Below are 56,407 nucleotides of genomic sequence, written 5' to 3' on the forward strand. Positions count from 1 at the left end.
CGCGATCCGCCCGCCTTGAGCGAGTCTTCATCTGCCGTCGCCCGTGCCTTGATGTCGGCGCGTCAGCATCGAGGAGTGCGACCGACCGGTCGCGGCTCTGGAGGTGCCCGCCATGCCCGACGTCGTCTCGTCACTCGGTGTGTGGGTGGTCGTGCCGGTCGTCCTCGTAGCGGTCGCAGTCGCGGTGTGGGCGATCGCCCGGCTCTTCCCGTCGCGGCCGCGTGGGGTCTCCGAGCGCCCGTGGTCGGCACACCGCCGCTGACGTCCGTCAGGCCGCCGGCAGCCTCACGGTGAAGGTGGCGCCGCGACCGGGCCCCGCGCTCGCCGCGCGGATCGAGCCGCCGTGGGCCTCGACGAGCGCCTTGCTGATGGCCAGGCCGATGCCCGAACCTCCGCTCGCACGGTCCCGTGCGGTCCCGACGCGGTAGAAGCGGTCGAAGACGTGCGTGAGGTGCTCTGGCGGGATCCCCTCGCCGGTGTCCGTGACGACGACGCTGACACCGTCGCCTTCGCGTTCGGCGCGGACGACGATCTCACCGCCGCTCGGCGTGTGGCGCAGCGCGTTCGTGACGAGGTTGTCCATGACCTGGGACATGCGGTGACGGTCGGCGAGCACGGCCGGCAGCCCAGGCGTCGCAGTGCCTGTGAGCGTGACGCCCCGAGCCGCTGCCCGTTCTTGTGCGGCGTTCACGGCGGCGTCGACCAGCTCCCGTGGCGGCGTCAGCTCGGCGTCGAGAACGACGTCACCCGCCTCCGCGTGCGTCACGGCGGCGAGGTCGGCAGCGAGCCGGGCCAACCGGTCGGCCTGCTCGTGCAGGACGGCGATGGTGGTCGCGTCGAGCGGCTGCACACCGTCCTCGACCGCTTCGAGGTAGCCCTTGATCGTGGCGACCGGCGTCCGGACCTCGTGCGCGAGGTCGGCGAGCAACCGCCCGCGCAGCCGTTGCGCCTCCTCCAGCCGGTCCGCCAGCCGGTTGAAGGACTCGGAGAGGTCGTCGAACTCCGCTCCGAGGCCGGGCGAGGGGACGCGGACGTCGTAGTGGCCGGCACCGAGCGAGGTGGCAGCCGTCGACACCGCCGCCAGCGACCCACCGATCCGCCTCGTGAGGACGAGGCTCACGGCGGCCGCCGCTGCTGCCGCCGCCACGAGGGCGATGGCGGACGCGACCGTCGTGGCAGACGTGAAGGCCTCCTCGACGTGCATGTCCGCCATCGCATGGTCGGAGATGCCCGCGCGCATCAGGTGCTCGTGGAACACCGTGGGACCCACGGCCGCGACGACGATCCATGCCGTGGCGGCTGCCGTCGCCAGCACGATCCCGATCGCCACCAGGAGCCGCGACGCCAGGCCGAACCGCCGCGCCGAGCTCGTCACTCGCCGGTGCCGATCCGGTAGCCGACGCCGCGGACAGTGCGGACGAACCGCTGTTCCTTCGCGGTGTCGCCGAGCTTCTGCCGGACATGGAGGACGTGCACGTCGACGAGGTGATCGTCGCCGACCCACCCCGGACCCCACACCACGTCGATCAGCGCTCGGCGCGAGAGGACGATGCCGGGCCGCGACGCGAGCGCAGTCAGGATGTCGAACTCGGTCCGTGTCAGCTCGATGCGGCGGCCGTCGAGGTGCGTCTCGCGGGCGTCGACGTCGACGCGGAGCGGGCCGATCTGCAAGGCGGGGGAGGCAGGCGCGGGGGTCGACGTCGACTGCCGCGGGCGCCGCAGGAGCACGTTCACGCGCGCCATCAGCTCACGCGGGCTGAACGGCTTCGTGACGTAGTCGTCGGCACCGACGGAGAGCCCGATCAGGGTGTCCACCTCTTCCGCTCGCGCGGTGAGCATGACGACGTAGCAGTCGGTGAAGGTCCGGAGCTGGCGGCACACCTCGATGCCGTCGACGCCCGGCAGCCCGAGGTCGAGCACCACGACGTCCGGATCGACCTGCCGGACGACCTCCACGGCCTGCGCGCCGTCGTGGCAGAAGGTCACCGCGAACCCGTCGCGCTCGAGGTATCCACCGACGAGCGTGGCGAGGGCGACCTCGTCGTCGACGACGACGGCGCGTCGCGCGGCGACGGGTGCGGGTGTGGACGTCATTGCTCCATCTTCGGGGACCGACGACCGGTGTCCCGGGACTTCACGAAACCTTGATCGAACGGCGAGCGGTCCTTCGAGGCGCCCGGGCGAGGCTGGGGTCCGTCAGAACGACCCGAGGAGCCCTCTGTGCCGGTCCACGCCCGTCCACCCGTGCGGATCACTGTCGTCCAGGCGCATGCGTGCCACCTGTGCGACGACGCGAAGGCTGTGCTCGCCGAGCTGGCGAAGGATCATCCGATCGTCGTCGACACCGTCGAGGCCGAGTCCGACGCGGGCCGCGAGCTCGTGGCACGGCACCGGCCGCCGCTCGCGCCTCTCGTCCTGGTCGACGGGGTGTACTTCTCCGCCGGGCGGCTGCCCCGCCGCAAGCTGGAGCGCACGCTCACCGCACGCCCCCACCCGCTGCAAAGGGCACAGGCCTGATGGGTACCGAGCTCCTCGCGACCGGCAGCATCCTGGCCGCGTTCTTCGCCGGCGGCGTCGCGCTCTTCGCGCCGTGCTGCATCGTCTTCCTCGCACCGTCCTACCTCGCGGGGGCGGTCAAGAACGCTCGCTGGCGCCTGCTGCCGCTGACGTTCGTCTTCGCCGCCGGGCTCGCTGCGGTGCTCGTGCCGATCACGCTGGGCGTGAGCGCGCTCGCCGGTGCGATCGCGCGCTACCACGCGCCGTTGTACTGGGCCGGGGGAGTGCTCATGCTGGCGCTGGCGGCGCTCGCCTTGTCCGGGCGCATGTGGTCGTTGCCGTCGTTCGTCCGGGCACCCGACACCGCGCGGGGGGACACGGCCAGCTTCTTCGCCCTGGGCATCTTCTCGGGCATCGCCTCCTCCTGCTGCGCGCCGGTCCTCGCGGGCGTCATGACGCTGTCCGCCCTCTCCGGGTCGTTGGCCGGTGGGTTCGCGCTCGGCCTCGCGTACGTCTTCGGGATGGTGTTCCCGCTCTTCGTCATGGCGCTCCTGTGGGACCGCGCTCGGCTGGGGGAGCGGCGCCTGATGCGCGCGCGGCTCGTCCGGCTGCACGCCGGTCGATTCTCGCTCGTGACCAACACGATCAACGTCGCCGTGGCGATCGCCTTCGCGATCATGGGGCTCCTCGTCATCGCGCTCGCCGCGAGCGAGGACATGACCGGTGGGACGTCGGCACAGGACGCCGCCAGCCGCGTCCTGACGCGTACGTTCGGCGCCGTGCAGAGCTGGCTCGCCCCCGTCCCCGAGGTCGTCCTGGGCATCGGGCTCCTCGCCCTCGCCGGGGCGTTCGTCTGGGGCGCTTTGGTGGGCCGCCGCGCCCGGACGTCGAGCGCGGGCGTCGAGCCCCTGGAGAGCGAGCCGTCGACGGCTCACGACGCGGACATCGTGCCGCACGAGCCGACCTGCCATGAGTCGGCGACAGCTACCACGGAAGGGACCACACGATGACGTCCGGGACCGCTTCACGACGGCGTGAGGAGCGCGAGGCCGCAGCAGCGCGAGCCCGTGCGGCAGAGCAGCGGGCCGAGCGACGCGCAAGGCTGCGGACCTGGGTCCTGTGGGGCGTGGGCGCCGTCGTTGTCGGCGTCCTGGTCACCGCCGGGCTGCTGTCGTCCCGACCGACGGCCTCGAGCGAGGTCCGTGAAGCCCCGCCGTTCACACTGCCCACATCCGACGGCTCCGAGGTGTCGCTGGCCGACTACCGCGGCGAGCCCGTGGTCCTCTACTTCAACGAGGGGGCCGGCTGTGACTCGTGCCTGCAGCAGATGGCCGAGATCGAGAAGGACCCCGACTTCGTCGAGGCCGGGATCACCGTCCTGCCGATCGTCATGAACACGGCCGACCAGATCAACGCAGATCGCGAGCGTCTGGGGGTGGAGTCACCGTTCCTCCTCGACGACGGCACCGTCTCCGAGGCGTACGGCACGCTCGGCACCGGCATGCACGAGGGCCTTCCGGGGCACGGCTTCGTCCTCGTCGACGCCGAGGGCCAGCAGGTCTGGCAGGGCGACTACCCCTCGATGTGGCTCGCGCCCGACGACCTGCTCTCCGAGGTCCGACGGCACCTCTGACCCGCGTTCCGATCCACCACACGAAGGAGAAGCGCATGTCCTGCTGCCAGCAGAACGACGTCACCGAACCGGAGAGCACCAGCACCGAGCCTCAGCAGTGCTGCAGCTCGTCCGAACCCGCCGCGGGCGGATGCTGTTCGCAGACGCCTGCCGCCTAGGTCCGCACCGACCGCACCGTCCCGACGTTCAGGAGATCCCCATGACCACGACCGCACGCCGCCGCCTGGTAGCCGCAGCGGCCGCCACGACCCTCGCCCTCACGCTCGCCGCATGCTCCGGGGGCGACGCCTCTGAGGGCACCGGCGCTGGCGAGTCGCCGACCACCGCCGAGACCTCCCAGACCGAGGCACACAACGACGCCGACGCCCAGTTCGCTCAGATGATGATCGTCCACCACGAGGGCGCGATCGAGATGGCGGAGCTCGCCGTCGAGCGCGGCGAACGACCTGAGGTGGTCGCCCTCGGGGAGCGGATCTCCGCCGCCCAGGGCCCCGAGATCGAGCAGATGACCGGGTGGCTCGAGGCATGGGGTGAGCCCGGCCCGGACGAGATGGGGCACGGCGGCATGGACCATGGCGGGATGGACATGGACGGCATGGACCAGGAGGGCGCGATGGCGGACCTCGACGGCCTGTCCGGAGCGGACTTCGACCGGCGCTTCCTCGAGCTCATGATCGAGCACCACAAGGGCGCCATCGTGATGTCCGAGCAGCAGCTCGAGGACGGCGAGAACGCCGACGCGCTCGCGCTCGCACGCACGATCATCGACGCACAGACGGCCGAGATCACGGAGATGACGAACCTGCTGAGCGACATGTAGTCAGCGCACGAGCAGGGCCGGCCACCGCGGGTGCGATGGCCGGCCCTCGTCGTCTCAGCCGTCCTGGCAGACGGTCCAGCCCGTCGGTGCCGCTGGTCGTCGCCGGGTGGTCGTCAGCCCAGGCGGATAAAGGTCGGGCTCGACTGCCAGATCTCGCGCAGCTGGATGGTCTTTCCGGGACGCGGGGAGTCCACCTGCATGTCGCCGCCCGCGTAGATCGCGACGTGCCCCGGGGACCAGATCAGGTCGCCCGGCTGCGCGTCGGCACGGGACACGACCGTCCCGGCGTAGCGCTGCTGGCTCGAGGTCCGGGGGAGGTTGATGCCGACCTGCGCGTACACGTACGACGTGAAGCCCGAGCAGTCGAAACCGGAAGGAGTCGTCCCGCCCGACACGTACGGCACGCCGATGTACCGCATCGCGATCTCGACCACCGCACTTCCGGACGCGCTCGCCGGCACCTCCACGGAAGGGGCCGCGGCTGCCGGCGCGGCCGCGGGGGTGGTGGCGCGGCGCTCCTGGGAACGGCTCGACGCCGTCGCCCGGGTCTCGGCCGGAGCCGGGGCCGGAGGCGGAGGCGGGGCGACCGCGGTGATGACGGGAGCGTCGAACGTCCACGTCGCCTCGGCCGGCGCCGTGACCACCCGCGCACCGATGAGGGCACGCGCGGCCGCCGTGGCGGCGTCCGTGTCAACTCCGCCGATCGACTGGGCAGACTCGCGCGGGTGGTCGGCGTACGTCGGTGCGGCAGCGAGCCCGAAGGCAAGTCCGGAGGCAGCTGCGACGGCGACGGAGCGTCGGCCGGCTTCGTTCACGCTGTCGGTGGAACGGACCACCAGGTCGTCAAGGGCCGTGCGTGGACGACGGGCCGCACGGTGGCGGGAACTCGCGGAGCGAGCGGGCATGGAAGAACCTCCCGAACGCCTGCGAGGTTAGCTGTCGGGTTCGGGCGGAAGTCTCCCGGCCACATCGTGGCTTCACCCCGAGGGCACCGTGGTGCCCGCACTCCTGGGTCCCCCGTCCCTGCCTCTCGTGCTCGATGTGCGGCCTCGGGGTCGGCAGGGTTCGGCGCCCACCGAGGACGTGCCGGCGGTGCACCGGCAAGTCGAGGCTAGACGAGCGTCCGCCTTCGCCGACCCCGCCGACACGAAACTCAACGGGATCTTCATAGAAGGAGACCAAGGGCCCAGACGGCGTTCGCTGCGCCCGCTGGGGGGGTGACTTCATCAAACCTTGAGCAAATCGCGACGCCGCTCGGCACGGCTCGGGTGAGGCTGGTCATGCGCGGGCCGCGACCTCGCCAGCGCACCTCCTCCCGCCATCGATCAGGACGACCTCATGAACCGCATGCCCCGCCGCGCCGTGGCGGCTCTGACTGCGCTCGTCGCCGCCACCCTCGTGACCGCCTGCTCCGACGCCGACGGTCGACAGACGCCGGCGGCGCCGGTCGCCACTGCGAGCGACGGGCACGCCCATTCACACGACGACGACCAAAGCTCGGGCTCGGCACTGCCCGGTGAGCATGTGCACGGTGTCGCGATCGACGCGGCCGACGGTCGCGTCTACCTCGCGACACACGAAGGACTGTTCCTGCGCGACGGCTCGGAGTGGACCCGCGTCGGCCCGGTCATCGACCTCATGGGCTTCACCGCGGCCGGTCCTGGGCACTTCTACGCCTCCGGCCACCCGGGCGCGGGAGTGGACCTCCCGAACCCGGTGGGGCTCATCGAGTCGACCGACGCCGGGGAGACATGGCAGCCGCTCTCACGTCAGGGGGTGTCCGACTTCCACGCGATGACCGCGTCGCAAGAGGGCGTCGTCGCGTTCGACGGCTCACGCCTGGAGAGCACGAGCGACGGCACGACGTGGCGTCCGCTCCCCGTCCCGGTCCCGCCCTTCGCGGTGGACGTCTCGCCCGACGGCGCAACTCTCGTAGTCACCAGCGAGTCCGGCCCAGTGCGGTCCACGGACGGCGGGGCGCAATGGGAGAAGATCGCCGACGCGCCGCTGCTGCAGGTGGTCGCGTGGGCCGATGACGACACGGTGGTCGGGGTGACCCCGGACGGGGTCGTCGCGGTGAGCGAGGACCGCGGGGCCACGTGGGAGCAGAAGGCGGAGCTCGAAGCTCTGCCCCAAGCTCTCGCTGCGGTGCGAGGGTCGGACGGCTCGCTCCGCGTCATCGCGATCACGCAGGGTGGCGCCTTCGAGTCGCGCGACCTCGCCGCGGGGTTCGCGCCGCTCGGCGACGGATGAGCCGTCGAGCGGATATCCACGGATTCTTCATGGGATAACCGGGGCGCGTGCGGGGTCGGTCGCCAACAGTGGTGCGGAACCCGACCCCGACCGTGGGAGAGCACTCATGTGGACCTGGACCCGTCGACGCAAGACCGCGCTGCTCGCCGTGAGTCCTCTGCTCTTGGCGGCGTGCGGCGCGGCGACCGCGATCCCTGCCGGCCTGGACTCACCCGTGCCTACCCTCTCGCGGACAGCGGACCCCGGGGTGTCGGGCACGGTCTGGGTCGCGAACGAGGGTGCCGGCAGCCTCTCGGCGATCGACGCTGCGACCGGGGAGGTTCTGACCACGGTCACCGGAATCCCGAGCCCGCACAACGTCCAGGCCAGCCCCGACGGGGCGACCGTGTGGGCGGTCAGCGGTCACAACAGTGCGCTCGTCGCACTCGACGGTGTGACCTCGCGGCTCCTGATGACCGCCGCCACAGGCGCGAGCCCTGCTCACGTGGTCGTAGGTCCGGACGGATCGTCGGTCTACGTGACCAACTCGGACGAGGACACTCTCGCTCGGTACGACGCAACCACCGCGAGCTCGACCGGCACGGTCTCCCTCAGCGCGGGCCCACACGGTCTGCGGCCGAGCCGTGACGGGGCATCGCTCGTCGTCGCCGGAACGACGGCGGGCGCGATCGACGTCGTCGACCCGCGGAACCTGACACGAACGACGAGCATCGCGGTGGGCAGCTCGCCCGTGCAGGTCGCCGTCTCCGACGACGGCGCCTTCGCGTACGTGAGCCTCGCCGGGGAGAGCGCCGTGGCGAAGGTCGACCTCGCCCGCCACGAGGTCGTCCAGAAGGTCACCGTCCCCACGCCTCCCGTGCAGCTCTACCTCACCCCGGACGGTGCCCGGCTGCTCTCCGCCGACCAGGGCACCGCCGACGCGCCCGGCGACACGGTGTCGATCATCGACGTGGCGACCATGACCGTGACCGGGACGGTGACCACAGGAGCGGGGCCGCACGGCGTCGTCGTCGACCCGAGCGGGCGTCTCGCCTGGGTGACCAACCTCTACGCCGACACGGTCTCGGTGCTCGACCTCACAGACCTCGCCGTGACGGCAACGATCACGGTCGGGGACATGCCGAACGGGATCTCGTTCTCCCCGGTGACGGCCACGGGGGGCCTTGCCGAGACGGCGGTAGACGTGCCGGACTACTCGGCCGACGCGGCGGGCGATGAGGGTGACGACGCGGGGCACGGACACGGCGAGGGCGACCACCACGGCTGAGCAGACGCTCGCCAGGCGATCACCTCTCCGGAGGCGAGCGGCGCAGCGGCGCCTTCCCGAGGGGTGTTCGCGGTAGTGTCGCCACCTCGTCGACCCGGACCCGATGGCCGTGCAGCTCCGGGCGAGCCTCGAGGCGACGTCGGATCTCGTCGGCGGGAACCGCGTCCCCGTCATGGGGCACGACGAGGACTCGGATCTCGTCCGATGCCGTCTCCGCGAGCTGCCACATGTCCACGGGGAACTGCTCCACCACGTTCCTCAGCACCGTGAGGTCGCCGGCGTGGGTTCGTCCGGCCGTGCTCAACGTGTCCTCGGCGCGGCCCTCGAGGGTCTCGAGCAGCCGGTACGGCCGCCCGCACGGGCAGTCACCGGAGCCGATCGCTACGCGGTCGGACAGCTCGTACCTGATCAGCGGCACGGTGCGAGAGAAGAGCACCGTCACCAGAAGTCTCGCTCCGGTAGTTCCCATGGGAACCGGCGCCCCAGCGGCGTCGACCGGTTCGACGATGACGAGGTCGTCGTACAGGTGGCGCCGGCCGAGCTCGCATGTCGAGGCGATGCCGGCCGTCTCCGTGGCGGCGTAGACGTCGAACGGTGCCCTGTCCCACGCGGTCGTCATGACCCGCGCCGCGCTCTCGCTCAGGACCTCGGAGGCAGACATGACCGCCCGAGGCCGGATGCGCAAGGACCCGTCGATCTGCGCGAGTGCGAGCGGCCGCAGCGCTGAGGAATAGCCGACCAGCACCTCGGGTGCGAAGGCGTTGAGAGCGCTGACGGTCTCGCTCAACGGTGCCGTCGCGTCAAGCCGCAGCGAGCGGATCAAGGGCGAGCGGGCCGACGCTGCGACCACCGCGCTCTGGTGGGTGGGGTTGCGCGAGCTCACCACCGCCATGCGAACCGGCCGCATGCCTGTGGGGGTACCCGCCCAGACGGTCGCCCGTGCGTAGGACGCGAGCACAGTCGCCCACTCCTGGTCGTCCCAGACGAGGACTGCGCGCACACCTGTCGTCCCCGCGGTAGCGGCTGTGCGCCAGCGGCGGCGCCAGCGCGCGCCGGGGTCGCCGCTCGAGTCACTCAGCTGCCGGAGGTGCTCCTCGATGGCTGCGAGCGTCATGTCCCGCGTGGTGAGGACGTCGTCGAACGCGTCCATCAGCATGGGCTTCGTGACGGGAGGCAACTCCGACAGCGGTGCGTCGACGAGCCCTGCATGGTGGCGCTCGTAGAACGTCGACCGGGTCACTGCCCACCGGCGCAGCTCCGCCAACCGCGCTTGGCGGTAGACGTGGACCTGTTCACGCGACCACCGATCCCGGTGCGCGAGCCGGCGTCGTTCGGCGAGCGCGCGCACGAGGACTTCGACGTCCATGTGGCCTCCTCCGTCGATCCGTCCCGGCTCGATCCTGCTCTTGTCGGGTTGAGGAGGGATCACGGTGCTCCTGAGGTCGGGTCAAGGCTGCCTGCCTCTCACGATCGACGGCGCAGCACCTCCGCCGTCAGCTGCGGGACGACCTCGAACAGGTCGCCCACGACCCCGAAGTCGGCGATCTCGAAGATCGGTGCGTCGGGATCGTTGTTGATGGCGACCACGACGCCCGCCGACTGCATGCCACCGCGGTGGTGGACGGCTCCCGAGACGCCAGCTCCGACGTAGAGCGCCGGGCTCACGGTTGCACCGGTCTGCCCGATCTGGGTGTCGGCGGCGATCCACCCTTCATCCGTGGCGACACGCGTCGAGCCCACCGCGCCTCCGAGTGCGGCGGCGAGCTCCCGCAGCGGCCCGAAGTCGCCGCCGGTACCACGGCCGCCCGCGACGACGACCCGGGCGCTGGAGAGCTTCGGACCCTCCGCCGCTATGCTCGAGGTCCGAGAGCTCAGGCGCAGCCCACGCAGTTCATCGCCCTCGGGCAACCGATGCCGACGAATCGAGGGCTCTGTACGAGCGTCGTGCGCAAGCACATGTGACGGCTCCGGGCGCAGCGTGACGACACAGCGCTCAGCGAGCGACTCCGCGACGACGGACCACATGGACGCGAACGCGAGCTGTTCGGTCACCAGGCGACCGTCGGCGCCACGGCCAAGGGACCGCGCGTCGAGGAGGAGTCCGGCACCGAGCTCGCGGGCGGCGAGCGCGGCGATCTCGGCGTTCCGCGGACTCGCCGCCAGTACGACGGTCGTCGCGTCCGCGGACGCGGCAACCCTGGTCAGCGAGCGCGCGACGGTCGGTGCGAGAAGCGCCACGTCAGCTGGCGCCTCGACGAGGTGCGCGGCCGCGACGCCGTAGGCGGCGAGCTCCTCGAGCGCCCCTTCAGGGCCGGCACCGACAAGAACAGCGTGGACCGGCCCGAGGTGACGAGCCACGGCCAGGATCTCCCAGGCCGACGGCGCGACCCCTCCGTGGTCGTGGTCGACGAGAACGAGCACCGGGTCAGGCTGCGTGGTCATGGTTGTCCCCATCAGATGAGTTGGTGGGCGGCGAGGAAGTCGGCAATGCGCACCCCGGCATCGCCCGTGTCGGTCAGCAGCACGCGGCCGTCCCGCGGCGGGCGGAGCGTGCTGGTCGCAACGCGCGTCCGGGCGCCGGACCGCCCGACCTCGTTCGGAGCGATCGCGAGGTCGGCGAGCGTCCAGAGCTCGACGGACTTCTTCCGCGCGGCCTGGATTCCCTTGAAGTTCGGGTACCTCGGCTCGTTCGCCCGGTCCGTGATGCTGACGACGGCGGGAAGCGGTGCCACCAGCGTCTCCTCGGCGTCCTCGAGGTGACGATGAACCTCGAGGCTCGCGCCTGCGACGTCGATCCGCGCCGCGAGGGGCGCCGTCGGCCAGCCGAGCTCGGCGCCGAGCAGCGCCGGCAGCACGGCCATCTGACCGTCCAACGACGACGTTCCCGTGAGTACGAGGTCGACAGGCGCTCGTTCACCGACGCGGCGGACAGCCGACGCGAGCACGCGTGCGGTCGCGAAGACGTCGGATCCCTCGAGTGTCTCGTCGCGAACATGGACGCCGTGGTCGGCACCGACCTGCAGCCCCCGACGAACCGCGTCCTCGGCCCGAGCTGGTCCCATCGTCAGGACGGTGACCTCTCCGCCGTGCGCCTCGACGAGGACGAGCGCTGCCTCGAGCGCGTACTCGTCCAACTCGTTCAGCGTGCCGGCGTCCTGGTCCCGGTCGACGCGGCCGTCCTCCGTGAACCTCCTGTCCGACTGGACGTCGGGGACGTGCTTGACGCACACCACGATCTGCACCTGCTGCTCCTCTCGGTCACCACTCGCGCGGTCGCGACCTGCTCGACCCGCCTGCCCTCCAGATCGAGGTCGGTCCAGGGCGCGACGACCGTACGAGGACCGGTCCTGCCACGAACCGCACCGAAGGTCCCGGATCGGCCCGGCTCAAGGGGATCGCCCGTGGACCTTGATCGAACCTTCATGCGGATCGGACCGCTCATCGATCGAGGCCCTGCAGAACGTCGGTACCGTTGATCAAGTGCCCGATCGCTCGACCACCCCTCCGCGCCCTGCATCGCGTCCAGGGCTGACCGCCTGCAGCCTGTGCGCCGGCGAGACCCTGGGTGTCCACGACCCGCTGGAAGGCGGGCAGCTCGCGCGGCTCGAGGCGCTGCGCAGTCGCGGGCTTGCCGACCTCACGTTGTCGGAGTGCCTCGACGAGTGTGAGCGCGGCGACGTCGTCGTCGCGCGACCGAGCGCCGTGGGCCGACGCGCTTCGGGCCGACCGGTGTGGTTCGAACGTCTCGCAGGAGACGAACTCACCCATGAGCTCGAGCGGTGGCTCGAGAAGGGTGGCCCGGGCGTCGCCGAGCAGCCTGCGGCGCTGCGGCCGCTTCAGATCGACCGATCGCAGCCGGAGATTCCGCCGGCCGAGTGATCCGCCCGCCCGCGGCGTCGCCGGATGCCAGCCCGCCAGCCGGCCAACGGGTCTACTAGGCCCTGACTCGTCTGGCACTAGGGCTGGCCGCGTGAGTCACGTCGGGTGTTTGGCCGCCAACCCGCACTCCCGGAAGTGTGGGCGATCGGAACCGGACCGTGAGCACGGCGGCGCTGTCGTGGTCATGACGCTGCACCGGCTCACCGCAGGCGCGGGCTACCGCTACCTGCTCCGGCACATCGCCACCGGGGACTGCGAGCGGCACGGACCGTCGCCGATGGCTGCCTACTACGCCGCCTCCGGAAACCCACCCGGCCGCTGGCTGGGGCGTGGGCTCGCCGCGCTGGGTGGCGGCCCCGCACCCAGCACCCCGCAGGATGCCGCAGTACGACCTGGGACAGTGGTGACAGAGGTGGCCATGGCGCGGCTCTACAGCCGTGGTCTTGACCCGTCGACGGGCGCACCGCTCGGCCGCCGCTACACCCCAGCGACCTCGCCGGCCGACCGCGTCGCCGCCCAGGTGCGCGCGCTTCCCGGCGATCTCACCGCGGAGGCGAGGCAGCGGGCGGTGGACGCGATCACGAAGGTGGAGCTCGCGAAGGAGACGTCGCCCTGCATCGCCGGCTTCGACCTCACGTTCACGGTCATGAAGTCGGTCTCCACCCTCTGGGCAGTCGCCGACGGGACGACTCAGGCCGCGGTCTACGCGGCCCACCGGCGAGCCGTGGGCGTGTCGCTGCAATTCCTCGAGGACCGTGCGCTCTTCACGAGGACCGGTGCCGCAGGATGCCGGCAGGAGCCGATCGGAGGTGCCGTCGCCGCGGCGTTCGACCACTGGGACTCACGGGCCGGCGACCCGAACCTCCACACCCACCTGGTGGTGGCCAACAAAGTCCAAGGGCTCGACGGTGCGTGGCGCTCGCTCGACTCGCGGGCACTGCACCACGCGGTCGTCACGATCAGCGAGCTGTACGAGGCCCTTCTGGTCGACGAGCTGGCGAGAAGCCTGCCCGTGCGGTGGAACTGGCGCTCCCGCGGGCCGAGGCGGACGCCCGCGTTCGAGCTCGACGGCGTCACAGACGAGCTCATGGCGGCGTTCTCGCAGCGGTCGACTCAGATCGACGCGGCGATGACGACCGAGGTCGCGGACTTCGCGGCGACGCACGGACGCGCGCCGAACCGGATCGAGATCCTCCGGCTGCGTCAGCAGGTCGCTCGGGCGACCCGGCCAGCGAAAAAGGTGCGCGCGCTGGGACGGCTCGTCGAGCGATGGAGGCGCCGGGCGAGCGAGGTGACGGGGGAGACGCCTGAGCAGCTGACCTCCCGCGTCATCGGCGCGTCATCGGCGCGACCCGTCCGCCGGTCCGACCTCGCTCCGCCTGTGGTGGACGTCCTTGCGACGCACGTGCTGAACGGCGTGCGCGAGCGGCGCGCGACGTGGACCCGGTGGAACGTGATGGCCGAGGCGCTCCGCGTCACCAAGCCGCTCATCTCCGCGAGTGTGGAAGACCGGTTGCGGATCGTCGACGACGTGTGCGACGCCGCCCTGCGGCGGTGCGTCAGCCTCGAGGCCGCGCCAGCGTTCCCGTCATCCGGACGCTACGCGCGCCAGGACGGCTCGAGCGTGTTCGAGCGCCCTGGTGAGCACACCTACACCGACATGGTCATCCTCGATGCTGAGCACGCGCTCCTCGCCGCAGCCGCCGACACGTCGGCGCCGACGTCACGCATGATGCGCGTTGACGACGCGCTCGAGCTGGCGTCAGACCAGCTCGCCGCAGTCGCCTCGATCTCCTCCTCGGGGAGGTTGGTGGACGTCCTGGTGGGACCGGCGGGGTCGGGCAAGACGACCGCCCTCGCCGCCCTTCGCCACGTGTGGGAACGGCAGCACGGGCACGGATCGGTGATCGGCCTGGCGCCCTCCGCCTCTGCGGCAGCAAACCTCGCGGGAGCGCTGGGCATCGCGTGCGAGAACACCGCCAAATGGCGTCATGAGACGACGGGTTTGGGCGGCGAGCAGCGCCGCGCCGTCATCCAGCGACTGATCGACGGGAGGTCGGCGATTGGCGGCGACATACGACGGCTGCGGCTGGTCGACACAGCGCTGATGAGCCTGACTCGCGAGGCGCGACGGTGGCAGATCAGCGATGGTCAGCTGGTCATCGTCGACGAGGCGTCGCTCGCCGGGACGCTCATGCTGCGGGAGCTCGTCGACCAGGTCGCCCGGGCCCGCGGCAAGGTGCTGCTTGTCGGCGATCACCAGCAGCTCTCCGCTGTCGACGCCGGTGGTGCCTTCGGACTGATCGTCGACACGACCGGGGGAGCGCAGCTGCGCACGCTGTGGCGGTTCGCGGAGGAGTGGGAGGCGCGGGCGACCATCCGGCTGCGAGCCGGCGACGCGCGCGTGCTGGACGAGTACGAGGACGCAGGGCGGCTGCGCGCCGGACCGGCCGAGTCGATGCTCGAAGAGGCGTATGCCGCGTGGTCGGCGGACGTGGCGTCGGGTGCGACGACGATCCTGCTGGCGCCCGACGCGGCGACGGTCGCGGCGCTGAACACACGCGCCCACAACGACCGGGTGCAGGAGGGCCTCGTCGCGCGGGACGGTGTGACCACCAAGAGCGGCACGATGATCTGCGTCGGAGACCGCGTGGTGACCCGCCTCAACGACCGCGGGTTGCGCGCCGCGCACGGCCACGTCAGGAACGGCGACCTGTGGGACGTGAAGGCCGTGGGGGCCGACGGCCACCTCGTCGTCGTGGCGGCGAGGACTGCGCTGGCGAGGCGAGGCGTCGTCGGGACTGCGGGCTCTGACGAGGCACGGTCAGTGACGCTGCCGGCCGAATACGCGACGGACAACGTCGACCTCGCCTACGCGACGACGACACATCGCGCGCAGGGGATCACCGTCGACCTCGCCCACGTCCTGGTCCACCCCGGCATGACGCGAGAGAACCTGTACGTCGCAATGACGCGGGGAAGGCGCAGCAATCGCCTCTACATCTCGGTCGATCCCGTGAACCCCGAGTGCGACGAGCTGCCGGATCCCCATGCCGCTGGCGACGCGCACGAGATTCTCGAGTGCATCCTCGCGACCAGTGGCGCGGAACGGTCGGCGACGGCCACGATCGCCCTTCGCGAGGCAGAGTCGACGTCGGTGCGACGACTCGAACCGATCATCCGCACCATCTACGCCGACGCCGCGCGCGCCAGGTGGACGGAACGGCTGCACGCCTGCGGCCTCAATGCCACATCCGTTCGGGACATCGCGGCGTCGCCCGAGAGCGGCGGGATCTTCATCGCTCTCGACCGCATCACGGCTCTGACATCGCGCCCGACGGGCGTCGTCCGAGGACTGGTGAACGGGATCCACGGACCTGACGCGTCCATGCGCCTGCTTGCAAGAGCCCGGGCATGGATCGAGCGAGTCGTTGAAGAGCAGGACGCGACGCCGGCTCCCCGTTTCCGCGTCGGTCTCGATGCAGACGGCATCGAGATTCTCGAACGGGTCGAGGGCCTCATGGCGGAGCACGACGCGACCCGGAGAACCGCAGACGGGGTGAACGACGAGTCTTGGCGAGGCCTGTGCGCCGAAGCAGCCGAATCGGGCACGCCCGACGAAGGTTGGAGTACGACCCTCGAGCTCCACATCAACGCCGCGTCGCCAGCCAAGGCTGTGCGCCGTCCCGCCGTTGCGCGGTCGAACGCCATAGGGAGGTGACTCTCGTGAACCGCGATGACAGCCGAGGCGATCTCTTCTACCCGCCGCGACAGATGACGCAACCGACAGCACTACCCGTGCCGATCGTGTGGTCTGCCCACGCACCGGAGGACCAGGAACTCCTGCTCGAGGAGCTCGATCTCTGGATCGGCTGGCTCGTCGAACGCTTCCAGCTCGACCGCCGCGTCGTCCCGGCATGCTGGCACGACCACACCGAGCTCATCGAAGAGCTGTCAGCACTCCACCTCGCATGGCAAGGGGCTTACGCCACCACCGCCAACGCCGACGCCCCGCTCAGGTGGCTCGAGCAGTTCGCCGCGGCGCGCACGAGGCTGTCCGACTGCGTGGCACGCAGCGGTTGCCGCCCGGCTGAGCACCGGACTCGGGGCTGATGTTCCGCCGCCGCGGGCGTTCTTTCAGGAGCGCACGGCGTGGGGACGTACTGCGGGGGGTCGAGGACCTGGCTGCCCCGCCCGTCGACGGCGACGATGAGCACTCGAGTGACCTTGGCTGTTCGCGCGCCGGCACCCGTCCCGATCACCGCCGCTGCTCACGCCGGGGGCGGTCTGGTCGCTCGTTCCCGACCGTCCGGCGGTCGACGTACCGCCTGCGCCTACATTGGCACGACGTGCGCGGGCACCGCTTCACGTGCAGGATCCAGCCCACGCCCGGTCGAAGGAGACGCTCCTCCGACCGGGCAGGTCAAGTTCGCTGACGTCGCCGTGAGGGTGAGCATCGCACCGACGCCACCTGTCGGCCGGGCCGAAGAAGCGTCGAGGCCCGCCGTTCTATGCCACCGGGTCGACCAGGTGGGGGCCGTTGTTGCGGACGTTGCCGACGTCGTATCCCACCTGCCGTGGAACCAGGTGTGGCTCCGGGACGGCGGCGAGCAGGTCGCGCACGTCGTCGAGGTCGGTCACCGCGGGGTTCAGCCATGCGTCGACCACGTTCGCCGGCAGCACTAGCGGTGAGCGGTCGTGGATGTGCCCGGTGGAGTCGGTCGCGGTGGTGGTGATGACGGTGAAGCTCCACAGCCACCGCTCGGGGTCGTCCTTGTCCTTGGCTGGGTCGGGCCACAGCTCGTACAGCCCGGCGGCCGCCAGCGGCGCCTCGTCGGGGGAGTGCAGGTAGTACGGCGTCTTGCGCTTGGAGCCGCCCTGCGGGGCGCCCCACTCGTAGTGGCCGTCCATCGGCACCACCGCCCGACGGGCGAGGGCGGCGCGGCGGAAGCTGGGCTTGTCGGTGATCGTCGCGGCGCGCGCGTTGATGAGCCGGCTGCCGATCGCGGGGTCCTTCGCCCAGGACGGCACCAGGCCCCAGCGCACCGCGCGCAGCTGGCGCACGATCTCGTCGTCCTCGACGCGCTCGAGCACCACCGGGACGACGTTGGTCGGGGCGACGTTCCATGACGGCCCGCCGGCGTCGACGAGCATCTGCTGGACGTCGAGGTCCCGGGCGATCTTGTCGGCCGCCCGGGTCTGGGCGTGCCTGCCGCACATCGCGCCGCCCGCTAGCCGGGGATCTTGCGCGGGTCGTTGCCGTAGGAGCGCTTCTCGCCGATGGTCCCGTCGACGTTGTGGATGTGGTGCTCGGTCTGGCGCCGCTTGGCTTCGTCACGCCCGGCCTTCACCGCCTCATCCTTGGTCGCATGGGCCGCCCCAACCTTGGTGCCGTCGACCTCGTTGACCCACCCGGAGTCGCCCGCCGGCACGGTGTGCACGCCGTTCCCTGCCATCAGTTCCTCCCCACGTCGTGGACGCCCGTCATCGTGGCCCGCACGGCACTGCCTCGCCACCGCACGTGCGCCGAGCGGGCGCACTGGTTAGCCGCGCGTACCCCTCCTCTCGCTCGACCGGCCTGCCTACCCGGGGGTCGCGGCGTGTCGGCGCCGGGTGTCAGACCTCCCGCCCATACTCGAATGCATGTTCGAGATGTCCGTGAGGCCCGACCCCACCCACTGAGGAGCCACCATGTCGTTCCAGTTCGACGACCGCGCTTTCGGGTCTGCTGCACGGATAGGTGACACCTTGACCTGCCCCACGGCCTGGTTACCACTGACGGTGTGGTGGTCAGGCGGGGATGGATGGAAGTTTCGAGCGTAGCTCGAACTCGATTGGGCTGAGATAGCCGAGGCTGGAGTGCCGACGGCGGCGGTTGTGGAAGATCTCGATGTACTCGAAGATCGCGTTCGCGAGCTCGACCCGGGTGTTCCAGCGTTTCCGATTCAGCAGCTCGATCTGCATCGAGGACCAGAACGACTCCATCATCGCGTTGTCCAGACCGTCGCCGACGGATCCGAACGAGGGCATGAGCCCTGCTCGCCGGATCCCGTCACCGAATGCCCACGAGGTGAACTGGGCTCCGTGATCTGCGTGCACGATCCCGCCCGGCGCCGGGTCGCGGTTGCTGATCGCCATGTCGAGCGCGTTGATCACCAGTCGGGTGTCCTGGGTCGAGTCGATCGACCAGCCGATGATCTTGCGGCTGTAAGCGTCCAGCACGCAGCAGCAGTAGAGCTTGCCCTCCCGGGTTGGGTGCTCGGTGATATCCGTGACCCACAGCTCGTTGGGCCGCACCCGGTGGAACTTGCGGTTGACCAGGTCGCCGGCAGTCACGACACCGCGCAGGCGTTTGACGCGAGCAGGTCCGGGCAATCCGTAGACCCCGGCGTCGTGCATGAGCGTGAACACCAGCCGGGAGCTGACGGTCACGTCCATCGCCAGGGTCAGCTCGGCGTGCACCCGCCGATAGCCGTAGGTCCCGCGTGAGGCGATGTGGACCTCGCGGATCAGGCCGGTCAGCCACTGTCGGCGCAGCTGGGTCTGGGACGTCGGTCGATTGCGGTATCGGTAGTAGCCCGGCTTGCTGACGCCCAGAATGCGGCAGCAGGTCAGGACGGGATGCCCGGCGGCGACGAGGGTGTCGATCACCGGGTGGACCCTTTTGGGTGCAGGGCCTCCGTCCCGAGCAGCTTGGAGGCGACCCGCAAGATCTCCACCTCCCGCTCGAGCTCGCGGATCCGCGCCCGCGCCCGTCGCAGGTCGGCGCTCTCCATGCGCGGGACACCCTCGATCTCGCCGCGGTCGACGCGGTCCTGGCGCAGCCAGTTCTGCAGGCAGCTGCCGCTGATACCCAGATCCCCAGCGACGACGGCGGCGGGTTTGCCGGCCCGCACGAGCGCGACCGCTCGGGTGCGAAACTCGGCCGGATACGGCTTCGGCATGGTTCAGACCTTCTCTCGTGAGAAGCCGAACCACCAGACCCGAACTGGTAACCAGGCCGTGGGGCAGGTCACGCTGTCACCTACTCGTGCAGCAGACCCGGACCTACTTCTGGCACGGCGCGTCAGCCGTGCCGCCTCGGCTCGAACAAGTCTTGGACCGCTCGTCCCACTTCCAAGGAAGTGGGACAGGCTCAACTCTGTCTGACGCGTTGACCCAGCCTGGCCCTGTGTCTTCTGGTGCGGGAGTGGGAGCATCGCGTGATGAGCCAGGACTCGAGGGAGTGCTCGTGCTGCGGGCGCAGCAAGCCGCGCCGCGCTCTTCATGCGTTGGACGGCGGGGCGTCGTACATCTGTCGGCCTTGCGGCCTATGGGTGGCCCTGAGGCTGAAGGGCGACACTGTCGGCGCGGGCTCGCACGAGCCGTGACGCGCCGGCTCGGGTGCCTATGCGCAGCAGCTCGTGGGCAGCGCTGAGCGGAACAAGCCGGCGGCGATGCGCAGGGCTTCGCTCATCGTTAGGTAGGGGGCCCAAGTGTCGGCGAGGTCGTCCACGGTGAGGCCGAACTTGATCGCGTAGGTCGCTGCGAGCATCAGTTCGCCTGCGCCGTCCAGGGCAGCGTGCACCCCGAGGATCTTGCGGCTCTCGGCGTCGATGACGAGCTTGAGGACACCGCGGGTGTCCTGGTTGACCAGGGCGCGCGGGATGTCTTGCGCTACTAGGACGCGGCATTCGCAGGCGTGCCCAGCGGCGAGAGCTTGGTCCTCCGTCAGTCCCGCGCTGGCGATCTGGGGCGTGGTGAAGGTGACGCCGGGCAGCCCTCGATAGTCCACTGCTGAGGGCTGGCCGAGCGCGCCGGCTGCGGCGACGTGTCCTGTCTGGGCTGCGACGTAGACGTACTGCGGGACGCCGGACACGTCCCCGGCCGCGAAGACCCGTGGGTTGGTGGTCCGCTGGTTCTCGTCGACGACGACGAAGCCGCGCCTGTCAGTAGCAACACCTGCTGCATTGAGAGCCAGGTCGGACGTGTCGGCGAAGCGCCCGGTCGCCACGAGCAACCGCTGGCCCGTCAGCCGCCTCTCGCTCCCGGTCCGGACCTCAACGCCGTCGTGAGTCGCCCGCACCTCCGTCGCGCGCTCCTGCACCACGGTGATGCCCTCGTCCTGAAACACGCCGAGCAACACGTCTGCAACCTCCGGCTCCGCGTGGGGCGCGAAGCGTCCGACGATGGTGACGGCGACACCGAGGTGCGCCCACAGCTGGGCCTGCTCGAGCCCGACATACCCGGCGCCGAGCACCACCATGGATGCGGGTAGGTCCTGCTGCTCCATCGCGGTGGTGGAGGTCAGGTACGCCACGTCACCCAACCCCGGGAGGTCCGGGATGTGTGGTGCCACGCCGGTGGCCACGACGTACCCGTGCCGTGCTCGCAGGGCCTGGCCGTCGACCTGCAGTGTCTCTTGGTCGATGAAGCGTGCGTGGCCCTGCAGGATCGGGAAGCCGTGGGCGTCGGCGACGTCGGCGTACTTCGCTTGGCGCAGGCGGTCGATCAAGGCCTGCTTCTGCTCCATCAGGGCGCCCAAGGCGACCGGGCCCGCGCTGGTGGAGATGCCTTCAAAGGGGTGCGTGGCCGCACGGTGGCGCTGCCCGGCGGCGGCGAGGAGGTTCTTGCTGGGCACGCAACCGATGTTCAGGCAGGTCCCGCCTAGCGGCCCGTGCTCGACGAGCAAGACGCTGTTGCCGCGGGACCGTGCCTCGATGCCCGCGGCCATCGCAGCGCCGCCGGTCCCGATGACGATCAGGTCGTACTCGTCCATGGCATTCTCCTCGCGCGCGCGGACAGGTCATCGGACGGTAGACGTTCCAGTGCGGGGGAAGGTCAAGGTCTACGGTTGACCATGCGCATCGGAGAGCTGGCCGCCACGGCCGGCGTGACGACCAAGACGATCCGCTACTACGAGAGCGCCGGCGTGCTGCCAGCGCCGGCTCGCCAAGCGTCGGGCTACCGGGAGTACGACCACCGGGCGGTCGACCGGCTGGCGTTCGTGAAGGCCGCGCAGGCGGCCGGGCTGACCCTGGCGGAGATCGTCGACGTCGTCTCTGCCCGCGAAAGCGCCGGCGCACCGTGCGCACACGTCACGGCAGTGCTCGAACAGCACGCCCACGATCTTGAGCGGCGGATCGCCGAGCTCACGACTCTGTTAACCCAGGTGCGCCAGCTCAGCGCGCGGGCAAAGACTCTGCACCCTGACCAGTGCACCCCCGCCCAGGTCTGTCACCTCATCCCCACCGCCTGAAGCATCCGCCGTACCTGCGCGCGAACGCCGCAGCGCAGTCAGCCGCAAGGTGCACACATGATCACGGCGCCGCCGATGGCTGCCTCTGGGCCGTAGCCCCCCGTCGATGTCATGGGCCCAGCTCAACCGCCACATTGCGGCGACAGATTCCCGCCACCCAGCGCTGAAAGCCACAGTCTCGCGGATGAGCCTCGGAGGGCCCACCGAAACTCAGAACCGAAACCCAACGCACCGATGACCCTTGGAGGACGGTTTCTGGTGGTCAGTCGCCCGCTGCTGTTCGGTGCTTCGTCGGAGAGGCCAGCGAGCGGCTGCCTCCCTCAGCTCATGATTGGCCGAGGCATCGCGGTTCCGCGCTCGCTGTGCGGTTGCCGCTGATTGCGGCTTCCACACGTTCCTCGGGCCCGCTACGGCGTGACGGCCGCTGATCCATTGCTCCGCCGAGCAGCAGGCTCCGGGCCGTGGTCACGACGATGGCGACGGAGGCCTTCGCCGCGTCGGGGTCTCCGAAGGACCACCCAGCGATGTACGCCGTGGAGTACGCCTCGGCGGCGACGCCCGCGTGAGTCATGACGATGTAAGCGACGGACTCGGCCTCGACCTCAGCCTGGCCTCTGCAGGCGAAGTCGGTGGGGTATCCCGGGAACCGAGTGGGGTGGTCGGCTCGAATGTGGCCGAGCTCATGAGCGAGTGTCTTCGCGGCGTGCGCCGGGTCGAGGTCGACGCGCACCCGGACGCGGTGTCCTGCTGGGTCTGTGAACCCGTTGACCCCGAGCGGACAGGGACCGCGCTCGAGCGCGTAGCCGTCGTCCGCAGCGAGCCGCGCGAGGTGGTCCCAGAGCCCTGCCGGCGCGTCTCCGCGCAGCAGGGTCGGCCCTACATCGGGCAAGTCATCGCCGGTGGTCTGTGCGACGTCGAAGACGTGGACGACCTTGAACCCACGCAGGACCGTCGACGGTTCGTCAGCGTCGGACGACGGCGACGAGGAGGCCACCGGTTGGACACCCTCATCGCGCTGCCGATAGGTGCACGGCGCCAGGATCGCGATGCCGTGCTCACCCTTGACGACGCGCCTTCCCAGGGCGTTCCAAGTTCGGATGCCGGCGACTCGAGTCGCGTCGGGCCGCTGCGCAGCGATCAGCAAGATGTTCGACGGCGAGTACGACGTGAACCGTGCAGCGACGCGGAGCGTAGCCATCCAGGCGTCTGACCGCATGAGGTCCTCGACGGCTTGTACGAGCTGGACGTGGATCGCCAGCAGCCGGTCGTCGCTCGAAGGATTCTGTCGTGACCGCATCGCGCTCATCGCCCGGGTGGTGCAGGGTGGGTCACGTCTGCCGCGAGAAGGGCGCCACGGCAGACGGGATCCGACCAGCCGAGGTAGCCGTTGCCGCGCAGGTAGAAGCTGTTGAGTCGAGCGAGACTCAGCAGGTAGACGCCGCCGTGGTTGCCTGTTGCCGCGTCGAACGCGCTGTTCGACGTCACGAGGATCTGCTCGGGGTCGCACCGCCCGGGATCCGCTTGCACAACGATCGAGACGTGTCCGAACGGGCGGCCGGTCTCGAAGAAGACGAAGGAGCCGAGCGGCGGGCAGCGGTCGCCTGGATGCGCGTGCCCGTCGGTGACCATCGTCTGCCAGTGCACCTTCGCCGAGGTGAATCCAGACCCGACGTACCCGTACGCGCGACACGCGAGCCTGTCGCAGAGCTGGTCCCACCCTGACTTCACACCGACGTAGGCGAGCGCGTTGCTCACGGCGGTCGCGACGTCGTCGGCGGTGCCGCGTGGAAGGTCCACGGTCCCGTCGCCGAGCTCGGGCACGCATCCATCGCTGGTCGGGGGATCGGACGACGTCGCCGCCGGCTCGGCCGCGCTAGGCGAGGGGTTCTCCTCGCGGCTGTCCGGCGGGGTGCTCCCCGACCAGACGCGGACGCGCTCGTCGACGGTCTCGATGAACCTCGCCGTCACGGTCTGGATCCGCGGGTAGCTGCGCAGCCTCGACTCGCCAGCGTTGTGCGCGACGATCAGTGCGTCGAGCTCCGGGATCGACGACGACGGCCAATCCGGGTGCTCGGTACGGATGCCCCGGACGCCTGCGAGGCGGGCGCAGAGGTAACGGCCGGCGACGGAGGCGTGGATCTCCGGCTGTGTGACGTCCCAGCGACCGTCGTGGTCAAGATCCGCAGACCACGGGTGGCCATAGTGCGCGCGCCAGATGCTCTGGTTGAGTTGGAAGAGACCCCAGGTGCCGCCGTTGCTGTCGTCGGCGTACGCGACCGGCTGGAAGCCGGACTCCTGCGCCATGACGGCCGCGATCCACACCTCCGGGAGGTCCGAGCACCCTGCGCGCACCTCGCGGATCCATGGCCGCGCCTCCGGCGGGACGGGGGCGTGGTCACTGAGCGGCCCGAGTGCGGACATGCTGATGCATGCGCCTGCCTGAAGGCCGACTCCGATGGCCGTCACGACGGCGAGCGCAGGCACGGCCAGGACACCGAGGGCGCCGAGGAGCTTGCCGATCACGCTGGCACCGCCGTCCCGGTCGCCGTCGCGTGCTCGACCGCACGTTGGTCGGCTCGAAGTGCGGTCGCGTCGGGTCGGGCGGTCCACGGCGAGAGGTCGATGACCGTCGGCGCCGTCTGTCGCAGGAGGAGGATCGCGGTCCCGAACGGCAGTGTGCGCAGCACCGACGCCGGCATGACCGGCACGGTACGCACGGATGTCGATGAGGACCGCTCGCCGCCGCGGCCGGACGACCGGGTCTCGGTGAGCTCGTCGATCTCGCCGAGGAGGCGCGCGACGTCGTCGAGGTCGCGGTACTTCGCCAGCCCACCCAGGACGACCTTGACCGTGGCGGCGTCCCAGATCGCATCCGCAGCGTGCTCGCCCCAGCGCGCCCGAGCCTGTGCGAGCGACTGCAGGACGGCCAGGGTCGTGATCCCTGATCCGCCGCCCTCCGCCATGAGCGAGGGAAGAGAGGGGAGCGGTGTGAGGTTCGCGATCTCGTCCAGCGCCAGCAGGAGCGGGGGGTCGAGGCGCGCGCCGGAGGAGCGGGCGGCGACGGCTCGCGCGGTCTCGGTGATGTCCTCGACGAACGCCGCGATCAGCGGGGCGCACGATCCGGACGTGACGGCCGACGCCAGCATGTACAGCGTTCCGGCCTCTGCCAGGAACGTGTGCGGGTCGAACTCTGCGCCGGCCGCTGGGTCGACGGCCTCGAGGACGTCGGGGTCGGCGAGCGCTGCGAGCGACTGCCGGACGCCGAGCCAGATCGAGTCCCGCGTCCGCGGGTCGGAGTGGATCGCCGCGTCCAGTGCGTCTGCCCAGCCGTCGGCGGACGACGTTCGGTTGAGAATGGTGACGGCGTCCTCGGCGAGCGCAGGGTTCAGCGACCAGCGGTAGAGGTCCACCGCTCGGCGCCCGTCGAGTGCTGCGGCATGCAGCAGGCACCGGAGCGCGGTCTCCGTCTGGCCCGCCCAGAAGTCGGAGTCCGACACGGTGTGGCCGAAGCCCGCACCCGCCGCGAGCCCGCGCGCGCGGACCAGCGCGGTCCGAGGCGTCTCGCAGCCGCGCACGGGCGACCACGCGAGGCCCCCAGGAAGTCCTGCGAGTCGCTGCGGGTCGAAGACGGCGACGGGACCGTTCCGACGCCGGTGGCGCAGCGTCACGGCAAGGGTGTCAGGGCGTGTCGACGTCGCGACCACCGCGCCCGGTGCGTCGAGGACCCACGGCACGACGACGTGCAGTCCCTTCCCCATGCGAGGCGGTCCGACCACGAGCGACGAGTCCTCGACCGAGCACCACAGGTCGTGCCCTCGTAGGGAGCCGAGCCGGTACCCGACCTGGTCGGCCGGTACCGGACCGGCGAGCGATGGGCGGACGACGCTTGCCTGTCGACGCAGAGCCCGCGCGCCGGCGACCGCGATGACCTGACCCGGTGCGGCCATGCCGGGGAGTGTGCGGAGCGCCTGGACGGCTCCGGCCGTGCTGGCGAGACGGTGCCTGCAGCGCCACACCGCGACGCCACCGACCGCGAGTGAGACGACGACCAGCGCCGTTCCGAGCCAGTAAGGGCCGGCGCCCGGCAGGTCGGCCGGGAACGGCCACGCAGTCGACGGCGCGGAAGCGTGCCGCAGGGCGACGAGCGGCGGTACCAGCCCGCCACGTGGGAGACCGCGCCCGGTGAGGAAGCATCCGACGGCAGCTCCCGCCCACAGGACACTGGCGACGGCCAGAACTCCGCTGAGAGCAGCAGTCGCCAATGACGTCAGGTCCGATCCGCTGGAGCGTGCTGGGCCGGGGCGGACAGGCGGCCGTGACGACATCATCGTGCGGCGCCCTGTGCCGTGATCGCGGGCGGTTCGACGATGCGAACCGTGGTCGGCTCGGTCGCCGGGCGGGGCTCGAGTGCGCTTGCGATCGTCCGGAGGGTCGTGGTCACCGCCCGTCCTGCGTCGACGAGGTCGCCGATCTCGAGCGAGACGTTCGAGGCCGCAGCCTGCAGGTGCTCGGCGCCCACGTCGGCGATCTGGCGCGCCTGGTCCGCGGCGACGAGCCGCGTGATCTCCGGCGGGTGCACGTACCAGGCGTCATCGACCGTCTGCCGCAGCAACGCCAGGCTCGGCAGCTCCGGGCCGTGGTGTGCGTGGGCGGCGGCGGCCCAGGCGACGGTCAGCACGTCGACGTGTCGCCCGAGCTCCGCGAGCTCGAGCGTGGCCCCGTACAGCACGCGCCACCCGGCGTCCTCGATCCGAGTCGGAGGAAGCCAACGGCCTACGTCGGGAATGCGCCCGGGGTGCGAGATCAAGGACCCGACGAGGAGCGCGACATGCTGGCGCTCCGACTCGTGGTCGCGCGGCGGATGTGCCGTCAGGTACTTGTCGGCGGCGAGGCGAGCAGCACGCCCCGTGTTCCGGGCCGCCGCGCGCAGCTGAAGCGGGACGACGACATCGTCGTGCGGTGTCCCGGTGGCGCCCGACCACCTCATGTCGACGCGGTCGAGGCCGGCGTCGACGAGCGAGCACGTGGCGGTGAGGGGGCCCGCGCTCAGGTCGTTGGCACTGGCGAGAGCCGCCGCCTGAAGCAGCACGCCGAGCCCGGCGACTTCTCGGCGGAGCCCGTTGCCGGCGACCATGCGCGCGTACTCGGCCGGTTCGGGCGCCGGGGGAGTCATGTGGATGAGGTCGGCGAAACGCGGGAGGTTCGCTCGTCGAGTCCCCAGCCTGTCCACCAGCACTGCGGCCATCGAGTGTGGATCGCGGCCGCCGACCGGCTCACGCTCGAGGAGCGCGGTGTAGACCTGGCCGTGCCACGAGTCGGCGAAGTCGTCGGCTCGCAGCCACGGCCGGACCGAGCCGAGGGCTTCCGGTCGCAGCATGAGGCCGCCGAGCGTCGCCTGCTCGGCGAGGCGCACGAGCTCGTCATGCCGCATCGCGATCATCTCCACCGGTGGGTTCGTCACGCATCGCTCGGTCTGTGTCGATGAGGTCGAGCTCCACGGGATGAAGCACGTGGTGCACGACCGTGGCTCGGCTTGGTGTCCGCCAGAGGCCGGTCCCGCGAGGGAGCAGCGGAAGAAGGTCCCGCTCCGGCCGGGTGAGGCCGAGCGCGGTTTGTGTCGCGGCGAGCTGGTCCGACTCCTGGCGGTAGACGATCCGGGTCGAGCAGTCGGCGAGCAGTCCTTCCGCGAGCGCCCGGGCCTCAGAGCCGCGCTTCCCGACGGCGTCGAGATCGGTGAGGCGGTGCAGAACGAGCAGGTTCGCGATCCCGTGGGCCCGCGACAGCTTGCAGTGGGCCTGGAGGCGGCGGACCAGCGCCACGTCGCGCATCAGGCGCCACGCCTCGTCGTAGATCACCCAGCGTCTGGCGGACGAGCCCTCGAACGTCGACTCGAGCCACGCGGCCGAGCACGTCATCGCGATCGCGAGAGCGTCGTCGTCCGTGCCCAGCGCCGACAGGTCGAGCACGACCATGGGACACGTGGCGGAGATGTGCGCGGTCGACGGGCCGTCGAACATGCCGGCGAGATCGCCCCGGACGAGACGGCGCAGCGCGTGCGCCACGTCGCGGCCGTCGAGCGTCCGGTCGGCGACGGTGATCCCGTCCTGCTGAGCCGCGGTGCGGTCGGGCGTCATCAGGGTGTCGACCACGTCGGCGATCGTCGGAGAACCTGCCCGCGCGGCGGCGATCTTCAGAGCGGCGTCGAGCGCGCCGCGTTCGCTCGCCGACACGTCGCGTCGCAGGCTGCTCCCGGCGCAGGCCGCGAGCAGCCGACCCCGTGCGCCGTCATCGCCTGCGGCGGACACGTCGAGCGGGTTGATCCTCGAGGGCTGCCCGGGCCCCAGGCGGATCACCGTCCCGCCGACGGCTTCGGCGACCGCTGCCCACTCGCCCTTCGGGTCACCCGGGACGTAGACCCGACGGCCGGCAGCGATGGACCGGAGGGCGATTGACTTCGCGAGGGCTGACTTCCCTTGCCCGATCACCCCCGCCAGGACGACGTTCGGGTTGGTCAGCTCGTCGCGGGCGTAGAGCGCCCACGGGTCGAAGCAGTAGAGCGAGCCCGTGAAGGCGTCGACGCCGACGGGGACGCCGACGTCGCTCGGGACGGTGCCCAAGAAGGGGTAGGCGCCGGCAAGGACAGCCGTCGACGCGCGGTGCGGTGGCAGTCGAACGGGGCCAGGGCGGTACCGCCCGACCGTCGCGCGGAACAGCCGGCGACGCGGCCGCCCGGTCACAGGACACCTCGCGCGAGCGGTAGGCACGCGGCGAGGTGAGCCGCGCCCTGCTGGCCCACGAGTCGTCGCACATCGCACAGCGACTGCGCCGCAGCTGTCTCGAGCGCTGCGCACCGTCGGGCCAGCTCGTGCTCGTCGTCCGCCGAGACCGAGACGAGCCCCGTGAACCGGACGTCGCCGTGGCCGGCGACGAGTTCGGCCTCTCGTCGTGCCAGCTCCGCGACCTCTGCGCGCGTCACCTCGCTCTCAACCTGACCGAGTCGCGCCCGCTGCACGGCGTCAGCGGCGTGCTCGGCCTTGGCGCGCCGGATCTCCCTGAGCGCCTTCGCGATCGGCAGCGGCTCTGCGGTCAGGGAGAACGTCCGCCGAGCAGCGCTCTCGAGCAGCATCGGCTGGAGGAAGCCCGGATGCACCTCGCTCCGCGGCCACTCGGCGATCCAGTACGTCGCGTGCACGGCCTCACCGGTCACGAGATGCGTCCAGTGCTCGTCGACACCCGTCGCTACCGACGTCGTCACGACGCCCTCAGCCCGGCCGCTGGGTCCGGGTTCGTAGGACGCTCGGATCGCGTCCAGCAGGTGCTCACGGTCGAGCCACCCTGACGACCTGACTTCAGCGGCCTCCAGGGCGGCTTCGACGTTGCTGAGGGTCGTGGCAGTCGCCTCGACGTCGGTGGAGGACATGCCACGCTGCCTCCCTCGCGCCAGCTTCATCGAGACGGCGACGAACGCCTCGTGCACCCACGGGTCGACGAACGAGGTGTCGAGGAGCCGTACGAGCTCCGTTGTGACGGTGTCGCCGCGCTGGACGCAGTGCTCCGCCCACCAGGCGCGCGGCCGTGACATCCCACCCGGGCGCGTCCGGACGAGCACCTGGACGCGCACGACGTCCCGCTGCTGGCAGAGCGCCGCCAGGACGCGCCCCCACGCGCTCACCCGGTGGTCCTGGGTGGCGCCGTCCGCGAGCAGGAATCCGGTGCCGTCGACACGCAGTGCGGCGGAGACGGTGCCCGCTGCTCGATCGATCGCGAGCACCGCGCCGGCCGACGAGCAGTCAACGAGGTCGATGCGGCGAGCCAGCCCCGGAACGAAAACACCGTCCGAGTCGCGGCCACGCGTCGACAGCGCCGCAGTCGTGCGCCCGAGCGCCTTCCGGATGCACCACTCGGCGGCGACAGGCGTCCAGTCCACCAGGGGTCGGTCGCTGACGCTGACGGTGCCGACCCCGAGCAGGAGCCCCCAGGCTGGTGATGCCGATACGAGTCCGGCAGCGCCCGACGAGTAGACCGCCCCCACGGCGACGGCGAGCGCAACTGTCACGACGCCGAGCTGAGCCGCGGTGAGCCCGAGCAGGATGCCCCGACTTTCCCGGCGCCCGAAGCGCGTCGGCGCCGCGGTGCTCGAGGTCATGGTTGCTCACCGGCTGACGAGGGAGTGGGGTGCGGGGGAGGGCTCGGCCGCTGCGGCACCGCCACTCGTGCCCCGTTCCCTGCAGCGCGTGCACCGCCAGCGGCGGCGCTGACGCCAGACGTCGCAGCGCTCATCGCCAGCTGCTGCGTCACGTGCCGGCTCGTCGTCGCTGCGGACCGCGCCGCTCGACTGATCGGGTTGGCCGCGACGGCGCTGTGCATGACACCCGCCGCTTCCATCCCCGACCAGTGCACGAAACGCCACGTCAGCCACGGCGCCCAGACGGCGATGGCCAGCAGGAGGATGCCGACGAGCATGTCCGACAGCCCGGTTGCACCGACGTCGGCGACGCGCGTCGGCGCACTGGCGCCGGCATCGCCGGCGAGTGCCGACGAGCCCACGACGAAGGTCACGACGATGACGATCTTCGAGAACACCAGGGCCGCGACCACCTCGATCCACCGTCGGGTCCAGACGCGCGTCTGGTCCCAGACGGACCCGGCGAAGGCGATGGGAGCGAAGACGGCGACGAGCACGAGCGCCGCCTTGCGGAACAGCAGGACTCCCCACAGGAGGAAGAAGCCCACGATCAGCGCGAATCCAAGGAGCAGCTGCAGCCCGGGTGCGAACGTGAGCATCGCCGCGAAGTCGAAGAACCGCGCGGCCGCCTCTGCCACGGTCGTCCCCGCGCTGCGGGCGATGTACTCACAGACACCGTCCACCGCCGTCAGCGCGAGCTGCGTCACCGCCAGCGCCAGCACTGACCCGACGAGCGCCTTCGCGACACCGACGACCGCGCGCACGAGCCCGCCGGGCTCGCGCCGCACCACCGACGCCATGACCTGGACGACGAACAAGCCGACGATCATGGGGAGCGCGACGGCCGAGATGACCGCGACGTTGTCCCGGAACCACGCCACCCCGAGGTCGATCGATGTGGTCGAGTCGAGAGCGGCGACGGCCAGCTCCCCGACCTGTGCGGCACTCTCGACGAAGCCGGCACCGAGGCTGCCCAGCACGTAGTCGGCCGCCGCCTCCTGAGTCGCGTTGGCGACGTCGCAGACGAAGGCGATCGGGCCGACGCATGGGTCGACAGTCGCGACGGACATCTAGATCTGCCCGCCCAGCCCAGAGAAGAACGCGACGATCGCGTTCGCGCCGCCGATCAGCAGCGCCCCGGCCGCGCACACGAGTACACCGGTCTTGCCGCCCGAGGCGTACGAGTAGTTGCCGTTGCCTCGAGCGATGGCCCAGACGATCACCGACACGATGACACCAGCGACGCATGCGACGAGCCCCCAGGTCATGAGCGCTCCGACGACCTCCCGCGCCACGCTGAGCCCTGGAAGCCCGCTCTCGTTCGGCGTCACGCCGGGGTCTCCCAGGCGGCAGCAGACGGATTGCGCGCTCATTCCACTGACCTCCGCATCGCCTCAGCCGTGGGCACGGCCTCTGTTGGGAGGTGCGCGGCAGGTCACCCAACGTGCGACGCAGCGGGATCCGATCGCGTGCGCGACATTCCCGCCAAGTCAGCGCTGAGCGGCGTCTACGGCGTCCCGTCCGGGCACGTACTCCCAGTGCCACGGCTCGTAGAAGCCGGAACCGCCCTTCCGGGCCCACGCGGGGTTCTCCCAGCCGAAGGCTCCGGCGTTCTTCGCGAGCCAGCGACCACGCGCACCCGCGTACGCATCGCCGCAGAGGTCCACGGCGAGCCCCCAGCCGTGGTTGGACAGGCCCGCCGGAGCCGCCACGGCCCCCTTCGTGCGACGCAGGGCTGCCTGCTCTTCATACGTGCGGTAGCCCGACGAGAGGCAGATCGGCTCGCCGAACACCGCGGCGTATTCGTCGTTGAGCGCGAACAGGGCAACGACAGCATCCGCCCTGTCCTCGAACGGACGCTGCCAAAGTGCGCACAGTTCCGACCGAGGTACCCGACCGTTCGTGCCCGGGTCGGTCACGACGCCGTCACACGCGTCCGGACCATTGTCGGTCTCCGGTTCCGGCCGAGCAGAGGCGCGGGACGCTCGTCCCACTGCGAGACGCCTCGTGTCCCCGCTGTTGCTCGCTACAAGCGATGCAGGAGGGACGAGGTTAGGAAGCTCGGAGGTGAGCGCCTCAACCGTGCTGGGGCCGGCCGATGACGTGGACGGGCGAGCGGACGCCCCTGTGCCCGCGAGCGCCGACACCGTTGCGCCGCCCAGCGACGTCGCCAGAGTGACCGCGACGGCGATCTTGGCCGGCGCTACGAGGCGGGACGGTGTTCTGCGTCGTGGCGTGCTGTGCCGCTCGTCTTGTCCGTCCCGCCCGTGCACGGCCGTCGGCCGTCCTGCGCTGTGTCGTCCCATTCCGCGTCTCGGGCTTCGCGGGGACCGGCGGCAACGAACGCCCGCATCTGACCGGCCTGCCGCGGTGCCGAATGCTCCTTCGCTTGTGCTTTCTCGGACGCGGGCGACAGCGGGCGAGACCCTGCCGATCGGACGCGGCTCGCGGACTCGATGTGGCGCCGTTCTCCGCTAGCGGCCACCGCTAGTGATGCTGGGCGTGCTCCGCGGGGGTCGTGGGAGCCGAGGGCTGTTCGCTGATCAGCGGCCCTATCACCACGGTCGACAGAGCGAAGGCGATTCCCGACACGGCCAGAGCGACTCCCGGAGCCCACCAGGAGCGGAAGCGCCGACGTAGGCGGAGCAGCAAGGGGATGGACGCGGCGAGCCCGATGACGGCGAACACCACGGTTCCTCCAGCACCCGCGACGAGCGCCGTACCGATCAGTGGCCCGACGTGGTGGAGGACGTGCGGAGCCAGACCCGCGACGAAGCCCATGGCTCCCGAGACTGCGGTCCACACCGCGCGCAGTCGGCCGGCCGTCCCTGGCGGGCGCTCGGGGGCCGAGTCGGCTCGAACGCGGGCTTCGACATCGGTCATGGCGCCCATCGTGGAGCGGTTCCACAGCGCGCTCGGTCGAGGCTTGGTGAAGTTCCGACTAAGCCGTGAACGACCTGGCGGCCTGTGAAGCGCTGCTTGGTCGCGTCAAACGCGTTCGGTCCTCCTGTTGACCAAACCTTGACGGCAAGAAGATCGGGACGGCGGTGCTGCAGCTCGAGGATCGGCAGTGCTCACGGATGCCGTGGGCGTCGCGCGGAGCCCTCCTCTGCCGACGACGAAAGGACTCTGAGGTGCAGCCAGTTCTCTTCTCGATCTTCGGCGTCGACGTCCAGTCGTACGGGGTGAGCAAGGCGGCCGCGGCGCTCCTCGCCGCATATGTGCTCGGCCGGGCTTTCACCCATCGCGGGCTTCGTCGGGACGATGCTCACGCGCTCGTGATGTGGGCGACGATCTGGGGTTTCGTCGGTGCGAAGGTCTACTTCCTGCTCGAGCACGCCGACGAGGTGACGTGGCACCATCTCGGGGGCTCTGGCTTCACGTGGTACGGCGGACTGGTGGGTGGGGTCGCATCCTTCTTGGTCGTCGCCCGCCGCAGGCACCTGCCGACCGCGGTAGTCGTCGATGCCGCGGTGATACCGCTGACGCTTGCATACGGCGTCGGCCGTGTGGGGTGCTGGCTGTCGGGGGACGGCACCTACGGCAAGCCGACGACGCTGCCGTGGGGCGCTGCGCTGCCTGACGCGACCGTGGCAACCGACGTGCCAGTGCATCCCACACCGCTCTACGAGGCGCTCGCCGCGGTGGCGATCGCCGCAGTGCTCTGGGCGCTCCAGCGACGATGGCGGCCAGATTTCGAGCTCCTCGGTGCGTACCTGGTCCTGTCGGGTGTCGCGCGGTTCCTGGTTGAGCTTCTGCGCCTCAACGAGCACGTCCTGCTCGGGCTGACGCAGCCCCAGATCTGGGCCGCCTCCAGCATCCTGTCGGGCGTCGCTGTCATCAGCCACGGCCGCGCACGGACGCGCGCACGATCACCTCTGCAGCGGCCCGCGATCGACGAAGCGATGGCCGGTCGTGAGCCCGCTCGACGCCGCTGACGTGCCGCTCGAGGAGGTAGAGCTCGCCCGCACGAGGTGAGGCGCACGTCGCCGGTCCGCTAGAGCTGTTCAGGATCGAGGTCCGAGATCCGAGCCACGAACTGCCTCTGGCGCGCCCGGGCTTGCTCCACGCCGCTCGTCGCGGCGGTCGTCTGCACCACGAGATCCTGCAGGGGGCGCGAGAACGGCTCGGACATGAGTCCTCGCAACGCGACGTCGAGGGCCTCGCGGTCCCGGTGCTCGCCCGCGAGCGCCTGAGCAAGGGCGAGCGATGCGTCGGCGATCGTGCTCGACATCCGTTCGATGTCCGGGTCAGCCCAGGCGAACTGTGTTCCGGCGACGCCCTTGAACGGCGTGTCGCGGACGAGGTCGAGCGCACCGCGCAAGAGGTCGACGAGGGCATCGCCCGAAGCGCCGGCGGCTTCGTTGGCGAAGCGTTGGAACCTCCGCCAATCGCAGTCCACCTCGTGGCCCAGCCGGTACATCCCGTCCGGTCCCACGAGCGGGAGCACTTCTTCGCCGACCTTCTGCCTCGTCCTGTAGACGAGTGCGTTTCGAGTTCCGGCGCTGATCCTCGCGCCGTCCCACAGCACGTCGTCCAGCTCGGCGCCGGTCGCAGGTCCGTGAAGGGCGAGGTAGACGATGAGTTCGGTCATCCTCGGGCTGAGACTGTCTGTTGGCCTCCGCAGGCCTTCGATCTCCACGTGGCCGAGCACGCGGACGAGTACCGGATCGGCGTTCTCATCAGAGCTCCGGGCGACCGCCGTTTCTGGCGGCTCCCTCAGGAGGTCGAGCGGGTCCCCGCCCGGAGCTGGTGCTACCTCCGCCGGTGCCGGCGGTACGGACGTCAGAAGCAGTTCATGGAGGCGCTCGGTCGTGGCAGCGTCGAGTCGCTGAGGGCGGAACCGGATCTCCCAGGGCACGAGTGTTGCCTCGCCCTCAGGCGAGATGTCGAGCCGCCATCCGGCGGCTGCGCTGTCTGTCGTGACCAGCGCGGTACCGCTCCACGGCGCGCTCTCCGTGCCCACTGCCTCGTGCTCCGCAAACACGATCGGCATGCTGGAGTCGCCCGCATGGCGATCTCCCCGTGCTTGGAGGACGTCGTCGACGCCGGTCGCCGTGAGGTGGTGCGCGACGTGTCGCGCGAGGGTCTGCCGTTCGGCGTCGTCGTGTCGCCCGCGCATCCGATGTGCCTCGAAGACCTCGGCCAGCCGCGACCACTCGGAGTCGACGACGACGGTCACGTCGCTGGAGAGCGGAGACGTCGCAAGCTCGACGAGCAGCGCTCGCACGACGTCCTGGACGTGAGTCTGCCCGGTGACGACGAGCGTGCCCGCTGCCTCGAGGTTCACGAGCAGCGTCTGCGACTCCGTATGACCAAGGACGACGACGAGAGGGTGCGGGACGGACTGCTCGCTGTCCTCCATCGGACGCTCCGCCGCGATGTCCGCGGTCGCCGCCCGCCACGTGCGGCTGTCGACCGCGACGAACGGGGTAACGGGCTGCACGAAGTCTTCCGTCAGGAGCACGGTCAGGGAGTGCTCGTCGAGGAGCATCGCGCCGATCCGTGGGAGGTCGAGTCCGGCGTCGAAGCACCGACATCCGAGGTTCGCGAGCGCGACCTTGAGGGCTGCCGGGCTCACCGGCGCCGGTGCCGCCCGGAGCGAGCGCTCGGCGGCAGCCGCTCCGGAATCCGGAGTCGGCATCGGGATGAGCTCACCTGGCCGGCGCGCTCGGTGCTGGAGGCGGCGGCGCCGGACGATCTCTGCCACGACACCGGCTGCACCGAGCGCGGTCAGCCCGAGGTACCAGAGCTGCTGGTTCGCCTCTCCAGGTTGGTCAGTGGTGCCCTGATCCCGACCTGCGCCTGCCGCGAGGTCCGCCAGAGCGGGTGCTGTTGCGGCATCGCTCAGCTCGGCGTCTGGCGTGGCAGTCTCCTCGAGAGGCGACCCGACGGCAGGCGTCTGACTCCCAGTGGCCGCGCTCGGGCGCACCGGTTCTGACGTCGCGGCCGGCGAGGTGATCTCGGCTTCGGCTGCCGGGAGGGCAGCGTCCATGCCGGGCATCTGCAGGACCCACCCGGGCCTGATCAGGTCGGGGTCCGTCAACGTGGTGCCGTCGCGCTGAGTGGTCCCGCGGTTCGCGTCGAGGATCTCGCCGTAGCGCCCACCGTCGCCAAGGTGCTCGGCCGCGAGGTCCCAGAGAGTGTCGCCCTGTTCGACGGTGACGGTCGCTGCCGCCTCGTGTGCGGGAGCCCCGGGTGCGGGCTGCACGCCCACCGCATCGCTCGGGAGCTCAAGCGTCCAGCCGGGCAGGATCCAGTCAGCGTCCTCGAACGTCCGACCATCGGCCTGCAGGCGGCCTGCGTTGAGGTCCCGGATCTCGACGTACCGCGCACCGTTGCCCAGGTGGCGTTCGGCCAGGCTCCACAGGGTGTCGCCCCTCTCGACGCGGACGATCGGTCCGGTGGTGGGCGTGACCCCACCGTCGACCGCGGGCTCAGGCACAGACTCAGGCTCGGGACTCAGCGGCGGTCGCTCACCATCGGCTGGCCCGTGCGGTACCACCGGCGCGGACGCCAGCGTCGCCGGCGACGCGAGGGCCGGCGTTCCAAGCGCGGCCACTCCGGAGCCGACCGAGCCCAGCAGCCACACCGACGCGACGAGCCTCGCGGCCACGCGTTGCACCCCTGGCAGGCCGGGCAACCGCGGTGATGCCGCCCGCTTGAGGCTCGCGACGACCTCGACGACGACCGATGCAGTGAAGGCGAGCCACGCGAGCCACGCCGCGGCGGCGAGCACGAGCAGGAGGAGCGCGCCGTCGTCCGGACGCGTGACGAGGTCGGCCGGGCTCTCGGACGCTGCGAAGGCCCCGCCCGGTACGTAGGAGGGGGCCAGGGCGACAAGCGCGAACGGCACTCCGAAGACGAACGCCGCCAGGGTCGCTACGGCAGCGAGCGCGCGGACGACGTCGTGGGTGTCCCGAGCCGTCTCCGATCGCGCAGATGACGCGGTCATGGCGCACCTCCTCCTGTGCTGTCGACCAGCGTGGCCGAGGCGCTCCCTGTCACCGTGAGCTGCTCGATCCCGAGGAGGCCGAGGAAGGCGGTGGGCGCGGTGTCGGTGACGGTGACCTCGACGTGCGTCCGGTCGCCGCTGACCGTGACGGAACCGGTCGCGCCCACGGTTGCCAGGTACGCCTCCGCAGCACGCACGGCGACCGCTCGATCGACCCGGTCGTGCTGGCCGATGACGGCGGCGGGCAGGTCGAGTGCCTGGCCGCCGGCACGAGCCGCCTCTGCGGCCACAGCATCGGCGCGCTGCGTCGCCCGCAGCTTCGCTCCGCCGTCGGCGACAAGCCCGACCAGCACAAGCAGTCCGAGCATGCTGATGGCGACGAACACCGAGACCGATCCCCGGTCGGAGTCCGCGACGAGAGCCTGCAGGCGGGCGTTCATCGCGACCGGTACCTGTCGAGCGGTGACGTCGACGACGTGGTGATCGAGCGGGAACCGGGGATCCCGGGCGCCACGAGGTCGCCGAAGGTGACCAGGCAGACGATGGAGACCGAGACGCTGCCGTCGCTGCCCAGTCGCGCGGCAAAGCCGCTGGTGTCGACGCTGATGCTCGAAGAGGTGCAGCGCGCTTCGTTGAGGCCCGCCCGGGCTGCAGCTGTCGCCGCGTCTCGGGCACCCTCCGGAGACCGAGCGAGCGACGCCTCCCGAGCGGCCGCGCGCGCTGCCTGCTCGACAGCAGCTGCCGCGGTGGTGACCCGTCCGGCCACGACGACGAGGGCCAGGAGCAGCAGCAGCGCAGGCGCGATGATCGCGAGCTCGAGAGTGACCGAGCCGCGGTCGTCGTGAGGTGGCAGGCGCATCATCCGGCGTCCTCCCTGACGAAGCGCTCGACGGGCGCGTGCGCGGAGGCCTGGACTGCGAGGCCTCCGACGCCGGGAACGACTGACAACGAGCGGCCCGTCACCACCACCGTGATCTCTCCGACGCGCCCTGCCGAGGTGGCAGTGGCATCGACGAGCGTGTCGGACCCGTGGGCAGCGATGAAGGACAGTGCGCTCGCCTGTGCGACGCCCGGCCCAGCGTCGAGCGCGCGGCCGGCGGCGACGCCCTCCTGCGCGGCCGCGGTCGCGACCGACTGCGCGTGGAACCACAGCCCGTACTGGATGAGCGCGGTCACGATCAGCAGCAGGGCGGGGAAGAGGATGACCAGCTCGACGCTGGCCGACCCCTCGTCCCGCGGGCGCATGGCTGACGACATCAGTCGCCGTCACGTGATCTGGTCGACCCGCCGCTGGACGGCGGCGGTGATGGCGACGACGAGCACGCCGGCCACGGCGATGAGGCCGAGGATGATGATCACGAGCTCGAGGGTCGAGGCGCCGGCGTCCGACCCCGCTCGCGAGCGCACCCTCGCTCGAGCGGACGTCATGAGGCTGTCGAGGTAGGCGAGGGCGAGGAGCGGGAGCATGAGGTCCTCCGGTCAGGCGAGCAGGATGCGCACGAACGCGGGATAGCCCAGGAGGGCCATGAAGCACAGGCCGAGCAGCGAGACCGGCACGACCATGTGCTCAGAGGCGGCGTTCGCCTTGGCGACGGACGTCGCGAGCAGCTGGGTACGGAGGGAGGCGGCGCGGGCGCGGAGCGTCGCGTAGACGGCGGCGCCGTCGCGCCCGGCGAGGCGCATGATGTCGGCGACGTCGCCGAGCTCGGGGACTCGTGTCGCTGCCGCGAGCTCGGTGAGGCCGTGCCACGACGGCAGGCCCGCGAGCTCCGCCCGGAGGAGGGCGTCCCGGATGCGCGCGAACTCACGCGACCCTCCGACGCCCGCCGCTCGGTCCAGCGCCTCCGTAGGTCCTGCGTCGCCGAGCCGCTCCATCGCGACCAGCTCGAGGAACACGCACGTCGCCGCCCGCATCGACGCTCGCGCGGTGACCGCCTGCTGGCGGACGTTCACGTCGGGAAGCAGGAAGAAGACCGCGCCCAGCGCGACGCTCGCCCCGACCGGCACACCAGCCGGAAGGCTGACCCCCGCGACGAGCATCAGCCCGGACATCACCGGGGGAGCGGCGACACCGACGAGGCCGTAGAGGATCTTCCGCGCCGCGAGATCCTCCGGCGACATCTCGACCATCCGCAGGTCGCTGGCGTACCGCGTCAGTCTGAAGACATGAGCGGCCGGAGGGAGCGCGCGGTCCTGGAGCGCGCCCCATCGCGTCGTCCTCGGCGCACGGCGCGATGGGGACGACTCCGTCAGCGAGCGGACAGCTTGGACCACGTCGGGCCGCGCCGGTCTGAGGCCCGCCGTGACGACGACCATCCCGGCGCCCACGAGCCCGCCGGCGATCAGGATGACGAGGTTCGCCGTCATCGTGCACCGTCCGGGGCCGCCAGGAAGCGAGGGGAGGGCGGGCTGAGAGTCAGCGCACGCACCCACAGCAGACAACCCGTGAACGCGCCGGCGATCGCCAGAAGCACCAGCTGCCCGAGTCCGTCGCCGTACGGTGCCAGGTAGGAACCGTTCAGCATGAGCACCGCGGAGACACCGAGCGTGATGAGCGTGACGAGGCGAGCGGTCGACCGAGGCCGGGCTCGCTCGGCCTCCACCTTGCGGCGAGAGGCCACCTCGTCGGCGACCGATCCGGCAGCGGCGGTGAGCACGGAGGAGAGCCCAGGCCCGCGCCGCCGTGACGCGAGCAGGAGGGATGCGACGACGAAGTCGCCGGCGGCGTCGTCCAGGTCGTCGGCGAACGATCGCAGCGCCAGTTCGGTCGTCCAGCGCGCCGAGAGTCGCGCGGAGAGTGCGCCGACCTCGCGCGAGATCGGCGCAGGGGACGTCCCCACCGACGCCTGTAGCGACTGCTCGAGGCCGACACCCGTGGCGAGCACGTCAGCAAGACGCCGTGTCCACTCCTCGATGGCCTCGACGCGCAGGATCGCCCGTGCCGCGACCCTCTCGGACCCGAGCAAATAGGGAAGGCCGAAGACGGCGGCGGCGACGATGACACCGGCCACCGGCCACGACGACGCCACCCACGCCGCGACCCCGCTTGCGCCGGCGGCGAGCCCCCGCCAGCGGTGCCAGCCGGCCGCAGAGGCCCGTCGCCGTGAGATCCGTCGTGCGCGGGGCGCGTCCGCATCGGGACGTCGCAGCAGCCCGATGCCGACGAACACGAGCCCACCCGCCAGCGTTGCGCCCGCTACGGAGGCCAGGACGCTGGTCATGAGCTAGCCCCCGCCTCGTGCGCTGCCCAGGTGCCCATGGTGTGGTCGAGCAGTCGCTCGTCGAAGCCCGCCCGGACGAGGTCCGCCAGGCACGCGGGTCGGTGGAGCGGGACGGCGCGTCCGTCCGGACCGGGCCCGAAGACCGTTGTCGTCGTAGGCCGGTTGCGCTCGCCGAGTCCGTCGATCTCCACGACCTGGGAGACGAAGCGCTCACGCTTCCCAGGCGGTGGCTCGTCGACGAGCTCGATGTGCACGAGAAAGTCGACCGACCCGGCGAGGAGGCGGTAAGCGAACGTGTCGGTCATGTGCACGCCGGCCGAGAGGCACAGCGTGACGATCCGGTCGACCGCGTGATGCGCCGACCGCGAGTGCAGTGTGCACAGCGAACCGTCGCCGGTCGACATCGCCTCGAGCATCGGCAGGATCTCGGCCCCCCGAACCTCGCCCACGATGATGCGGCGCAGGTTCAGCCGCAGCGCCGTGGTGACGAGCTCGGTCAGAGTGACCTCGCCCGCACGACGCCCGAGCGCATCGAGCTCGGCCGAGCCCTCGCGGGCTTCCATCGCGACGACACGTGGGTGCCGGTCTGGGAGATCGTGCAGGTGCAGCTCGTACTCCTTCTCGATCGTGGCGAACCGCTCCATCGGGTCGAACTCGTTCGCCAGCGCCCGGACCAGCGTCGTCTTGCCCGCGTTTTGGAGACCTGTCACGACGACGTTCTTGCCGGCTCGGACCGCAGCTCGCAGGAAGGCGGCGAGGACGGTGTCGAGCGAGCCGAGCGTCACCATGTCGTCGAGGTCGACGTCACGGACCCGGTGCCGGCGGATGACGACGTGCGGCCGCGGCGTCGTCCAGGCGACCGCAGCGAGACGTGAGCCGTCGTCGAGCCGGAGGTGGAGCGCCGGGTGCGCGGACGAAAACGTGCGCTCTGCGGTGCCGGTGCGCGCCGCGAGCAGCTGCAGCACCTCGATCAGCTCGTCGTTCGAGTCGGCCACCGGGGCATGGCGGACGATGCGACCGTCCGCATACGACACCCAGACGCGGTCGTGCCCATCCACCTCGATGTTCTCGACCGCCGGGTCGTCGATCAGGGGCTGGAGGCGCCCGAGGCCGAACAGCGCGGCCATGACAGCCCGCCCGGTCGCCAGTTCGGTCTCGAGCAGCCACGGGTCCTCGCCACGGCGGACGCGGTCTCGCGCTCGTTCGCTGAGCTCAGCGGCGACCAGCGACCGCGCGAGCTCCCGACGCGCCCCTGGGGAGTCGATCCGCTGGGCCTGCAAGCGCTCGGCGAGCCGTGCCGCGACGACCGCTCGCACGTCGCGGACGAGCGAGAGGTCGGCGGCGACCGAGTCCGCGGGGGACTGGATGGCGACCGACGTCGCGGCGAAGGGCGACCCTGCGGCGTGGCCGTTCCTGTGGTCGATGCCCACGTCACGCCCGGTCACGGCGCCACCGCCATGGGGTCCGGCGCGAGCTCGGTGAGCCGCTCCACGACGGCGCGAGACGACCGCACGAGTCGCGAGGCGGCGAGACGGTGCGAGTCGAGAGACGCCGGCGAGCAGAGCGTCGTTGCAGCCGAGCGGTCGAACGCCAGGGCAAGGACGTCGGTTGCGCCGATCGCGTCCGCCATCTCGGGTGGTCGGTATCCACCGGCGTCCACGAGGATGCCGAGCGGCGGGGTACGACCAGCGCGTTCGGCTGCGATCGCCCTCATCGCGCTTGCGGCTCGAACGGCTGACCCGACCTCGGGCCGGACCACGAGGGCGACGACGTCGGAACCGGAGATCCAGGGCGTCGGCTCCCACCGATGCCCGATCCGACCGACGTCCACCACGACGTCGATCCCGTCGTCGGAGAGGTCTCGTGCGACGTCGAGGAGCGCGGGCCAGAGCGTGAGGAGCGGGCGTGCCTGTCGGGGCTCGCTGACGCCCGGCAGCACCATCCGGCTCGCCTCGAGGTCGAGCGCAGCCGTCCGCTCGATGACCGAGCTGGGCGACACCGCCCCCCGGTCTGCCGCCACCAGCGAGACCCCGACCGACTCCGTCGGCGTCCCCAGGAGCGCGCCTGCCAGAAGTCCGGAACCTGCCGGGTCCGCGTCGACGAGGAGAACCCGCCGCCCCGGCCGTCCGGACGGCCACGCGGCGAGGAGGGCGAGCGCGGTCGTCGTGACGCCCGGTGCGCCTCCTGCAGAGCACAGCGCGACGACGGTCATGGCGAGACCTCAGCCGGGAGGACCACGATCGCGAAGCGCCCCGTCGCGGCTCGTGTCGCGAGGTCGGGTCCATCGTCCGTTCTGGTCACGACGTCGACGACGACCGTCCCGTTGACGTCGGGGGAACCGACTCGGACGACGCGAGCCTCATGCGTCGAGGGAGCGCCGGCGACGGGGTCCGCGCCGGGTGGAGGAGCGTCGACCACGAGGAGCCGGTCGCCCGCAGCGAGTCCGCCCGCCGGAACGCGCTCAGGCACGAGGGGAAGAGGTACGAGCGCCTCGTCGGCTCCGACGATGCCGCCCGTCGCGACATCGTCCGGGGAGACGAGGCTGCCCCGCGTGAGCTCGGTCGAGGCGACGAGACCGACAAGGTCGTCGGCGTCGCCCGCCCGCACCGCCCGCACAGTGGGGTCGAGCGAGGCCGAGGTGGTCGTGAGGTCGGCCGCCGTGATCGTCGCGCCGTACGGCACGTCGCGGGCCATGACGACAACCTCCTCGCGGTCTCCGGCCGAGGACACCAGCCACGCCACCGCGAGGGCGCCGACAGCAACCATGGCAACGCCTGCGATGACCAGCGACGGTCGACGCCGCCCTCGTGGCGCGATGGTCAGCGGTGGCCGGAGATCCGGCCGAGCCGGGGATCCGTCGTGCGTCTGCTTCTCGCTGGTGGCCGTCATGGCCCCTCCTGCTTGGCTCACTGCTGGGTCACGAGCACCTGCACCTCGTCGATGCGGACACTGGCCGTGGACTGGCGCGTGACGGTGAGGGAGCCCGACGCGCCGCCTCCGCTCCAGGTCACGTCCCACGTCGTGGTGGCGCTGATCGGGAAGACCCCGTTCGCTTCGGCCGTCGACGGGCGGTCGTAGATGTGCTGGCAGGTCGGGGAGGTGACTCCGCCCTCGACGTACGGGGTCCCGGGCGAGGCGCAAGTCTCCGATCGCCCGTCACCCATCGACCAGGCGATGTGTCGCGCCTTAGCGGTGGCCGTCACAGAGAGCCCGGGCACGCTTGCCGTCGCCGAAGCGGGCCCCCACGTCGACGGTGTGACGTCTGTCCACAGCCAGACAGGGACACCGACGACGCCAGCCTCGTCCGGGCCGATGGTGAGCCGGATCATTGGCCCGGCGAGCTCGAGCAGCGACACCGCCCGCTGGGCGAGCTGCTGCGGCGTGATCGACGTCCCGCCGTACCCGGGTGGCTCGGCCGCCGACCAGACCCAGCCCTGGCGCCCGCCGGGCTGGGTACCGACGCACGACACGGAGTAGATCGCGCCCTCGGGGTGGTGGCCGGCCCAGATCACGTCGGTGGCAGGTGGCTGGACGTCGAGCTTGCGCCAATAGCAGTCGTCGCGGTCGTTGAACCACCCGAGCGGGCTCTGGCACGGGACCTCGACGCCGGTCGCAGAGACGATGCACCGACGCTCGGCGCCGATCCCGCTGCCCCCGCCCGCGGGCGGTGCGGGCTGGGCGGGCGCGCCCGGCGTGCCGACGTCGATGACGCAGAACGTCGAGTGCGGCGAGCAGACGACCTCGCCGCTCGTACCGAGGCCAGAGCCGAGCGCGAGTGCCACTGCGACAGCACCGTCGATCAGCATGGCGCTTCGTGGTCGACCACTGACGACCGGATGGTCCAGCGGTCGACGTAGTAGTACGCGGTGCTCGTCGTTGTCAGCTTCGACGCCTGGCCAGGCTGCGCCGCGGACTCTCCGGTCGCGGCGTACACCGGGGTCCAGTTGGCGCCGTCGACGCAGTCGACGATCGTGGCCGTGCCCTGCTCGCCGACGACGATTTCCGAGACGTGGGGGGAGAGCGTCGGTTCGCCGAGGACCTTGATGCCGTTGCGACGGAACGTGTAGACGCCAGAGATGACCTCCGCGAACGCCGTGTCGACGGCGAACCGCTCGAGCTCCGCACCCGGCTCCACGGTGGGGTCGCTGAACGCCGTCACCTTCGCCGCCCAGTAGCCACGGTAGGCATCAAGGATCGCGGCCTCTGCCGAGGCGGTGGCGGGGTCCTGCGTCGGCGTCGGGCTCGCCGACGGTGTCGGAGATGCCGGCGAGGCAGTAGTCGTGGGGGTCGGGTCCGGTCCCGGCTGAGTGCAGCCAGCGAGGAGGACCGCGCCGGCGAGGAGAAGCCCGCCCAACGCGGAGCGCGTGGAGATGTGTCGATGCCTCATCGGACACCCGCCCCCTGCGCGGTTCGCGCGCCCGCGAACCGGCTCGACGACTGCGTCGGAGCGCCCATTGCACACCCTTCGGCGCGACGCGCGCATCTTGGGCACGTGTCCCAGAGCATCGTGGACGTCGTCATAGGTGCAGGTGTGCCACGAGTCTGCCAACGCGCGCCGCTGATCCGGTCGGATCTGTGGACAGGCTCACCGCGAAGCGGGCTGTGGACCGTCGAGCGGCGCGCCACTTCGCTCCGCGGCGAGCACGGGGGACCGGTGTCGGCGTACGCGGGTCGAACGAAGGGCGGCGCGCATCGGTGGCGTGGCGGCTGCGGCCGGACCGTCACGCAGGATCCTCGCGATCAGACCGGACCATGTCGCCGTCCCACGCAGCGCCACGCACAGACGACGCGCCTGCCACGGCGGGAGATCGAGGTCGCGAGCCATGTGCCGCCAGCCGAGCGCTCCTGAGCGTGGATCGTTCGAGGCGTCGGGAAGGTCGACGACCGCGCGGACGATCCGCCGGGCCTCCTCGTCGGGCCACCCGTTCTCGACGAGCGCCGAGACGACGCAGTCGATCACCGGGAGGAGCTCGCCGGCCGCGGGCTCGGGCGTCGCAGCCTCCCAGCCGTTCTCCAGGAGGACGTCGAGGCTGAGCGGCAGCCGGACGGGCGCCGAGCCGTCCGCCGGGCGCAGCAGCTCCCATGCTCGACGCTCGACCTTGCCGTACCGGGCCGCGATCACCTCACCCAGCGCTGCTCGCTTGGCCGCGCGCCAGACGACGCCCCACGGCGACTCGGCACGCCGGAGCGCCGGCTTCGTCATCGCGATCCACGCCGCCTGCCACGCCGAAGCCTCTGCTTGCGACGCGGCGAGGCCGCGCAGACCCACGTCGATGGCGAGCGGGCGAGCGATCTGGACTCGGACGAACGTCAGGAGCTCCGTCGCGCTCGGTCCGTCCCAGCCCTCGACATCGATGCGGCCGAGCGCCGCAAGCAGCGATGCGTGGTCCCTGGACGTTTGCGGCGGCTGGCCGCGCAAGCTCGTACTCATTGTGGCCTCCGAACTGTCGTCGGAAGCGACACTGCTCACGCGCGCTAGACGCAGCGCTGACGGCGAGCCCGCGACTGTCCAGCGTCTGCGCACGTCATCAACGCGTCACCGCGACGTCATTCAAGGGCACGTCCGTCTGTCGACCACGGGGCACGGGCTCCCTCGTCTAGGTCGCACGCTCCGGGCCGTGGGTGTCACCTCGAGCGCGACCCACGTGCGGCCTGGGTGCAGAGCCTTCGCAGCAACAACAACCGAGAGCTCGTCGACGCGATTGTGGCGATGGTCGCCGAAAGGGTCGCGGATAACCGCCGATTACACTGTCGCCTCAGTGGGACGACACTCGCGGCCCACTCCGCATCGTCCGCCATGCCGTCCTTCATGGCGCCCAAGCTCTGCCCGGGGCCGATGCATGGCCTATCGGCGGCCGGGCCCGGACTAGCCCGACCGATCAGGCGAGCCCGGGGGACGTCGGACCCCACTCCGCGATGAACTGCTGGACGCTTGGCGATCCGTGCATGCTCCATGCCCAGCCGACGGTGCTCTGGCCGTAGCGAGTCGCCACGTCGTCAAGCGCTATGAGCGCGTTCGCCCACTCCGGCTCTAGTGCCGTACGGAGCTCGTACCTGAGCGAGGACCTGTCGACGAGCTGCTCAATCACAGGCACCGTGCGGTGGGCGTAAAACGTTGCGAAGCCGGGAAGCGTCTGGAAGCCGGCGTGCGAGGGGTCAGCGAGAAGCGCCAATGTGCACCAGAGGAAGTCGAACTGGCACAGCGAGTCGAGTACGGCGTCCTGGTCGAGGATCGGTCCATGGAGTTCGAACGATGCTCCACCAGTGACGTCGTCGGCCAGGAGTGGGAGTTCGCCCGCCTTCACGCGTGCGAAACGGATCAGCGCGCCGGGTAGTGGCTGATCGACGGCGCCAAGAAGGTGTGCTCTAGAAGCCATCGTGCTGGCGTGGCGAATCCATGACTGGTAGCGGGACGAGCCCTCGAACTCTCGCACAGGACTCAGGTCGGGTGGCATCGCGAGCTTGCCGACGAACGCCCACGCCTCCTCTCGCACGGCGAGGCCCCCCAGAGCCATCGCTCCGGCTGCAATCGTTCGCCAAAGGAGCGCGCCCGCGAGGTCGCCAGCCCGCTCCTTCATCGGGCGACGGTAGAGGTCGACCATGCACGTCAGAACGGTGTTGAGCAACCCTTCATCGTCTTCGAGGATCGCGTGGGCGCCAGCGATGAACAGTCGGTCGAGCATCGGCAGGACCGCCGATAGGTCGTTCGGATCCTCGCGATGCCAGGCGGTCGCGCGAACGCGACGGCGCAGCAGCCGCCCAAAGCTCTCGCTTTGCGCAGATTCGGCGAGAGTGTCCGCGAAGGCACGCGGCTCACTGTCGAAGTCGACGGCCAACCGAAGCGCTCGTTCACTGGTGGGTGGCGTCGCGGCCATGATCTGCTGTATCTCGTCGCTTGCCACCTCACGAGCCTCGGCACGGATCTGATCAACGAGCCGGGCGAGGACCTCAGCCCAGTCGCGGTGTTCAGCAGGGACGCACTTCGTACCGCGGCGGACGTACACCTGGCCGGGGCGGAACATGACCGCAGAGCGTGGGTTCTGCGGCTCGACCGTTCCCTCCTTGGTGAAGATCACCGGGAGCCGATCTTGAGTCGGGCCAACGAAAATCACGGCGACGAGGCGTGCGGCCCGCTCGTGAACCTTGACGTGGAGTGTCACCGTGCCGGAGATGAAGGATTCGACGATCTGCGAGAGGTTCGCTTCGTCGAATTGCCGTGGATCGATTGGCGGTTCGTCGTGGTCGAGTGAGCCGTCGTTGTCGGCACCGACGACGATGTACCCACCAAGCCGCGTGTTGGCGAACGCCGCCACGCAGACAGCGAGCTCGAGCCGAGACTTCCGCCCAGCCTCCGACTTCGACAGATCCCACCCACGCTTGTAGTCGAGGTGCTGGGTCTCGTGCCCGACAGCCAAGAGCTCTGTCAGCTTCTCGTCATTCACGGTGCCGTCGACGGCAAACAGCTCGGTCACAGGATCGATCCTCTCAGCCGGCGATCCACGAGCGCGGTCGTGCGAGTGTTCCAGAACGGACAGTCACAACGGTGCATGGCGCCCTCGCCTAAGCCGCGAAGCGAGGCTGTGGTCATGTCAGTCGATGCCAAGGTCGTCGCGGATCGCCCTCCGAAGCGGCGGCTCAAGCGCGTTCATTTTCGGCTCGATCACGGACCAGGTTATAACGTCTCCCTCCGTGGAACCGAGACTCATTACCCATTCTCGATATGTCTCCGCGGCATCATTTAAGGCCTCAAACACCCCGGTGTCGCCCAGGAGGCCGACCTCGAAGACGAGCCGTTCGAGCTTCCACCATTCGGCGGGGTCAGGCGGGACATGCGTCTCTCCCTCTGCGTGCGCCCGCTGCTCAGCGAACAACGACTCGCGCATCTCGCGACGCACCGCGCGCAAGCCCCACAGCGCCTCGATGTAGAGATCCTTGCGTTCGGCACGACGCGCCTCCTTGTCCGCCCGGCGGTTCGATAGGGCCGTTGAGATCGCCTGCCAGCCGACCGTCAACAGACCACCGAGAAAGGCGCCACCGAGACCGACGAGCGCGACCTGGACGTCAGTAGGGAACTCCACGGCCGAGACGCTAGCGGTCGAGAACGGGAGGCGAGAGCGAAACCGCGAAGCGCGACGCGCGATGGGCGCGAGCAGACTTCTGCTCGTCCTCCATCACTGCCCGGCGCCGGGCGAAGGGACGGGCTCGAGCGCGATGCCCGGTTGACACGCCGGCGCGGCGGGGCGGCGGAAGTGGTTCTCGTAGATTCCGACGAGGTCCAGTTGCGATCGAGCAGCCACTGCAGTTTGCAGTCCGTCCGTCAGGCAACAAGAACTACAGCCTCCATCTCGCTCTTGGAGACGTCCATCGGCAGGATGTCACCGTCGACGGCGGCTTGGCGGAGGGCGGCCGCAAGGTCGTCTGCCAGCCAACGGTGCCGCGGGATCAGGTGGGGCCGAGCAACGTGCTGGTCTGTTAGTCGCCTCGACCTCGTCGGTCAGCAGCAGCTCGCAAAAGACCACGGTTGAGGACATTGCGACGAACGGCCTCGGCGAACCACTTCACATGCTCGATTCCCGGGCGTCGTCGGCTCCTCCGCGGTCGGAGTGCTCGAGCGCTAAACGCTATCTCCTGGAGACGTTGAACTGGATGATGCCCGGCGCAGGTCGTGACACGACGACGGCGTCAACCTGGCGCGAAGCGCGGTCCGTTCCGCTGGGGACACCGGCGAGCGACTCGTTCGCACCGCGTGATCTGCATGGTGGTGGGCTCGTCGCGGCGGTCTCGATCCGACCAGTGGGGGAACGTCTTCACCGACCTCGAGGGGGAGGTGCTCGAGTGCGAGCAGCCGTTCGATGGAGGCCTGAAGGTCGCCGTCAGGCACGCCGCGGCGGGGGCTCCGCGCGCCGACTCCAGCCCGTCAGTTTGCGATTGCTCCCTGGAGAGCTTGGTGCAATCCATTCCACGTCATTGCCGGATCGAGCGAATCGATTGCGCTTACCAACGAAGAGATGGCAATCACGCCAGTTCGAGCGAGCGACTGTTCGGCCTCTACCCGCGCCGCGGCAGGGACGCCATCCTCCCACGCGATCGCGACAACAGGAACGATCTTGCGTGCTGGCTGCGATCGTTCGAGACTCCGGGCCAATTCTTGCGCAGTGAGAGCGGCCTCTCGAATCCGTCTCCTGATGTCCGACCCTACCCGCAAGTACTTCGTTTCGAACACTAGGTCTGGCAAATCGTTCTTCGTAGAGATTGCTACCAAGTCGGCGACACCATGACGCGTCGCCGTGGCGTCCGACGACACGCGCACATCGCCTCGCAGGAGATAGTTCGGTTGGAGCGCGCGCTTCAGAAGACTGATCAGTTGCGCCTCTACCTGGCTGTACTCCGCCATGTAGTCCGCCCGCGATCGGTGCGGTGGTGCTGTGGCCCCACCCTCAGGTCGAGAAGACCCCGGAGTGGCCAGCTCGCCATCCGAACCTGGCGTGCGGGAGACGGAATCAGAGGTCGGCTGGCGACTCAGCTCTGCCTCCCGGCCCTCCTCGGCTTCTTGCGCTACCTTCTGCTTCCTGGCTTCGCTCGAAGCATCTTGCAGCGCCTTGTACGCCTCGACCGCTTGGGCCTTGGCCAACTTGTCTGCAGCGGCTTGCTGAGGTCGCCACAGCAGAAATCCGTAGAGTAAGCAAAGGAGCCCAAGGACGGCAAGGGCGACGCATAAAGGCTGATACCAGTCGTTAATGAAGGCCAGCTGGTCTTGTCTCTGCAATAGGGATTCCCGTGCGACGGGTGTAAGTGAAGCAAGTTCAGATCGCGTGATTTCAAACGTCGCGATCTCGCCGACGATGGCCCAGTGGATTACGGCCGACGCGCCGATCAACAGCAACCCGACCGAGGCGATGAATTTGCCAAGATGGCCGTACTCGACCTGCGTCAACCGTCCCTCCCTCACCTAAGGTGTTGCCTTTGCGCTGCGCTGCAGTGTCCCGCAAGCGATTCATCGCTGGGGATGGTACTGCGGCGACCATACTGCCGGGTTGAGTTCAGGGTGCGATGAGAGGGCCGATGACGCCGCTGTCGCCAACGCGTACGTCTCCCGAACACCACAACCGTCGCAGTCGCTGTCCATTGCCACAAGTCGGTGCCGGTGGACGCCGAGAGTTCGGTCATCAGGCTGGCCAAGCTGTAGAACGACACCACGAGCGGAGCGCAGACGAAATCTGCCCCTGCACGCATAGGCGTCGCCCCGAATCGAGGGAGCAGGGGTCGAGCCCTAGCCTCGCCTCTGTCGGAGCGCACGTACGACGAGGTCATGAGGGACGGGCCTCGGGTGGGCGACCGCTGCCGGGCGCCAAGTGTTCGAGGATCTCGGCGGTTCGTGCGTCGACCTGCTCATCCGGCTGGATGTAGTGGAGCCGCGTGATAGCCGTCGACGTGTGGCCGAGGAGCTCAGCTGCGAGGTCGAGCCCGCCGTGCTTGTCGACGACCGTAGCGGCCGTGCGACGGAACGCGTGCGGCGTCACCATCGCAACCCCCGCGGACTGAAGCGCCTCCCGTAGTCGGCGGCGAACGTTTGCGGTCGCGAGGGGCGTGCCGTTGCGGCTGAAGAAGACGAGGTGGTCCTGCGGTAGTGGCCCCGTGACAGCGAGGCGCTTGCGCACAGCCTTGACGGTGAAGGACGGGACGGCGACCCGGCGTACAGACTTCGCGGACTTCGGGTGGTCCTGTCGGTACGTCGGCCGGCTCTTGGGCGAGACGATCGTGCCGGCGATCCGGATCGTCGGCTGCTCGACGTCGAGGTCGAGGTCGCATACGCGGAGAGCAAGCGCCTCACCGATGCGCGCCGAGGTACCGACCATGACCTCGATGATCGCCTCGAGCTGACCGTCGGGTCTCGGGCCCTTCGGTGTTCCGTTCCGTCGCCACGACGCGACGGCATCGCGGATGACGTCGAGCTCGACGGCTTCCAGGGCCATGGGAGCTCGCGCAGGCCGCTTGAGCCGGCGCGTGCTCTGGACCGGGTTCCGGTCGATCGCCTCGAGCCGCACCGCAAGGCTCATCACCAGGCTGAGGATCTTCTTCGAGTGCACGGCACGGGCGTAGCTGAACGCGCGCTGCTGCGTGAGCCAGCGTTCCACGCGGGCCACGGTGATCTCGCGGATGGTGAAGTCCCGGAACGCCGGCAGCAGGAGGTGCTCGGCCTCCCACGCGTAGCGTTCACGCGTGCTGATCGCCAGCTCGCCTTCGGCCTCCAGAGCCGCAAGCCAGTACGCCACGAGGTCCGCGAACGCGGTCGCGCCCGTGATCTCGCTCGTCGGCTCGAGCTCGTCGGACACCGTCGTCATCTTGAGCTGCAACCGCCGCCGCGCGTCGGCCCGGCTGCCGCCGGTCGACTCGAGCTGGCGGTAGCGGCCATGACCGTCCCGGTAGCGCACCCGGGCTCGGAACCGGCCGCCGGGTGTTTGCTGCGTCGAGATCTCGCCGAAGGCGCCCACCGCGAGGCGTGACCTAGGCACGTCCGCTCACCGCCCAGCGGGATACGTCCCTGGCGAGGCTTCCCGGACGCTGTCGAGCCAGGTCTGCACGGATGACAACGGGAACTTCAGGTGCCGGCCGATGCGCAGGGCGCACGGCCCCTTGCCCTCTGTGCGCCAGCGGTAGATCGTGACCACCGGCACGCCGACGTACTCGGCCAGCGCGTCGATGCTCAGCAGCGGTTCGAGGCCCGGGACCGTCGAGTTCGGGCCGGCGACGTCGTTCGGGAGATGGGTCTGCGTGGTCATGCAGACAGGTGTGCGCACCCCGCTCAGATGTCGCGACGCAGTGCGCGGCGCTGCGCGCCCAGCTCGACGTTGACGCTCCCGCGACGGTGCTCGTGAGCCGAAAACGCGGGATAAACGCGGGATGGACCATGTCCAGAGACTCCTCAGGCCTGGTGAGACACCGTCTCACCAGGCCTGATGCGTCGGGCTGACAGGATTTGAACCTGCGACCCCTTGACCCCCAGTCAAGTGCGCTACCAAGCTGCGCCACAGCCCGATGGCCCCCGCAGGGGCCTCGGAAACTCTACCTCACCGGGGCGGGGTGGCCGTCCACCCGTTTCGCGACCGCGCGTCGGGACGCCTCAGCCCTCGAACGGCCAGAACGGCCGCACCTCGACGCGCCCGAAGCGGGCCATGGGGTGACCGGCCGCGATCCGCAGCGCGTCGTCGAGCGACTCGCACTCGACGACGTCGTACCCGGCGATGTGCTCGGCCGTCTCGGCGAAGGGACCGTCGGACACGAGGGTCTCGGAGCCGCGGACACGGACGGTGCGGGCGTCGGACACGGGACGCAGGCGGTCGCCGTGGAGGCGGGCGGACCCGGTCTCGTCGAGCCACTCCTGGATGCGGTCGCCCTCGGGGGTGTACGGCTCGCCGGTCGGGTCGGTGCAGATGAGCAGCATGTAGCGCATGGTGGTTCTCCGTCGCTCGCAGGAACCGGGCGGCGGTGGCCCGGCGGACGACCCCATGACGCGCGGGCCGCGACAGGATCGACAACGTGCACGTCCGTGCAGCGCGATTGACCCTGTCACGGCCCGGTCCTAGCGTCGAGCCGCCGGCCAGCCGAGGGTCGTCTGGCCCGCCCAGGAGGCCGTCATGCTCTCCGACTTCGACGCCATCCCCGTCCTCGCGGTCACGGACCTCGAGAAGGCGCGCGCGTTCTACGAGACCACGCTGGGGTTCACCAGCGCGGGGGACGCCGCGGAGGGCGTGATGTACCGGTCCGGGGGCGGCTCGTTCCTCGTGTACCCGTCGGGGTACGCGGGCACCAACCAGGCGACGGCGATCTCCTTCCAGCTGTCGGCGGACCGGTTCGACGCCGAGGTCGCGGACCTGCGCGACCGGGGCGTCGGCTTCCAGACCTTCGAGGTGCCCGAGGGCACGTGGCAGGACGGGGTGCTGGTCTCGGGCGAGATGAAGGCGGCCTGGTTCGCGGACCCGGACGGCAACATCCTCAACGTCGAGACCGGCGCGGAGGGCTGAGCGTCACGGGCCGACCTGCGACCCGTCCGGCGCGACCGCGTACCAGACCTGGTTCACGCCCTGACCGTTGACGTCGCCGGGCGCCTCGTCCTGCGCGAACAGGTAGACGGGCCGTCCGTCGATCGTGACCTGGTACTCGCCGTCGGGCGTCTCGATGGTGCCGACCTCACCGGTGACGCCGTCGGCGACCACGTCCTCGGACTCGGCGTAGACGGGCGGCCAGGCCGTGAGGCAGTCGCCCGTGCACGCGCTCGTCCCGGAGCCGGGGGTGTCCTTGAGGAAGTAGTAGACGGTCATGCCGTCCTTGTCGACGACGACCGACCCGAGGCTCGTGTCGGCCGTCATGAGGTCGGCCGCGCCCGCCGAACCGTCGTCGGACGGTGTCGACTCCGTCATCTCGTCGGTGGTCGCCTCGGTCTGGGCACCGGTGTCGTCGTCGCCGGAACCCGAGCAGCCGACCAGCGTGGCGGTCGCGACGAGGCCGAGCGTGGTGAGCAGGATGGAGCGTCGCACGGTGGTCCCCTTTCCCCGGGGGAGCGGGACCGCGCCCGGGTGGTGCGGTGTCGCGGGCTCCCCGTGGAGTCCACGGGCGGGTGAGGTCTCGGGTTCACCTGAACCCGGGGCCGGTGCTTTCCGTGGTGTGAGTGACAGGACGGGGAGGTGGGGTGCGCGTGGACGACGACGCGGACGAGCTGTTGCGCGCCCTGCACGCGGCCTACGCGCGACCGCTGCACCACTACGTCGTGCGGCTCACGGGCGACCACGAGCTCGCGCAGGACGTCGTGCAGGAGGCGATGGTGCGCGCGTGGCGGCATCCCGAGGTGATGGCGCGGGACGACGACGCGGCGCGCGCCTGGCTGTACCGGGTGACGCGCAACCTCGTGATCGACGACCGGCGCAGCGCCCGGCACGTGCGCGAGCACATGACGGAGCAGACGCCGGACGTCCCGACGCCCGACGGCACGCAGGCCGTGCTCGACGCGTGGCTCGTCGCGGACGCGCTCACGGGCCTGTCCGCCGAGCACCGCGCCGTCGTCGTCGGGGCGTACTACGGGGGGCGGTCGGTCGCGGAGCTCGCCCGCGAGAACCAGATCCCGGAGGGCACCGTGAAGTCGCGGCTGCACTACGGGCTGCGCGCGCTGCGGCTCGCGCTGCAGGAGAGAGGGGTGACGTCATGACCGGCCGCGACAGCGCCGACCGGCCCGACCTGCCCGCGGACGACCCGTTCCGCGAGTGGGACGCGGCGTACGTGCTGGGGGCGCTCGGACCGTCGGACCGTCGACGGTTCGAGGAGCACCTGGCGGTCTGCGACGCCTGCCAGGACCGGGTCGCCGAGCTCGCCGGGATGCCGGGCCTCCTGCGGGCCCTGCCGCCCGAGCAGGCCGTCGCGCTCCTGGCCCCCGAGCCGTCCGACCTCACCGAGGCGGAGGTCGTGGACCTCGCGGCCGTCGCCCGGCGCGCACGCTCGGCACGCCGTCGCCGCCGGCTGGCGACGATCGCGACGGCCGCCGCGGTCGCCCTCGTCGCGGCCGTCGGGGGCGCATGGGTCGCACGCACCGTCGCACCCGCACCGGTGACCGCGCAGGCCGCGCACCTCGCGCTGCGGCCGGTGGGCGGTGTCGACGTGACCGCGAACCTCACGATGCAGCAGAAGAACTGGGGCACGCGCCTGGACTGGTCGTGCGAGTACCCGGCGCCGCCGGCCGACTACACGCTCGTGTACGAGCTCGTGCTCGTCGAGGGCGACGGCACGGCGACGGTCGTCGCGACGTGGTCGTCGCACAGCGGCCAGGCGCGCGGGCTGGGGGCGTCGTCGAGCATCCCGGCCGACGACATCGCGCGCGTCGAGATCCGCCTGCAGGGCGCGGACGACCCGCTGGCCGCGGCGATGACCTGACGGGCGTCGTCACCGTCGCGCCCGCCCTGGACCGCCCGGCGGCGGCCGCGACAGGGGGAAGGTCGCTCCCGCACGGGTGCCGCCGCCCGGCGCTCAGCCCGTCGCGACCTCGTCGTCGGCCACGACCAGCGGCGTGCCTCCGGTGATCGCGACGAGCTCGTCGAACGTCGTCGGGAAGATCGAGTGCGGCGTCCCGCCCGCGGCCCACACCTGCGCGTGCTCGTCGAGGGCCACGTCGACCACCGTCTCCAACGGCGCCGGATGCCCGACGGGTGCGACGCCGCCGATCGCCTGACCGGTCGCGGCGCGCACCTGCTCGGGTGTCGCGCGGGAGATCCGCTCACGCCCGAGCCGCTGCGCGAGCCCGACGGTGTCGACGCGGTGCCGGCCGCTGGTCAGCACGAGCAGCGGCTCGCCGTCCGCGAGGAAGACGAGGCTGTTCGCGATCGCGCCGACGGGGCAGCCGAGCGCGGCGGCGGCCTCGGCGGCCGTGCGCGCGGAGTCCGGCAGGACGGTGACCTGCCCGGCGACACCGGCGGCACGGAGGGCGTCCGCGACGCGGCGGGCGGACGGGGGCAGGGTCTCGGTCACGGGTTCTCCGGTCGGTGACGGCGGCGGCGCGGCTGCAGCCCCACGTTGGGCAGGGCGGGGGCAGGGATGCGCTCGGGTCCGTGGCCGACGACCGAACCGAACCGCTCGGCGGCGTCGGGCGACTCCCACGCGGCGCGCGCGGCGGAGATGTCGGTGTGCGACCGGCCGACGAAGTTCCACCACATGACGAGGTCGTGCGCGAACGGCTCGCCGCCGAGCAGCATCAGGCGCGCACCCTCGGCACCGGCACGCACCGTCACCTCGTCACGGCCGTCGCCGAGGTACAGGAGGGGCCCGGGCGCGACGTCGACACCCGCGACGAGCGCCCGACCTCCCAGCACCAGGACGGCGTGCTCGAACCCGCGCTCGAGCGGAAGCACCACGTCGTGACCGGGTTCGACCACGACGTCGGCGCCGAGCAGCGGCGTGTGCACGCGCGCGCGTGACCGGGCGCCGTCGAGCCCGCCGACGAAGACCGTCGCGCGTGCCCCGTGCGCCTCCCACACCGGCAGGTCTGCGACCTGCTCGAAGGACGGCGCGCCGTCCATGACGTCGTCGGGCAGCGCGACCCACAGCTGGACCCCGTGGAGAGGCGCGGCGTCGCCGAGCGTGAACTCCGAGTGCGCGACCCCGTGGCCGGCGGTCATGAGGTTGAGCTGCCCGGGTCGCACGACGACCTCGGACCCGACCGAGTCGCGGTGCAGGATCTCGCCCACGAGCGGCCACGTCACGGTCTGCAGCGCGGTGTGCGGGTGGGGGAGGACGCGCATGTCGACGGACTGCGGGCCCATCTCGTCGAGGAAGCACCACGCGCCGACCAGGGGGAGCGCACGCTGCGGGAGGGTCCGGCGCACCTGCATCGCCCGCACGCCGCCGAGCGGGACCTCGCGTGCCTCGTGCAGCTCGGCGACGGGGCCGCGCATCCCGAGCGCCTCGCACAGCGCCTCCTC

The 56,407-nt window shown here is 70.8% G+C and carries 55 protein-coding genes, 1 tRNA gene and 1 riboswitch (1 of these 57 cut by a window edge); of the genes, 14 read left to right on the forward strand and 42 right to left on the reverse strand.

From position 1 onward, the window contains the following. Window positions 1-268: 268 nt before the first annotated feature. Both KOV94_RS15620 and KOV94_RS15625 read right to left on the reverse strand, forming a co-directional pair. On the reverse strand, window positions 269-1,375 hold the full coding sequence (locus KOV94_RS15620) for a HAMP domain-containing sensor histidine kinase (protein ID WP_218052541.1): 1,107 nt from the start codon (window positions 1,373-1,375) through the stop codon (window positions 269-271). After that, window positions 1,372-2,094 carry a response regulator gene (locus KOV94_RS15625; RefSeq protein WP_218052542.1) on the reverse strand — a complete coding sequence of 241 codons (723 nt, stop codon included), beginning with the start codon at window positions 2,092-2,094 and terminating at the stop codon, window positions 1,372-1,374. The genes KOV94_RS15620 and KOV94_RS15625 overlap by 4 nt, the downstream gene beginning before the upstream one ends. 150 nt (window positions 2,095-2,244) lie before the next feature. On the opposite strand from KOV94_RS15625, the gene KOV94_RS15630 reads away from it, so the two are divergent. From KOV94_RS15630 to KOV94_RS15645, 4 genes are all read left to right on the forward strand, one after another. Continuing rightward, window positions 2,245-2,517 (forward strand): thioredoxin domain-containing protein, encoded by a 273-nt coding sequence (locus KOV94_RS15630; RefSeq protein WP_308160584.1) that lies wholly within the window; start codon window positions 2,245-2,247, stop codon window positions 2,515-2,517. Continuing rightward, window positions 2,517-3,506 carry a cytochrome c biogenesis CcdA family protein gene (locus KOV94_RS15635; RefSeq protein WP_218052544.1) on the forward strand — a complete coding sequence of 330 codons (990 nt, stop codon included), beginning with the start codon at window positions 2,517-2,519 and terminating at the stop codon, window positions 3,504-3,506. The genes KOV94_RS15630 and KOV94_RS15635 overlap by 1 nt, the downstream gene beginning before the upstream one ends. A gap of 116 nt (window positions 3,507-3,622) precedes the next feature. Continuing rightward, complete coding sequence (locus tag KOV94_RS15640) at window positions 3,623-4,129, forward strand: peroxiredoxin family protein (RefSeq protein ID WP_308160586.1); 507 nt, start codon at window positions 3,623-3,625, stop codon at window positions 4,127-4,129. A gap of 199 nt (window positions 4,130-4,328) precedes the next feature. Then, entirely contained in the window at window positions 4,329-4,949 is a 621-nt protein-coding gene (locus KOV94_RS15645; protein WP_218052546.1) for a DUF305 domain-containing protein, read from the forward strand. Between the two features lie 113 nt (window positions 4,950-5,062). On the opposite strand, the gene KOV94_RS21345 is transcribed toward KOV94_RS15645, so the two are convergent. Beyond that, window positions 5,063-5,383, reverse strand: coding sequence for a C40 family peptidase (locus tag KOV94_RS21345; protein WP_308160587.1), 321 nt, complete (start codon window positions 5,381-5,383; stop codon window positions 5,063-5,065). Between the two features lie 472 nt (window positions 5,384-5,855). Next, window positions 5,856-6,020, reverse strand: a riboswitch (cyclic di-AMP (ydaO/yuaA leader). A gap of 267 nt (window positions 6,021-6,287) precedes the next feature. Here KOV94_RS21345 and KOV94_RS15655 point away from each other — a divergent pair. Together KOV94_RS15655 and KOV94_RS21410 are read left to right on the forward strand one after the other, a co-directional pair. Next, window positions 6,288-7,202 (forward strand): F510_1955 family glycosylhydrolase, encoded by a 915-nt coding sequence (locus KOV94_RS15655; protein ID WP_218052548.1) that lies wholly within the window; start codon window positions 6,288-6,290, stop codon window positions 7,200-7,202. A gap of 106 nt (window positions 7,203-7,308) precedes the next feature. Beyond that, the gene (locus KOV94_RS21410) at window positions 7,309-8,469 is read left to right on the forward strand and encodes a YncE family protein (RefSeq protein WP_218052549.1); all 1,161 of its coding nucleotides are present in this window, start codon (window positions 7,309-7,311) and stop codon (window positions 8,467-8,469) included. 19 nt (window positions 8,470-8,488) lie between these two features. Here the strand turns inward: KOV94_RS21410 and KOV94_RS15665 are convergent, their stop codons facing one another. From KOV94_RS15665 to KOV94_RS15675, 3 genes are all read right to left on the reverse strand, one after another. After that, a complete protein-coding gene (locus tag KOV94_RS15665; protein ID WP_218052550.1) occupies window positions 8,489-9,835 on the reverse strand; it encodes a phenylacetate--CoA ligase family protein in 1,347 nt (448 codons plus the stop codon). 98 nt (window positions 9,836-9,933) lie between these two features. Beyond that, the gene (locus KOV94_RS15670) at window positions 9,934-10,911 is read right to left on the reverse strand and encodes an electron transfer flavoprotein subunit alpha/FixB family protein (protein WP_130779759.1); all 978 of its coding nucleotides are present in this window, start codon (window positions 10,909-10,911) and stop codon (window positions 9,934-9,936) included. Window positions 10,912-10,922: 11 nt separating this feature from the next. Then, a complete protein-coding gene (locus KOV94_RS15675; protein ID WP_218052551.1) occupies window positions 10,923-11,711 on the reverse strand; it encodes an electron transfer flavoprotein subunit beta/FixA family protein in 789 nt (262 codons plus the stop codon). A gap of 238 nt (window positions 11,712-11,949) precedes the next feature. Here KOV94_RS15675 and KOV94_RS15680 point away from each other — a divergent pair, with 238 nt between their 5' ends. The 3 genes from KOV94_RS15680 to KOV94_RS15690 all read left to right on the forward strand — a co-directional run bounded on the left by KOV94_RS15680 (window position 11,950) and on the right by KOV94_RS15690 (window position 16,461). After that, window positions 11,950-12,348 carry a hypothetical protein gene (locus tag KOV94_RS15680; RefSeq protein ID WP_130779758.1) on the forward strand — a complete coding sequence of 133 codons (399 nt, stop codon included), beginning with the start codon at window positions 11,950-11,952 and terminating at the stop codon, window positions 12,346-12,348. 184 nt (window positions 12,349-12,532) lie between these two features. Next, a complete protein-coding gene (gene mobF, locus KOV94_RS15685; protein ID WP_218052552.1) occupies window positions 12,533-16,069 on the forward strand; it encodes a MobF family relaxase in 3,537 nt (1,178 codons plus the stop codon). Window positions 16,070-16,074: 5 nt separating this feature from the next. Further along, window positions 16,075-16,461 (forward strand): hypothetical protein, encoded by a 387-nt coding sequence (locus KOV94_RS15690; protein WP_130779756.1) that lies wholly within the window; start codon window positions 16,075-16,077, stop codon window positions 16,459-16,461. A 396-nt stretch (window positions 16,462-16,857) separates the two neighbouring features. Here KOV94_RS15690 and KOV94_RS15695 read toward each other — a convergent pair whose 3' ends face one another. The 4 genes from KOV94_RS15695 to merA all read right to left on the reverse strand — a co-directional run bounded on the left by KOV94_RS15695 (window position 16,858) and on the right by merA (window position 21,106). Continuing rightward, on the reverse strand, window positions 16,858-17,568 hold the full coding sequence (locus KOV94_RS15695; protein WP_218052553.1) for an SOS response-associated peptidase: 711 nt from the start codon (window positions 17,566-17,568) through the stop codon (window positions 16,858-16,860). A gap of 11 nt (window positions 17,569-17,579) precedes the next feature. Beyond that, window positions 17,580-17,804 (reverse strand): DUF2188 domain-containing protein, encoded by a 225-nt coding sequence (locus KOV94_RS15700; protein ID WP_218052554.1) that lies wholly within the window; start codon window positions 17,802-17,804, stop codon window positions 17,580-17,582. A gap of 334 nt (window positions 17,805-18,138) precedes the next feature. Continuing rightward, a protein-coding gene (locus KOV94_RS15705) for an IS3 family transposase (protein ID WP_372449479.1) occupies window positions 18,139-19,292 on the reverse strand; the annotation gives its coding sequence in 2 pieces (ribosomal slippage) (window positions 18,139-19,037 and window positions 19,037-19,292; 1,155 coding nt in all). Window positions 19,293-19,735: 443 nt separating this feature from the next. Next, the gene (gene merA / locus KOV94_RS15710; protein WP_218052555.1) at window positions 19,736-21,106 is read right to left on the reverse strand and encodes a mercury(II) reductase; all 1,371 of its coding nucleotides are present in this window, start codon (window positions 21,104-21,106) and stop codon (window positions 19,736-19,738) included. Between the two features lie 81 nt (window positions 21,107-21,187). On the opposite strand from merA, the gene KOV94_RS15715 reads away from it, so the two are divergent. Beyond that, window positions 21,188-21,586 carry a heavy metal-responsive transcriptional regulator gene (locus KOV94_RS15715; RefSeq protein ID WP_218052624.1) on the forward strand — a complete coding sequence of 133 codons (399 nt, stop codon included), beginning with the start codon at window positions 21,188-21,190 and terminating at the stop codon, window positions 21,584-21,586. Between the two features lie 325 nt (window positions 21,587-21,911). On the opposite strand, the gene KOV94_RS15720 is transcribed toward KOV94_RS15715, so the two are convergent. The 10 genes from KOV94_RS15720 to KOV94_RS15765 form a co-directional block, all read right to left on the reverse strand. Next, complete coding sequence (locus KOV94_RS15720) at window positions 21,912-22,892, reverse strand: ArdC family protein (protein WP_218052556.1); 981 nt, start codon at window positions 22,890-22,892, stop codon at window positions 21,912-21,914. Then, entirely contained in the window at window positions 22,889-24,109 is a 1,221-nt protein-coding gene (locus KOV94_RS15725; RefSeq protein WP_218052557.1) for a transglycosylase SLT domain-containing protein, read from the reverse strand. Before KOV94_RS15725 ends, KOV94_RS15720 begins: the two co-directional genes overlap by 4 nt. Then, window positions 24,106-25,344 (reverse strand): type IV secretory system conjugative DNA transfer family protein, encoded by a 1,239-nt coding sequence (locus KOV94_RS15730; protein ID WP_372449480.1) that lies wholly within the window; start codon window positions 25,342-25,344, stop codon window positions 24,106-24,108. Before KOV94_RS15730 ends, KOV94_RS15725 begins: the two co-directional genes overlap by 4 nt. Before the next feature lie 566 nt (window positions 25,345-25,910). Continuing rightward, window positions 25,911-27,047, reverse strand: coding sequence for a DnaB-like helicase N-terminal domain-containing protein (locus KOV94_RS15735; RefSeq protein WP_218052559.1), 1,137 nt, complete (start codon window positions 27,045-27,047; stop codon window positions 25,911-25,913). Beyond that, window positions 27,007-28,203, reverse strand: a complete 1,197-nt coding sequence (locus tag KOV94_RS15740) for a putative type IV secretion/conjugal transfer ATPase (RefSeq protein WP_225916813.1) — start codon at window positions 28,201-28,203, stop codon at window positions 27,007-27,009. Before KOV94_RS15740 ends, KOV94_RS15735 begins: the two co-directional genes overlap by 41 nt. Window positions 28,204-28,319: 116 nt before the next feature. Beyond that, window positions 28,320-29,732, reverse strand: a complete 1,413-nt coding sequence (locus tag KOV94_RS21415) for an SCO6880 family protein (protein ID WP_372449481.1) — start codon at window positions 29,730-29,732, stop codon at window positions 28,320-28,322. Beyond that, a complete protein-coding gene (locus KOV94_RS15750; protein WP_218052561.1) occupies window positions 29,729-30,841 on the reverse strand; it encodes a hypothetical protein in 1,113 nt (370 codons plus the stop codon). Before KOV94_RS15750 ends, KOV94_RS21415 begins: the two co-directional genes overlap by 4 nt. Further along, window positions 30,842-31,102: a DUF6112 family protein gene (locus tag KOV94_RS15755; RefSeq protein ID WP_308160593.1), complete on the reverse strand. Its 261-nt coding sequence runs from the start codon at window positions 31,100-31,102 to the stop codon at window positions 30,842-30,844. 159 nt (window positions 31,103-31,261) lie between these two features. After that, entirely contained in the window at window positions 31,262-31,564 is a 303-nt protein-coding gene (locus KOV94_RS21350) for a M15 family metallopeptidase (RefSeq protein WP_218052563.1), read from the reverse strand. 694 nt (window positions 31,565-32,258) lie between these two features. Then, window positions 32,259-32,654, reverse strand: a complete 396-nt coding sequence (locus tag KOV94_RS15765; RefSeq protein ID WP_218052564.1) for a hypothetical protein — start codon at window positions 32,652-32,654, stop codon at window positions 32,259-32,261. A gap of 164 nt (window positions 32,655-32,818) precedes the next feature. Between KOV94_RS15765 and KOV94_RS15770 the strand changes: the two genes are divergently transcribed. Beyond that, window positions 32,819-33,709, forward strand: coding sequence for a prolipoprotein diacylglyceryl transferase (locus KOV94_RS15770; RefSeq protein ID WP_308160595.1), 891 nt, complete (start codon window positions 32,819-32,821; stop codon window positions 33,707-33,709). A gap of 59 nt (window positions 33,710-33,768) precedes the next feature. On the opposite strand, the gene KOV94_RS15775 is transcribed toward KOV94_RS15770, so the two are convergent. From KOV94_RS15775 to KOV94_RS15865, 19 genes are all read right to left on the reverse strand, one after another. Continuing rightward, window positions 33,769-36,726, reverse strand: a complete 2,958-nt coding sequence (locus KOV94_RS15775; protein WP_218052565.1) for an AfsR/SARP family transcriptional regulator — start codon at window positions 36,724-36,726, stop codon at window positions 33,769-33,771. Beyond that, window positions 36,723-37,166: a pilus assembly protein TadG-related protein gene (locus KOV94_RS15780; RefSeq protein ID WP_218052566.1), complete on the reverse strand. Its 444-nt coding sequence runs from the start codon at window positions 37,164-37,166 to the stop codon at window positions 36,723-36,725. Before KOV94_RS15780 ends, KOV94_RS15775 begins: the two co-directional genes overlap by 4 nt. Further along, the gene (locus tag KOV94_RS15785; protein WP_225916815.1) at window positions 37,163-37,588 is read right to left on the reverse strand and encodes a TadE/TadG family type IV pilus assembly protein; all 426 of its coding nucleotides are present in this window, start codon (window positions 37,586-37,588) and stop codon (window positions 37,163-37,165) included. Before KOV94_RS15785 ends, KOV94_RS15780 begins: the two co-directional genes overlap by 4 nt. Further along, complete coding sequence (locus tag KOV94_RS15790) at window positions 37,585-37,983, reverse strand: TadE/TadG family type IV pilus assembly protein (RefSeq protein ID WP_308160596.1); 399 nt, start codon at window positions 37,981-37,983, stop codon at window positions 37,585-37,587. The genes KOV94_RS15785 and KOV94_RS15790 overlap by 4 nt, the downstream gene beginning before the upstream one ends. 9 nt (window positions 37,984-37,992) lie before the next feature. Then, window positions 37,993-38,193 (reverse strand): hypothetical protein, encoded by a 201-nt coding sequence (locus KOV94_RS15795; protein WP_168676193.1) that lies wholly within the window; start codon window positions 38,191-38,193, stop codon window positions 37,993-37,995. A gap of 12 nt (window positions 38,194-38,205) precedes the next feature. Continuing rightward, a complete protein-coding gene (locus KOV94_RS15800) occupies window positions 38,206-38,856 on the reverse strand; it encodes a type II secretion system F family protein (RefSeq protein ID WP_218052568.1) in 651 nt (216 codons plus the stop codon). Between the two features lie 233 nt (window positions 38,857-39,089). After that, window positions 39,090-39,947 (reverse strand): type II secretion system F family protein, encoded by an 858-nt coding sequence (locus KOV94_RS15805; protein WP_218052569.1) that lies wholly within the window; start codon window positions 39,945-39,947, stop codon window positions 39,090-39,092. Next, complete coding sequence (locus KOV94_RS21355; protein WP_218052570.1) at window positions 39,944-41,752, reverse strand: TadA family conjugal transfer-associated ATPase; 1,809 nt, start codon at window positions 41,750-41,752, stop codon at window positions 39,944-39,946. Before KOV94_RS21355 ends, KOV94_RS15805 begins: the two co-directional genes overlap by 4 nt. Window positions 41,753-42,155: 403 nt before the next feature. Beyond that, the gene (locus KOV94_RS21420; RefSeq protein WP_372449489.1) at window positions 42,156-42,836 is read right to left on the reverse strand and encodes an SAF domain-containing protein; all 681 of its coding nucleotides are present in this window, start codon (window positions 42,834-42,836) and stop codon (window positions 42,156-42,158) included. A gap of 17 nt (window positions 42,837-42,853) precedes the next feature. Further along, entirely contained in the window at window positions 42,854-43,753 is a 900-nt protein-coding gene (locus KOV94_RS15820; protein WP_218052572.1) for a hypothetical protein, read from the reverse strand. Then, on the reverse strand, window positions 43,747-44,334 hold the full coding sequence (locus KOV94_RS15825; protein WP_218052573.1) for a hypothetical protein: 588 nt from the start codon (window positions 44,332-44,334) through the stop codon (window positions 43,747-43,749). Before KOV94_RS15825 ends, KOV94_RS15820 begins: the two co-directional genes overlap by 7 nt. Before the next feature lie 198 nt (window positions 44,335-44,532). Then, window positions 44,533-45,417, reverse strand: a complete 885-nt coding sequence (locus tag KOV94_RS15830; RefSeq protein WP_218052574.1) for a hypothetical protein — start codon at window positions 45,415-45,417, stop codon at window positions 44,533-44,535. Between the two features lie 409 nt (window positions 45,418-45,826). Next, on the reverse strand, window positions 45,827-47,419 hold the full coding sequence (locus KOV94_RS15835; protein ID WP_218052575.1) for an AlbA family DNA-binding domain-containing protein: 1,593 nt from the start codon (window positions 47,417-47,419) through the stop codon (window positions 45,827-45,829). Window positions 47,420-47,536: 117 nt separating this feature from the next. After that, entirely contained in the window at window positions 47,537-48,025 is a 489-nt protein-coding gene (locus KOV94_RS15840; RefSeq protein ID WP_218052576.1) for a hypothetical protein, read from the reverse strand. Window positions 48,026-48,864: 839 nt separating this feature from the next. Then, the gene (locus tag KOV94_RS15845) at window positions 48,865-49,881 is read right to left on the reverse strand and encodes a hypothetical protein (protein WP_218052577.1); all 1,017 of its coding nucleotides are present in this window, start codon (window positions 49,879-49,881) and stop codon (window positions 48,865-48,867) included. A 373-nt stretch (window positions 49,882-50,254) separates the two neighbouring features. Beyond that, the gene (locus KOV94_RS21360; protein ID WP_308160597.1) at window positions 50,255-51,439 is read right to left on the reverse strand and encodes a tyrosine-type recombinase/integrase; all 1,185 of its coding nucleotides are present in this window, start codon (window positions 51,437-51,439) and stop codon (window positions 50,255-50,257) included. 27 nt (window positions 51,440-51,466) lie between these two features. Next, entirely contained in the window at window positions 51,467-51,727 is a 261-nt protein-coding gene (locus KOV94_RS15855; RefSeq protein ID WP_218052579.1) for a helix-turn-helix transcriptional regulator, read from the reverse strand. Window positions 51,728-51,909: 182 nt separating this feature from the next. Continuing rightward, window positions 51,910-51,983, reverse strand: a tRNA-Pro gene (locus KOV94_RS15860). Window positions 51,984-52,068: 85 nt separating this feature from the next. Beyond that, the gene (locus KOV94_RS15865; protein ID WP_124341228.1) at window positions 52,069-52,398 is read right to left on the reverse strand and encodes a YciI family protein; all 330 of its coding nucleotides are present in this window, start codon (window positions 52,396-52,398) and stop codon (window positions 52,069-52,071) included. Between the two features lie 184 nt (window positions 52,399-52,582). Here KOV94_RS15865 and KOV94_RS15870 point away from each other — a divergent pair, with 184 nt between their 5' ends. Next, on the forward strand, window positions 52,583-52,969 hold the full coding sequence (locus KOV94_RS15870; RefSeq protein WP_124341227.1) for a VOC family protein: 387 nt from the start codon (window positions 52,583-52,585) through the stop codon (window positions 52,967-52,969). A gap of 3 nt (window positions 52,970-52,972) precedes the next feature. On the opposite strand, the gene KOV94_RS15875 is transcribed toward KOV94_RS15870, so the two are convergent. Next, window positions 52,973-53,482 carry a COG4315 family predicted lipoprotein gene (locus tag KOV94_RS15875; RefSeq protein WP_218052580.1) on the reverse strand — a complete coding sequence of 170 codons (510 nt, stop codon included), beginning with the start codon at window positions 53,480-53,482 and terminating at the stop codon, window positions 52,973-52,975. A gap of 158 nt (window positions 53,483-53,640) precedes the next feature. On the opposite strand from KOV94_RS15875, the gene KOV94_RS15880 reads away from it, so the two are divergent. Beyond that, entirely contained in the window at window positions 53,641-54,147 is a 507-nt protein-coding gene (locus KOV94_RS15880; protein WP_124341225.1) for a sigma-70 family RNA polymerase sigma factor, read from the forward strand. Beyond that, window positions 54,144-54,866, forward strand: coding sequence for an anti-sigma factor family protein (locus KOV94_RS15885; protein WP_124341224.1), 723 nt, complete (start codon window positions 54,144-54,146; stop codon window positions 54,864-54,866). The genes KOV94_RS15880 and KOV94_RS15885 overlap by 4 nt, the downstream gene beginning before the upstream one ends. A gap of 93 nt (window positions 54,867-54,959) precedes the next feature. On the opposite strand, the gene KOV94_RS15890 is transcribed toward KOV94_RS15885, so the two are convergent. Beyond that, a complete protein-coding gene (locus KOV94_RS15890) occupies window positions 54,960-55,457 on the reverse strand; it encodes a YbaK/EbsC family protein (protein WP_218052581.1) in 498 nt (165 codons plus the stop codon). Further along, window positions 55,454-56,407, reverse strand: partial view of a pirin family protein gene (locus KOV94_RS15895; protein WP_218052582.1) — the 3' portion only. It continues 24 nt past the right edge of the window; only the last 954 of its 978 coding nucleotides appear in the window; its start codon lies beyond the right edge, outside the window; it ends in the stop codon at window positions 55,454-55,456. Before KOV94_RS15895 ends, KOV94_RS15890 begins: the two co-directional genes overlap by 4 nt.

The organism is Cellulomonas algicola (assembly GCF_019024305.1).
GTDB classification, from domain to species: domain Bacteria; phylum Actinomycetota; class Actinomycetes; order Actinomycetales; family Cellulomonadaceae; genus Cellulomonas; species Cellulomonas algicola.

Excerpts from the sequence above, each read along its gene's own strand:
- KOV94_RS15625 (WP_218052542.1), bottom strand. The coding sequence starts at position 2,094 with ATGACGTCCACACCCGCACCCGTCGCCGCGCGACGCGCCGTCGTCGTC.
- KOV94_RS15635 (WP_218052544.1), top strand. The coding sequence starts at position 2,517 with ATGGGTACCGAGCTCCTCGCGACCGGCAGCATCCTGGCCGCGTTCTTC.
- KOV94_RS15645 (WP_218052546.1), top strand. The coding sequence starts at position 4,329 with ATGACCACGACCGCACGCCGCCGCCTGGTAGCCGCAGCGGCCGCCACG.
- KOV94_RS15655 (WP_218052548.1), top strand. The coding sequence starts at position 6,288 with ATGAACCGCATGCCCCGCCGCGCCGTGGCGGCTCTGACTGCGCTCGTC.
- KOV94_RS21410 (WP_218052549.1), top strand. The coding sequence starts at position 7,309 with ATGTGGACCTGGACCCGTCGACGCAAGACCGCGCTGCTCGCCGTGAGT.
- KOV94_RS15665 (WP_218052550.1), bottom strand. The coding sequence starts at position 9,835 with ATGGACGTCGAAGTCCTCGTGCGCGCGCTCGCCGAACGACGCCGGCTC.
- KOV94_RS15670 (WP_130779759.1), bottom strand. The coding sequence starts at position 10,911 with ATGACCACGCAGCCTGACCCGGTGCTCGTTCTCGTCGACCACGACCAC.
- mobF (WP_218052552.1), top strand. The coding sequence starts at position 12,533 with ATGACGCTGCACCGGCTCACCGCAGGCGCGGGCTACCGCTACCTGCTC.
- KOV94_RS15695 (WP_218052553.1), bottom strand. The coding sequence starts at position 17,568 with ATGTGCGGCAGGCACGCCCAGACCCGGGCGGCCGACAAGATCGCCCGG.
- KOV94_RS15700 (WP_218052554.1), bottom strand. The coding sequence starts at position 17,804 with ATGGCAGGGAACGGCGTGCACACCGTGCCGGCGGGCGACTCCGGGTGG.
- merA (WP_218052555.1), bottom strand. The coding sequence starts at position 21,106 with ATGGACGAGTACGACCTGATCGTCATCGGGACCGGCGGCGCTGCGATG.
- KOV94_RS15715 (WP_218052624.1), top strand. The coding sequence starts at position 21,188 with ATGCGCATCGGAGAGCTGGCCGCCACGGCCGGCGTGACGACCAAGACG.
- KOV94_RS15720 (WP_218052556.1), bottom strand. The coding sequence starts at position 22,892 with ATGAGCGCGATGCGGTCACGACAGAATCCTTCGAGCGACGACCGGCTG.
- KOV94_RS15730 (WP_372449480.1), bottom strand. The coding sequence starts at position 25,344 with ATGGGGAAGGGACTGCACGTCGTCGTGCCGTGGGTCCTCGACGCACCG.
- KOV94_RS21415 (WP_372449481.1), bottom strand. The coding sequence starts at position 29,732 with ATGACCTCGAGCACCGCGGCGCCGACGCGCTTCGGGCGCCGGGAAAGT.
- KOV94_RS15750 (WP_218052561.1), bottom strand. The coding sequence starts at position 30,841 with ATGTCCGTCGCGACTGTCGACCCATGCGTCGGCCCGATCGCCTTCGTC.
- KOV94_RS15765 (WP_218052564.1), bottom strand. The coding sequence starts at position 32,654 with ATGACCGATGTCGAAGCCCGCGTTCGAGCCGACTCGGCCCCCGAGCGC.
- KOV94_RS15775 (WP_218052565.1), bottom strand. The coding sequence starts at position 36,726 with ATGACCGCGTCATCTGCGCGATCGGAGACGGCTCGGGACACCCACGAC.
- KOV94_RS15780 (WP_218052566.1), bottom strand. The coding sequence starts at position 37,166 with ATGAACGCCCGCCTGCAGGCTCTCGTCGCGGACTCCGACCGGGGATCG.
- KOV94_RS15785 (WP_225916815.1), bottom strand. The coding sequence starts at position 37,588 with ATGATGCGCCTGCCACCTCACGACGACCGCGGCTCGGTCACTCTCGAG.
- KOV94_RS15790 (WP_308160596.1), bottom strand. The coding sequence starts at position 37,983 with ATGTCGTCAGCCATGCGCCCGCGGGACGAGGGGTCGGCCAGCGTCGAG.
- KOV94_RS15795 (WP_168676193.1), bottom strand. The coding sequence starts at position 38,193 with ATGCTCCCGCTCCTCGCCCTCGCCTACCTCGACAGCCTCATGACGTCC.
- KOV94_RS15800 (WP_218052568.1), bottom strand. The coding sequence starts at position 38,856 with ATGGTCGAGATGTCGCCGGAGGATCTCGCGGCGCGGAAGATCCTCTAC.
- KOV94_RS15805 (WP_218052569.1), bottom strand. The coding sequence starts at position 39,947 with ATGACCAGCGTCCTGGCCTCCGTAGCGGGCGCAACGCTGGCGGGTGGG.
- KOV94_RS21420 (WP_372449489.1), bottom strand. The coding sequence starts at position 42,836 with ATGACGGCCACCAGCGAGAAGCAGACGCACGACGGATCCCCGGCTCGG.
- KOV94_RS15820 (WP_218052572.1), bottom strand. The coding sequence starts at position 43,753 with ATGCTGATCGACGGTGCTGTCGCAGTGGCACTCGCGCTCGGCTCTGGC.
- KOV94_RS15825 (WP_218052573.1), bottom strand. The coding sequence starts at position 44,334 with ATGAGGCATCGACACATCTCCACGCGCTCCGCGTTGGGCGGGCTTCTC.
- KOV94_RS15855 (WP_218052579.1), bottom strand. The coding sequence starts at position 51,727 with ATGACCACGCAGACCCATCTCCCGAACGACGTCGCCGGCCCGAACTCG.
- KOV94_RS15865 (WP_124341228.1), bottom strand. The coding sequence starts at position 52,398 with ATGCGCTACATGCTGCTCATCTGCACCGACCCGACCGGCGAGCCGTAC.
- KOV94_RS15870 (WP_124341227.1), top strand. The coding sequence starts at position 52,583 with ATGCTCTCCGACTTCGACGCCATCCCCGTCCTCGCGGTCACGGACCTC.
- KOV94_RS15885 (WP_124341224.1), top strand. The coding sequence starts at position 54,144 with ATGACCGGCCGCGACAGCGCCGACCGGCCCGACCTGCCCGCGGACGAC.